Consider the following 56706-nt stretch of genomic DNA (forward strand, 5'->3'; position numbering starts at 1 on the left):
CCGGCATCAGGCCTTGAGAGGAACCAGACGCGGCGCGATCATGTTTTCCGGGCGCAGGATGTCGGCGAGCATGACGTCGTCGAGCAGGCCTTCTTCGCGCACCAGTTCCAGCACGCCGCGGCCACTTTCAAGAGCGATACGGGCGATGCGGGTGGCGTTTTCATAGCCGATGTAGGGGTTGAGCGCGGTGACCAGGCCAATGGAGTGCTCGACCAGCTCGCGGCAGCGTTGCTCGTTGGCGGTGATGCCGACGATGCAGTGCTCGCGCAGCATGTCCATGGCGCGTTGCAGCAGGCGGATCGAGTCGAAGATCTTGTAGGCGATCAGCGGTTCCATGACGTTGAGCTGCAATTGCCCGCCTTCGGCGGCGATGGTCAGGGCCAGGTCGTTGCCCATGATTTCGAAGGCGCACATGTTCACCGCCTCCGGAATCACCGGGTTGACCTTGCCCGGCATGATCGAGCTGCCTGGCTGACGCGCCGGCAGGTTGATTTCGTTGATGCCGGTACGCGGGCCGCTGGACAGCAGGCGCAGGTCGTTGCAGATCTTCGACAGCTTGACCGCAGTACGCTTGAGCATGCCCGAGAACAGCACGAAGGCGCCCATGTCGGAGGTTGCTTCGATCAGGTCGGCAGCCGGTACCAGCGGTTGGCCGCTGATGGTCGCCAGGCGCGACACGGCCAGGTACTGGTAGCCCGGGTCGGCGTTGATGCCGGTGCCGATCGCGGTGCCGCCCAGGTTCACTTCGGTGAGCAGTTCCGGGGCCAGGGTGCGCAGGCGGTTGAGGTCTTCGGTCAGGGTCGTGGCGAAGGCACGGAATTCCTGGCCGAGGGTCATCGGCACGGCGTCCTGCAGCTGGGTGCGGCCCATCTTCAGTACGTGGGCGAACTCGACACCCTTGGCTGCGAAGGCCTGGATCAGGCTGTCGAGGCTGGCCAGCAGCGCGTCATGGCCCAGCAGCAGGCCCAGGCGGATGGCGGTCGGGTAGGCGTCGTTGGTCGACTGCGCCATGTTCACGTCGTTGTTGGGGTGCAGGTACTGGTACTCACCCTTGTTGTGGCCCATCGCCTCAAGGGCGATGTTGGCGATCACTTCGTTGGCATTCATGTTGGTCGAAGTGCCAGCACCGCCTTGAATCATGTCCACCACGAATTGGTCGTGGAAATCACCGCGAACCAGGCGCGCACAGGCTTCGCTGATGCCGGCATGCTTGGCCGTGCTCAGGTGGCCGAGCTGATGGTTGGCATCGGCGGCCGCCTGTTTGACCATCGCCAGTGCTACCACCAGCTTGGGGTAGTGCGACAGCGGCACGCCGGACAAGCGGAAGTTGTTCACTGCTCGCAGAGTCTGAATGCCGTAATAGGCTTCGGCGGGTACTTCGAGAACGCCAAGCAGGTCTTTTTCGATGCGCGATGATGCAGCGGAGGACATGATAGATATAGTCTCGGACTAGGGGCCGGTGAGCACCGGAGTGGCGCCAATACTAGGCTGGCGCGGATTTGAGCTCCAATGCTGTTGCACGCTAAGCTATGCACAATCGGCATAATGTTGATGTGACGACAGTCTTTGATCGGACGTGTGAGGCAAGCGCAACCATGAACCTCGAAAGCAAGTGGCTTGAAGACTTCAGTGCCCTGGCGGCCACGCGCAGTTTCTCCCAGGCGGCGGAGCGCCGCTTTGTCACTCAGCCGGCGTTCAGCCGGCGAATCCGCAGCCTTGAAGCAGCACTGGGCCTGACGCTGGTGAACCGCTCGCGCACCCCGGTGGAGCTGACCGAGGCGGGGCAGTTGTTTCTGGTCACGGCGCGCACGGTGGTCGAGCAGCTCGGTGAAGTGCTGCGCCATTTGCACCACCTCGAAGGTGGTCAGGGCGAAGTCATGCAAGTGGCAGCGGCGCATTCGCTGGCCCTGGGGTTTTTCCCGCGCTGGATCGCGCAGCTGCGCAACGAGGGCCTGAACATCGCCACGCGGCTGGTGGCGACCAATGTCGGCGATGCCTTGCATGCCCTGCGCGAGGGCGGCTGCGACCTGATGCTGGCGTACTACGATCCGGATGCGGCGCTGCAGATGGACCCGGAAATCTTCCCGTCGCTGCACCTGGGGCAGACCGAGATGCTGCCGGTGTGTGCCGCCGCAGCCGACGGCCAGCCACTGTTCGAGCTGGAGGGCGAGGGCAGCGTGCCGTTGCTGGCCTACAGCGCGGGGGCGTTTCTCGGTCGTTCGGTGAGCCTGCTGCTGCGTCAGCATAAGTTGCGCTACACCACGGTGTACGAGACAGCCATGGCCGACAGCCTGAAGAGCATGGCGTTGGAGGGGTTGGGTATCGCCTGGGTACCGCGGCTCAGCGTCTCGGCCGAACTGGGCCGTGGCGAGCTGGTGCAGTGCGGCGGAGCGCAGTGGCAAATCCCGCTGGAGATTCGCCTCTACCGCTGCGCGCTGATGCGCAATGCGCAAGTGCGGCTGCTGTGGCGCAAGCTGGAGGCGGCGAGCGCTGGAGCTTGAGCCTGTATGGGCTCGGCTGACAGTCGGTATCGCCCGGGTGGGCGAGCAGGCTAAAAACTTTATCTGTGCTAATGGTGGCTATGAAGCAGCACCGGGGGCGGAGTTCGATTCGCGGTCCCGAGAACAGGTAGATATAGGGGGCGCAGGTGCAAAACTGGAGATCAGTCACTGCCCCTGCGCGTAGGCTGCGATGCTCAGGTACGCCTGACTCGGCTTGAGGCTGAAAGCGCAGGCGCAGGGGCGGCATCAAGGGAATTGGATCAAGTGCTCGCCGATCAAGTCCTCGTTGGCTTCGCTGAACGCATTGCAATGGGCTTTAATCGGGTTGCGCCACGCCATGAAGGAATCGCACAGGCTCCAACCGCTCTTGGCGTTCTCATGGGTAGCACCGAACATGTGGCCCAGTTCATGGGCAACGTTGCTGTAGGCAGTGAGCGAGGCGATGCCGGCATTGTGCAAGTGAGAGGTCAGGCCGTGGGTCTCAGCATTCATCGGGTCGGTGGTCAACAGCAGAGCTTTCTGCAACTGGCCATTTCCTGGCTTTTCGTTCGCCTGGAAGTGCCAGCGGGTGAGTTTGGTGATCTCGTTGAGCAGTTCCGAATTGTTGTCGTTGCGATAGTTCATCGTGGTGACGTCGTTCGGCTCGGTGATGTATTCGAATTCCACTTCACGACCGCTGATATCGGTCATGGCTTTTTCCCAGTGCGATAAATAGTCCTTGTGCAGCTGTTCCGTAGATAACGTCACGTCCTGATGGACGAACAGCGTGATCTGCAGGGGTTGAGGTCTGGCGAATGCCTGGCCGGCGATCATGCTCAACGAGACGAGCGCGGTAATGGCAAGATAGCGGGCTTTTGCGAAATTTTTCATGGTGGGTTCTTCCTTGAGTATAGGTTGAGGCAGGCGCTTCCATCACGCGCGACTGCCGTCTTATTAGGCGCCTTCAACTCGACAGTAGGCATACAGACACATTTCCCCGGTGCGCCGGATGGGGGGCGTATCTGCCCGAAACTTGCGCTATACTGCGCGGCCTTTGGCCGGTTCGACCGGCCTTAAATCGCATAACAAGCCACGCTGGTTTCCCCGCGTGGCTTGTTGTTTTTTGACGCGCCTGCGGGCGCCCAAGAGAAAGAGGCTCGACGATGAGTGCACTGGTTGGCGTGATCATGGGCTCCAAGTCCGATTGGTCCACCCTTAGCCACACCGCCGACATGCTGGACAAGCTCGGCATTCCGTTCGAGGTCAAGGTGGTCTCCGCCCACCGCACTCCGGACCTGCTGTTCCAGTACGCCGAGGAAGCCGAAGCCCGTGGGCTTGAGGTGATCATCGCCGGCGCCGGTGGTGCGGCTCACCTTCCGGGCATGTGCGCGGCCAAGACGCACCTGCCGGTGCTCGGTGTGCCGGTGCAGTCGTCCATGCTCTCGGGTGTCGATTCGTTGCTGTCCATCGTGCAGATGCCTGCGGGCGTGCCGGTCGCTACTCTGGCGATCGGCAAGGCTGGCGCCATCAATGCCGCGCTGTTGTCGGCGAGCATCCTGGGCGCCAAGCACCCGCAATTCCACGTCGCGCTCAAGCAGTTCCGTGTCGAGCAGACGGATACCGTCCTGGACAATCCAGACCCGCGCCAGGCCTGAAGTGGGCAACATGAGGTTCGCAGTATGAAGATCGGTGTTATCGGTGGCGGCCAGCTGGGCCGCATGCTGGCCCTGGCGGGTACTCCGTTGGGCATGAATTTCGCGTTTCTCGACCCCGCCCCGGACGCCTGCGCCGCTTCGCTGGGCGAGCACCTGCGTGCCGACTATGGCGATCAGGATCACTTGCGCCAACTGGCCGACGAAGTTGACCTGGTGACCTTCGAGTTCGAAAGCGTGCCGGCTGAAACCGTCGCTTTCCTCTCGCAGTTCGTGCCGGTCTACCCGAGCGCCGACGCCTTGCGTATCGCCCGCGATCGCTGGTTCGAGAAGAGCATGTTCAAGGACCTGGGTATTCCCACCCCGGCCTTCGCCGACATCCAGTCCCAGGCCGATCTTGACGCTGCGGTGGCCACCATCGGCCTGCCTGCGGTACTCAAGACCCGCACCCTGGGCTACGACGGCAAGGGCCAGAAGGTCCTGCGCAGCGCGGCCGACGTGGTCGGTACTTTTGCCGAGCTCGGCGGCGTTGCCTGCCTGCTTGAGGGCTTCGTGCCGTTCACGGGTGAAGTGTCGCTGATCGCCGTGCGCGCCCGTGATGGCGAGACGCGCTTCTACCCGCTGGTGCACAACACCCATGACAACGGCATCCTGCGCCTGTCGATCGCCAGCACCGACCATCCGCTGCAGGCGTTGGCCGAGGACTACTCGGCCCGGGTGCTGGAAAAACTCGATTACGTAGGCGTCATGGCGTTCGAGTTCTTCGAAGTCGACGGCGGCCTCAAGGCCAACGAGATCGCCCCGCGCGTGCACAACTCCGGGCACTGGACCATCGAAGGCGCCGAGTGCAGCCAGTTCGAGAACCACTTGCGCGCGGTGGCCGGTTTGCCGCTGGGTTCTACCGCCAAGCTGGGCGAGAGCGCGATGCTCAACTTCATCGGCGAAGTGCCGTCGGTGAGCAGCGTCATCGCCCTTGAAGACTGCCACCTGCATCACTACGGCAAGGCCTTCAAGGCCGGACGCAAGGTCGGCCATGCCACTCTGCGCAGCGCCGATCTGGCCACGTTGCAGCAACGGATCGCGGCGGTCGAAGCGCTGATCGGCGACTGATGGCTGTGGTTTTATAGCCTTCACCTACAAACCCGGCGCGCTGCCGGGTTTGTCATATTTGAACCATTGCAATGGGTTACCCTCTGATTGCAGGACGCCAACGCCCATCGGGAGTTGATCATTTCAATTTTTATGCAGAGGTATTCACATGGGCATCATCGGCACTATTTTCATCGGTTTGATCGTTGGTCTGATCGCGCGCTTTCTCAAGCCAGGCGATGACAGCATGGGCTGGATCTTGACCATCCTGCTGGGTATCGGTGGTTCGCTGGTAGCGACCTACGGTGGGCAGGCACTGGGCATCTACCGCGCGGGCGAGGGTGCTGGCTTCATCGGTGCAGTGGTCGGCGCGATCATCCTGCTCGTTGTCGTTGGGCTGATTCGCAGGAAGTAATCGGCGAGGCAAGTTGCTGGATCTGCTTTGTCAGGCTGGGCCTCTTCGCCGCCGAACGCGCAACCTTGCTCCCACTGGCGCCGCCGGCTCGGCTGGCATTATGGGAGCAAGGTTGCGCGTTCGGCGGCGAAAGAGTCCGTCCAGACACTCCAAATTACCCTGCTGCACAATCGCCCCTCGCAACGCTAGAATCCCTCTCCCAACCCTCTCTTCCCGAGCCCTCGATGCGCCGTATTCTCCTGATCTCCTTGCTGCTCGGCTGCTGCGGGCTGGCCAGTGCCGCCGAACCGCCGGAAACCGACTGGCTGGCGCTGATGCCCAAGTCGGATCAAAAGGCGCTGGAAGACATGCCCGACATCACCCATAACACCCCGGAAGGGGATGGCAACTTCACCCACAAGGGTGGGCTCAAGCAGAGCAAGGGCTTGCCAGCGGTGATGTACTCGACCAAGACGGTCGCGGCGATGGATGGCAAGAACATCCGCATCGGCGGCTATCCGGTGCCGCTGGAAACCGACGCCAAGGGCCGCAGCACGCTGTTCTTCCTCGTGCCGTACCCCGGCGCCTGCATTCATGTGCCGCCACCGCCGCCTAACCAGATGGTGCTGGTGCGTTATCCCAAGGGGCTCAAGCTCGATGACATCTACACGCCGCTGTGGGTGATCGGGGGCTTGAAGGTGGAGAAGGTCAGCAACGACCTGGCCGATGCGGCCTACGCGTTGGATGCCTCGAAGGTGCGAGTGGTGGAGGATGCGGATCTGTGATGGCCGTTGGGCGTGTGCCGGCAGGCTCGACCTCTCCCACAGAGTCGACTGGACTGCAGTCGTACACGTGTGGGAGCAAGGCTTGCCCGCGAAGGGGTCGGGCCTGCTGTAGACAAGTCCAGGTCCGCCTACAACGCCTCGCTGGCGATCGCCACACTCATGGTGTGTTCGGCACCCGGCGCCAGGGTGACGACATCGTCCAACACGTTGGCGGTCTCGATGCAGAACATCTGTTGCCAGCCATCGTTGGCCATGTCGTCCAGGTTGGCGGCGCGGTCGATCCAGGGATTCCAGATGACGGCGTTCTTCGAACCACTCGGGCTCAGCACGATGCGTCGATTGCGCTGCGGATCCTCGATCGTCAGTTTCTCCGGCGTAGCCAGGTAGACGCGGTCGGTTTCACCGGTCACTTTAAGCGGGCCGGTCTGGCTGCGCTGCTCCCAGTCCTCGACCCCGACGGTTTCCATGTAGCTCAGCCCGGCGACGCTCTCGACACTGATCTGGCGCACATCGCCGACCGAGAAATAACTATGCAGGGCCTGACTGAAGACCAGTGTCTGGGCGCCGATATTGCGGGTGGTAAGGCTCAACTTCAGGCTGTCGCCCATGACGATGGTCAGGCTTAACGCGGCCGGGTGATCCCAGCCCGGGAATCCTTGCTCGGCCTGGGGCAAGGTCAACTCGATGCGCACACCGGCTTCGGTATCTTCGATGCCTTTGAGCGTCCACTCCAAGGTACGGACCAAGCCATGTGCGGTCGGCGCTTCGTCGCTGACGCGCATGGCTTGCACCGCCTGCGGGTTTTTCGCCAGGTTGCCGAACCACGGCCAGCATACTGGCACGCCAGCCCGGACCGCCTTGCCCTTGATGAAGTGCGACTGGTCGTTCAACCAGATCAGCGGCGGCTGCCCAGTGCGGGTATAGCTGACTACCTGCGCGCCTTGGGCGAGCACCAACAACTCGGCTTGGCCATCATTGATCTGCCAGCCGTGCAATTCACCCAGCGTAATCTCTTTAACCTGGTGCTTGGACATACCTGTCTTCTCGCTCATGAGCCATGGATGTGGAATGGACCGTCATCCGCGGCTCAAGTTTAACGTCCGCGCATGACTGGGAGGCCTCAGCGTCGCGGCGGCACCGAGCGGGTGCGACCGCTGCCGTCAATGGCGACGAACACGAACACCGCTTCGGTGACCTTGCGCCATTCGCTGGACAGCGGGTCATCGCTCCACACTTCGACCATCATCTGGATCGAGCTGCGGCCGATCTCCAGCGTCTGGGTATAGAAGGACAACTGCGCGCCCACCGCGACCGGGACCAGGAACGCCATGCGGTCGATGGCTACGGTGGCCACACGCCCGCCTGCGACCTTGCTGGCCATCGCGGTGCCGGCGAGGTCCATCTGGGCCACCAGCCAGCCGCCAAAAATGTCGCCGAAGCCGTTGGTTTCCCGCGGCAGGGCGGTGATCTGCAAGGCCAGGTCGCCTTGGGGAATCGGATCTTCTTGTTCGAGTTCAATCATGCCTGGGGTCCCTCTGACCCGTGACGCTTCACTGGTTGGCGTGGTTGATCTACGCCTCGAAATCGGTTCGACAGCCATACTACGCTGCTTTTGTAACGAGACGCGCCAGGATAACTCTGCGAAATCGACTATGGGCCGACCGTAGCGGCGCTTTCGCACAATTGCCTGCAAGAACAATCTGTAACAAAACTAGTTCGAACACCGCCCAGTATATCGGCGCAATGCGGTGACAACGACCGCCAGAAAGCGATTTTGACCGTTTGGCGGCAGTTCTATGTGGTTTTCCGTAGCAATTTGCTATCGTGCGCCACCTGCCAGCCGTAATCAGCCCTGAACCGGGGTTGAAGATCTATCGAATAAGAGACGTTTTCTGATGAATTCCGTGCCTTCGAGTGTCGCGCAGCCCTCGCGACCGCTGACCCGCAATGATTACAAGACGCTGTCGTTGTCCGCACTGGGCGGTGCGCTCGAGTTTTACGACTTCATCATCTTCGTGTTTTTCGCCGCAGTCGTCGGCCAGCTGTTTTTCCCGGCCGACATGCCGGATTGGCTGCGCCTGATGCAGACCTTCGGGATCTTCGCTGCCGGCTACCTGGCGCGGCCGCTAGGCGGCATCGTCATGGCGCACTTCGGCGACCTGCTGGGGCGCAAGAAGATGTTCACCCTGAGCATCTTCATGATGGCTGTGCCGACGCTGATCATGGGCCTGCTGCCGACCTATGCGCAGATCGGTATGTGGGCACCGATCCTGCTGTTGTTGCTGCGCGTGATCCAGGGCGCGGCCATTGGTGGTGAAGTGCCGGGCGCCTGGGTGTTCGTGTCCGAGCACGTGCCGGCGCGCAACATCGGCTATGCCTGCGGCACGCTGACCTGCGGCCTGACCTCGGGGATTCTGCTGGGCTCGCTGGTGGCCACGGCCATCAACACGATCTACCTGCCTACCGAAGTGATCGATTTCGCCTGGCGTATCCCGTTCCTGCTGGGCGGCGTATTCGGCCTGGCGTCGGTGTACCTGCGCCGGTGGCTGCATGAAACGCCGGTGTTCGCCGAGCTGCAGCAGCGCAAGGCGCTGGCGGCAGAGGTTCCGCTCAAAGCGGTATTGCGCGATCACCGGGGGGCGGTGGTGGTATCGATGCTGCTGACCTGGTTGCTGTCCGCAGGCATCATCGTGGTCATTCTGATGACCCCCACCGTGTTCCTGCAGAAGATGCTGGGGTTCACGCCCAGCCTGGCGCTGCAAGCCAATAGCGTCGCAATCGTGTTCCTGAGCATCGGTTGCATCGCCGCCGGCGCCCTGGCGGACCGTGTCGGTGCGGGCAAGGTCTTCACCGTGGGCAGCCTGGCCCTGGGCGTGTCGTCGTGGGTCATGTATCACAGCCTGCAGTCGCACCCGGACTGGCTGTTCCCGCTGTATGGCCTCACTGGCCTGCTGGTCGGCGTGATCGGTGCGGTGCCTTACGTGATGGTCAAGGCTTTCCCGCCGGTGGTTCGTTTCACCGGGTTGTCGTTTTCCTACAACCTGGCGTACGCGATCTTCGGCGGCCTGACGCCGATGGTGGTGACCTGGCTGCTCAAGGACTACCCCATGGCATTGGCGTATTACGTGGCGGGTATCTGCGTGATCGGCTTTTGCGTTGGTCTGTACCTGTTGGCCAAAAAGCGCTGATAACGCTGTCAGGCAGATGTACACCTGACCTTGTTCGAGTAGGCGCTGCCCGCGAAGCTTCGTGGGCAGCGCCTACTCCCACAGGAGGTAGGGTGGTTTTCGGTATCGTCATCTGTCTGTCACATTACTTTCATACAGTGCCCCCGTCCTTTTCTGTCAGGAGCACGGCATGACTCTCACGCGACTGCTGGCAGCCTTCACGTTGGTCTTCGCCACGGCCAATGCCATGGCCGCAGTAGACCCGAGCATCCCCGCCTATGTGAAGACCACCGGCGTCTCCGGCAATCTCTCCAGCGTCGGCTCCGATACTCTCGCCAACCTCATGACCCTGTGGGCCGAGGCGTATAAACGGCAGTACCCCAACGTCAATATCCAGATCCAGGCCGCAGGCTCCTCTACCGCGCCACCGGCCTTGACCGAAGGCACTGCAACCATCGGCCCCATGAGCCGGCGCATGAAGGACATCGAACTGCAAGCGTTCGAGCAAAAGTACGGCTATAAGCCCACGGCCATCCCAGTGGCAGTCGATGCGCTGGCGGTGTTCGTGCACAAGGACAATCCCATCGACGGCCTGACCCTGCAACAGCTCGACGCGATCTTCTCCGTCACCCGCCTGTGCGGTGCCAGGGCCGATGCCAAGACCTGGGGCGAACTGGGCGTCAGCGGCGATCTGGCCAGCAAACCGGTGCAGCTGTTCGGGCGCAACTCGGTGTCTGGCACCTACGGTTTTTTCAAGGAAGAAGCCCTGTGCAAGGGCGACTTCAAGGCCAACGTCAACGAACAGCCCGGCTCAGCCTCGGTGGTGCAGGCCATCAGCAACTCCCTCAACGGCATCGGCTATTCCGGCATCGGCTACCAGACCGCCAGCGTGAAAATGGTGCCCCTGGCGAGAAAGGCCGGCGAACCCTTTGTCGAAGACAACGAAACCAACGCCCTCAATGGCACCTACCCGCTGGCGCGCTACCTCTATGTGTATGTGAACAAGGCGCCGAACAAGCCGCTGGCGCCCCTGGAAGCCGAGTTCGTCAAACTGGTACTGTCGCAGACGGGTCAGACGGTGGTGGTCAAAGATGGCTATATTCCGCTGCCCGCCAAAGTGGTGACCAAGGCGTTGACCGACCTGGGCCTTTAGCGCGAGCTCGGCAAGGCCAGGCTGTCTTCGTGCTGTCACATTTCAGTAACTTTAACGTCATAAGATGTGCGCGCATGATCCAGCCGGCCTACCCTAGATGAAATTGACCCCTCCCAAGCTGGACGAAGCCCCAGCGCGCATCGATTTCAACACGCCGCAGCTCAAGCGCAAGCGTCGGTTGCGCGCGCTGAACGACCGGCTGACCCGCTGGTACGTGAGCATCGGTGGCCTGGCCGTGCTGGCGGCCATTACGCTGATCTTCTTCTATCTGGCCTACGTGGTGCTGCCGCTGTTCAAGGGCGCCGAATTGCAGGCCAGAGCGCCGCTCAGCCCGGCCTGGCTGCAAGATGCCGGCAAACCGCTGCTGATCAACCTCGAAGAGCAGAACCTGGCCGGCATGCGGGTGTCCGATCGCGGCGAGGTGGTGTTCTTCGATACCCAATCGGGCGCCGAATTGCGCCGCGTGGCGCTGCCGATCCCGGCGGGCGTCAGCATTACCTCCCTGGGCCGCGACCAGCCCGGTGCGGCGAGGGTGGTGGTGGGACTGTCCAACGGTCAGGCGCTGGTGTTCCATCACAGCTACAAGGTCACCTACCACGACGACATCAAGGCCGTTGAGCCGGCCATCGATTACCCCTATGGCGCCGCTGCGCTGGTGCTCGACGAGCAAGGTCGGGCGCTGGATCATGTCAGTATCAACGCCACCGACAGCAGGCTGATCCTGGCGGCCTCGTCGGGCTCGCAGCTATTCGTGCAGTCCCTGGTCCTCGCCGACAACCCGCTCACCGGCCAGTCGTCCCAAACCCAGGCGCGCATCGAGCTGCCGAACATGCCTGAAGCGGTCAAGGCGATCTTCGTCGACCCGCGCCAGCAATGGCTGTACGTGGTCAACGGTCGCGCTCAGGTGGATGTTTTCAACCTTACCGATCGCACCCTCAATGGCCGCTACAAGCTGCTCGAAGACGCCAATGCGCAAGTAACCGCCAGCGCCCAGCTGGTGGGCGGTGTGTCGCTGATGATCGGCAGCTCCAAGGGCGGCATCGGCCAATGGTTCATGGCCAGGGACACCGACGGCGAACCGCGCCTGAGCCATATCCGCGACTTCCAGCTGGGCAGCAGCGCGATCCTGCAGATCAACCCCGAGCAGCGGCGCAAGGGGTTTCTGGCCCGAGATGCCGCGGGAAATCTGGGGGTGTTCCACAGCACCGCGCACCGCACCCTGCTGATCGAGCCGGTGGCCGCCGACGCGGATTGGCTGGCATTGTCGCCGCGCGCCAATCAGGTGATGATCGAGGCCGGGCACCGTTTGCGGCCGATGAGCCTCGACAACCCGCACCCGGAAGTGTCGTGGAGCGCTTTGTGGGACAAGGTCTGGTACGAGCACTACGACGCGCCCGAGTACGTCTGGCAGTCAACCGCCGCCAACAGTGATTTCGAGCCCAAGCTGAGCCTCGCGCCGCTGGCGTTCGGCACCCTCAAGGCGGCGTTCTACGCCATGCTCATGGCGGCGCCGCTGGCCATTGCCGCGGCCATCTACACCGCGTACTTCATGGCGCCGAGCCTGCGCCGCAAGGTCAAACCGGTCATCGAACTGATGGAGGCCATGCCCACGGTGATCCTCGGCTTTTTTGCCGGGTTGTTTCTGGCGCCCTATCTGGAAGGCCATCTCCCCGGTATTTTCAGTGTTTTCCTGCTCACCCCTCTCGGCATCCTGCTGGCCGGCTTTGCCTGGTCGGCGCTGCCGGCCTCCTTGCGTTTGCGGGTACCGGCGGGCTGGGAGGCGGCCATCCTCATACCGGTGATCCTGGCGGTGGCCTGGTTCGCGCTGTTCATGAGCCCGTACCTCGAGGCCTGGCTGTTCGCTGGCGACATGCGTCAGTGGATCACCGCCGACCTGGGCCTGAGCTTCGATCAGCGCAATGCTTTGGTGGTAGGGATCGCCATGGGCTTTGCGGTCATCCCGACGATCTACTCGATTGCCGAAGACGCGGTGTTCAGCGTGCCGCGCAGCCTGACCGAAGGCTCGCTGGCGCTGGGCGCAACGCCTTGGCAGACCCTCACCCGCGTGGTGATCCTCACCGCCAGCCCGGGGATTTTCTCGGCCTTGATGATCGGCCTGGGCCGTGCGGTAGGCGAGACCATGATCGTGCTGATGGCTACCGGCAACACCCCGATCATGCAGATGAACCTGTTCGAAGGCATGCGCACCCTGGCGGCGAACGTCGCCGTCGAGATGCCTGAATCTGAAGTGGGCGGCAGTCACTACCGCGTGCTGTTCCTCGCTGCCCTGGTGCTGCTGGTGTTTACCTTCGTGATGAATACCCTGGCCGAGCTGATTCGCCAGCGTCTTCGCAAGCAATACTCGTCCCTTTAAGGAAGGCCGACATCCGTGAAAAGGGATTCCCTCAAGACTTGGTTCAACAGCGGCGCGCCGGGGGTATGGCTGAGCGCGGGTGCGGTGTCGATCGCCGTGATCATGACTCTCGGCTTGCTGGCCATCCTGGCCGTGCGCGGACTGGGGCTGTTCTGGCCGGCCGATCTGGTGCAGGCCAGCTATCAGGTGCCGGGGCAACCGCCGCACGTCATCCTCGGCGAAGTAGTGCAGCAGGAGTCGGTACCCCGCGAGCGTCTCAAAAGCGCCGGTCAGCCGGTCAATGCCGCAGGCAGCGAATACATGACCCGCACCCTGATCAAGCTCGGCAATCGCGACCTCAATGGCGCCGATTTCACCTGGGTGGTGGGCGACTGGCTGCACGAACAGCAACGGCCGGCGCAGGCGATGACTCTGGAGCGCCGCGAGTGGGGCAACTTCTACGGTTATCTGGTCAACGTCAAGGAAGGCGCTCAAGTGGTGGCCGAAGGCGAAGCGGCCTGGACGCCTTTGCAAGAGCGCCTGCAACGGGTCACCGGGCTGGCCGAACAGTTGCAACAGCTCGAGAAGCAGGACATCGGCGCCATCAATCACGGCCTTGAACGCCTGCGCCTGCAGGCACGCAAGCTGCAATTACAAGGCAAGCTCGACGCGCAGGCGCAAGCCGACATCGATGCCGAGCGGGCCGAGTTCAACGCTCGCTATCAGGACGTCGAAACGCGGCTGGCTGACCTGCATCAGGCAGTCGATCGGGACAGCCTCAGCGTTCGCGACGTCAATGGCAGAGTCATCGAGATCGCCCTCGGCCAGGTCGTGCATGCCTATCAGCCCAATGCCATGGGCACCGTCGCCAAGCTGGGGTTCTATTTCCAGAAACTGTGGGAATTCCTCAGCACCGACCCCCGCGAAGCCAATACCGAGGGCGGGGTGTTCCCGGCCATTTTCGGTACGGTGATGATGACCCTGATCATGGCTGTCATCGTCACGCCGTTCGGCGTGCTGGCGGCCGTCTATCTGCGTGAATATGCGCGCCAGGGGCCGATGACGCGGCTGATCCGCATCGCCGTGAACAACCTGGCCGGGGTGCCGGCTATCGTCTATGGGGTGTTCGGCCTGGGTTTTTTCGTCTATGTGCTGGGTGGTTCATTGGATCGGTTGTTCTTCGCTGAAGCGCTGCCGGCGCCGACGCTGGGGACGCCGGGGTTGCTATGGGCCTCCTTGACCCTGGCGTTGCTGGCGGTGCCGGTCGTCATCGTCGCCACCGAGGAGGGCCTGGCGCGTATCCCGCGCAGCCTGCGTGAAGGCTCGCTGGCGCTGGGCGCGACCAAGGCCGAGACGTTGTGGAAGATCGTCCTGCCCATGGCCAGCCCGGCGATGATGACCGGCATGATCCTCGCGGTCGCCCGTGCTGCGGGCGAAGTGGCGCCGCTGATGCTGGTGGGCGTGGTCAAGCTGGCGCCTTCGTTGCCGGTGGATGGCAACTATCCGTATCTGCATCTGGATCAGAAGATCATGCACCTGGGCTTTCATATCTACGACGTCGGCTTCCAGAGCCCCAATGTCGAGGCCGCGCGACCGCTGGTGTACGCCACGGCGCTGTTGCTGGTGCTGGTGATCGGTCTGTTGAACCTGGCGGCGGTGGCGCTGCGTAATAATTTGCGCGAGAAGTACAAGGCGTTGGATGTATGAGCATTTTTCGCACGCCGCACTGGCCCCTTCGCGGGCAAGCCTTGCTCCCACAAGGCAAGCAGTACTGGAGTCGTACACCTGTAGGAGCAAGGCTAGCCCGCGAAGAGGCCGGTACAGCTTGCCCAAAGCTCCAGAATCTCCCACAAGATACGAGCCCACAGGGGTCTTTCTGATGCAGCAAACACCTCCAGCCCGGGGCTTCAGCTACAACGCCCTGGGCCGCAAGAAGCAAGGACTGCATCTGGCCGACGAAGCCGTCGCCCTGGCCGTGCCCGGTCTCAATCTGTTTTACGACGACACCCAGGTGCTGTTCGATATCGCGCTGAAGATCCCCAAGCAGCGGGTCACGTCCTTTATCGGCCCGTCGGGTTGCGGCAAGTCGACGTTGTTGCGCACCTTCAATCGCATGAACGATCTGGTCGACGGCTGCCGGGTCGAAGGCGCCATCCACCTCGATGGCCACGACATCTATAGCAAGAGCACCGAGGTCGCCGAGCTACGCCGCCGCGTGGGCATGGTGTTCCAGAAGCCCAACCCGTTCCCCAAGACCATCTACGAGAACGTGGTGTACGGCCTGCGCATTCAGGGCATCAAGAAAAAACGCGTGCTCGACGAGGCCGTGGAATGGGCGCTCAAGGGCGCGGCGCTGTGGGACGAGGTCAAGGATCGGCTGCACGAGTCGGCGCTGGGACTGTCCGGCGGGCAGCAGCAACGCTTGGTAATCGCCCGTACGATCGCGGTCGAACCCGAAGTGCTGCTGCTCGATGAACCCTGCTCGGCACTGGATCCGATTTCGACGTTAAAAGTTGAAGAGCTGATCTACGAGTTGAAACATAAGTACACCATAGTCATCGTGACCCATAACATGCAGCAAGCGGCGAGGGTGTCGGATTACACCGCGTTCATGTACATGGGCAAGCTGGTGGAGTTCGGCGATACCGACACGTTGTTCACCAATCCGGCGAAGAAGCAGACCGAAGACTACATCACCGGTCGTTATGGCTAGGGCCTCGACAGGCCAAAAAAGCTCAGGCGGCGTTGCCGCTTTTATCGGTTGCTCCAGGGATTTTCGACATGATCAATAAAGACAGCCTTGCCCATCACATCTCCCAGCAGTTCAACGCCGAATTGGAAGAGGTGCGCAGCCATCTTCTGGCAATGGGCGGGCTGGTGGAGAAGCAGGTCAACGACGCAGTCACCGCGCTGATCGAGGCCGACTCCGGCCTGGCTCAGCAAGTGCGCGACGTTGACGACGAAATCAACCAGATGGAACGCAATATCGACGAAGAATGCTTGCGCATTCTCGCCCGTCGCCAGCCGGCAGCGTCCGATCTGCGGTTGATCATCAGCATTTCCAAGTCGGTCATCGACCTGGAGCGTATCGGCGACGAATCCACCAAGATCGCTCGCCGCGCCATCCAGTTGTGCGAAGAAGGCGAGTCGCCACGGGGTTACGTCGAGGTTCGCCACATCGGTGACCAGGTGCGCTCCATGGTCCGCGACGCGCTGGATGCCTTCGCCCGCTTTGACGCCGACCTGGCGTTGTCGGTAGCCCAGTACGACAAGACCATCGACCGTGAGTACAAGACCGCGTTGCGCGAACTGGTCACCTACATGATGGAAGACCCACGCTCGATCTCCCGCGTGCTCAACGTGATCTGGGTGCTGCGTTCGCTGGAGCGCATCGGCGACCATGCGCGCAACATCTCCGAACTGGTGATTTACCTGGTGCGCGGCACTGACGTTCGTCACCTGGGCCTGGAGCGCATGAAGCAGGAAGTGCAGAGGGATAGCGAACGGGCTAATGTTTCGGCGCGCGCTGACGATAAATAAGATTGCCCCCGTGTATCAACGCCCGGCCTAGGTCGGGCGTTTGCGTTTTCGAGTGGGCACAATTTTATTGCAGGCACCCGTGAACGCGTCACCATCAATGACGGCCCCGGCGTGACGCATCTATGTCGCAAGTAAAAAGCGGCGAATGGCCAGTAGTTAGCGCTATGCTTGCCGGGATTTCAGAGGAGTGGTTGATGGCTAAGGTCAATGTGTTGGTTGTGGATGACGCGCCGTTTATCCGCGACCTGGTAAAAAAATGCCTGCGTAACAGCTTTCCGGGTGTCGCGACCGAAGATGCAGTCAATGGCCGCAAGGCTCAGGCATTGCTGATGCGCGAGTCGTTCGACCTGATCCTGTGCGACTGGGAAATGCCGGAGATGTCCGGGCTGGAGCTGCTCGCCTGGGTCCGCACCCAGGAGCAGTACAAGACCACTCCGTTCATCATGGTCACCAGCCGCGGCGACAAGGAAAACGTCGTGCAGGCCATTCAGGCTGGCGTTTCCGACTTTGTCGGCAAGCCGTTCACCAACGAGCAGTTGCTGACCAAGGTCAAAAAGGCTCTGGCCAAGAGCGGCAAGCTCGATGCGCTGATGTCCGGCGCCTCGGCGCGCAGCAACCCGGCCTTCGCCAACGATTCGCTGAGCGCCCTGACCGGCGGCAAGCCGGCGGAAGTGACGCGCCCGGCGGCGACTTCGCCGCTGATCAATTCGGCGCCAGCTGCACGTCCTGCCGCACCGGCTGCATCGGCGGCGCCAGCTGGCCGTGGTCAGGGGCAACTGCGCCTGGCGGCGGGCACCCAACCTTGCGTGATCAAGGCCTTGAGCCTCAAGGAGGCGTTGCTGGTGGTCAAGCGCGGTGACGTGCTGCCGCAGGTGCTGGAAAGCGCGGTGCTCGATCTGGAGCAGGGTGACAACGCTGAAGTGGCGCGCCTCAATGGTTACCTGCATGCCATCGTCGCCCATGAGCCCAAGCCTGACAGCGAGTGGCTGCAACTGACCTTCCGCTTTGTCGACCAGGACGCCCAGAAGCTCGACTACATCTCGCGCCTGATCGCCCGTGGCTCGCAGCTCAAGCACTTTGTGCCTGGGGCCTGATATTGATGCAGTGCTTCTGCTGGCCTCTACGCGAGCGGAGCTCGTTTCCACAATGGATCACCGAACCTGTGGGAGCGGGTTCTGCCCGCGAAGGCGCCGGTACATTTTGCGAATAATCCTGAGCCCTCCATCTGCTAGGCTTGGCGCTTGATTCCATGACCTGACTGACTGCTCATCGCCATGCTCCAGCGCCTCACCTTGCTTTGCAGTCTCCTGCTGGCCGCCGCTCCCCTGGCCGCCGCACCGACCATCTACAAATACACCGATGCCAATGGCGTGGTGACCTACACCGACAAACCCACCCGTGGCGCGTCGGTGTTCGTGTTTCAGGACCGCATGGTCGAGCACCTCGAGCAGCAGGTGCACCTGGATGTCGATCGGCGCAGCAACAGCGCCATCTTTACCGCCCGCAACGAGCTGTTCGCCCCGGTCGAGGTCGAGTTGCGCCTAAGCGGCTTGAGCAATGCCGCCCCAGGTACGCCGCAGAGCATCCGCAAACTGATACCAGCGCGCAGCAGTGTGCGGTTGTTGGCGCTCAACGCGCAAAAGCCCGGGCAGGCGCTGCGTTATACCCAGGCTTTCAAGTACGCCCTGGGCAACCCCGGGCAGCAACCCGAGGGCTATCTGTACCCGCTGCCCTGGGTCGGCGGGCCGTTTCGCCTGAGTCAGGGGCCTGATGGCGCGTTCAGCCACACTGGGGTCAAGAGCCGTTACGCCATGGACATTGCCATGCCGGTGGGCACGCCGATCATTGCCGCGCGGGCGGGTACGGTGGTGAAGGTCGAGAACGGTCAGGCGGCAGGCGGCAGCGAGGCTTCGGGCAACTTCGTGCGGATCCTGCACGATGACGGCACCATGGGGGTGTATTTGCACTTGATGGAAGGGTCGGTGGTGGTGCGCGAGGGGCAGCAAGTCGCCGTCGGTACGTCGCTTGGGCGCTCGGGCAATACGGGTAACAGCACCGGGCCGCATCTGCATTTCGTGGTGCAGCGTAATACCGGGATGGGCTTGGAGTCGATTCCGTATCGGTTCAGTCAGCCGGTGCAGTCGCTGCCCAATTTTGCGGTGGGTGAGCGGCGCTAGCTGGATCTCTGGAAGCAGGCCCGGCCCTTCGCGAGCAAGCTATGCTCCCACAGTGTCTACCATACACATGTGGGAGCAAGGCTTGCCCGCGAAGAATGGCGCAAGGCCACCGCATCAATCGATTTTGACGACCTTGGCCAGCACGATTTTCGGGCCCTTCATCTTTTTCAGGATGATGCGCAAGCCTTCGACTTCGAGCACTTCCTCTTCCTCGGGTACCCGCTTGAGCGTTTCGTAGATGAGCCCGGCCAGGGTCTCCGCCTCGATGTGGTCAAGGTCGATGCCCAGCAGGCGCTCGAGCTTGAACAACGGCGTATCACCGCGCACCAGCAGCTTGCCGGGCTGATAGGCGAGGATACCGCGCTCGGCCTTGCGGTGTTCGTCCTGAATGTCGCCGACCAGCACTTCCAGCACGTCTTCCATGGTCAGGTAGCCGATCACTTTTGCGTCGGCTTCCTCGACCAATGCGAAGTGCGCTGCGCCTTTGCGGAACTGCTCCAGCAGGCGCGACAGCGGCATGTGCTTGCTGACACGCTCCAGCGGGCGCAGCAGCTCGGCGAGGTTGAAGGTTTCCGGCAGGTGATCCAGTGCTGCCAGTTCCAGCAGCAGGTCCTTGATGTGCAGCAGGCCGACGAACTCGCCGCGCTGGTTGTCGTACACCGGGTAGCGGCTGAACTTGTGGCGGCGGAACAGCGCGAGGATTTCCTTCAGCGGCGCGTTGGCGTCGAGGGTGATGAGGTCTTCGCGGGAGTTGGCCCAGTCGACTACCTCCAGCTCGCCCATCTCCACCGCCGAGGCCAGCACGCGCATGCCTTGGTCGCTAGGGTCCTGGCCGCGGCTGGAGTGCAGGATCAGCTTGAGTTCTTCACGGCTGTAGTGATGCTCGTGATGCGGCCCGGGTTCGCCCTGGCCGGCAATGCGCAAGATGCCGTTGGCGCTGGCGTTGAGCAGGTAGATGGCCGGGTACATGCACCAGTAGAACAGGTACAGCGGCACCGCCGTCCACAGCGAGAGCAGTTCCGGCTTGCGGATGGCCCAGGATTTGGGCGCCAGCTCGCCGACCACGATGTGCAGGTACGAAATCACAAAAAAGGCGCTGAAGAACGATGCGCCCTTGATCACCTCTGGCGACTGCACGCCCAAGGCGCCCAGTACGGGCTCCAGCAGGTGCGCGAAGGCCGGCTCGCCGACCCAGCCCAGGCCCAGCGAAGCCAGGGTGATACCCAGCTGGCAAGCGGACAGATAGGCGTCGAGCTGGTTGTGCACGGTGCGCAGGATCTGCCCGCGCCAGCCGTTCTGCTCGGCGATGGCTTCAACCTTGGTGGAGCGCAGCTTGACCATGGCGAACTCGGCGGCAACGAAGAAGCCGTTGAGCAAGACCAGTACAAGTGCGAAAAGAATCATGCCGAAATCGGCGAAAATCGAGGCGAGGGACAAGCCAGGGGAAGGGTCCATGATGGAGTTTTACGGGTTCCGTATAGCTGATTCGGTTAGGTGTCGTGGCATCCACGCCACCGACAAGAGTCGATCAATGTAGCGGCTGCTGTTTGCCTTGCATAGGGGGTGTCCGTTCAACGGTCGCGGCAAATCAGCCCTCTTCAGGGCTGTAGGCTTCCAGTTGTGTTGCTATTTGTTGCTGAGGAAAGTGGCAAGTGAAGGTGCTGCCACGGTTGGGCACGCTGCTGATCTCCAGGCGGCCACGATGGCGCAGCAACACGTGCTTGACGATTGCCAGGCCCAGGCCAGTGCCGCCGGTATTGGAGCTACGGCTCGAATCGACCCGGTAGAAACGTTCGGTCAGGCGCGGTATGTGCTTGGCCTCGATACCGATTCCCGAGTCCTGCACGCTAAGGTGTGCGCCCTGTGCGTCGTGCCACCAGCGCACATGAATCTGACCGCCGTCGGGGGTGTATTTCACGGCGTTGAACACCAGGTTGGAAAACGCGCTGCGCAGTTCCGGCTCGCTGCCCTTGAGGTGCAAAGTCGGGTCGGCTTCGAGGGTGATGGTCTGATTGCGGGTGCCCGAGAGCGCCCGGGCGTCGCCCTTGATGGTGCGCAGCAGGTGATCGATGGCCACCGGGTGGCTTTCCGAGGGGTAGTCGGTGGCTTCCAGCTTGGCCAGCAACAGCAGGTCGTTGAGCAGCGTCTGCATCCGTTCGCCTTGTGTCTGCATCTGCTGCAATGGTCGCTGCCAGCGGGTCGGCAGGTCGTCGCCGTTGTCGAGCAGGGTTTCCAGGTAGCCGGTGATTACCGTCAATGGTGTGCGCAGCTCGTGGGAGACGTTGGCGATGAAGTCCTTGCGCATCTGTTCGAGCTGATGCAATCGGGTCATGTCGCGTACCAGCAGCAGATGCTCGTTGTTGCCGTAGCGGGTGATCAGCAGTTGCAGGCGCACCTTGTCGTTGACGGGCGAGGGGATCTCCAGGGGGTCGGCGTAGTTGCCATGGGCGAAGTACTCCTTGAAGCGCGGATGGCGTACCAGGTTGGTCACCGGCTGACCGCTGTCCTGGGGGGTCTTGAGGCCCAGCAGCAACTGAGCTGCGGGGTTCCACCACTCGAGGTTGCCGTCGCTGTCGAGCATCACCACGGCGTCACGCAGGGCGGCGGTGGACTCCTGGATGCGGTCGATCACCGCTTGCAGGCGCGCGCGCACACGCTGGTCACGACGCTGCAGGGTGTAGATGCTGTCGAAAACATCGCCCCACAGGCCGACACCTTCAGGCGGCGCCTGATCGGGTTTCTGATCGCGCAACCACAGGTGCAGGCGCAGCAGTTGCTTGAGGGTGTAGGCCAGGTACAGCGCCAGGCCGATAGCCAGGCAGAGCCCATAGTGGCCGGTGAACAGCCCGAGCAGCAGGCAGGTGCCGAGCAGCAACACCATGTGGCGAATCAATATGCCGTGCCAGTTCTGGTTCAATTGCTGTCGCGTCCTTACTCGTCACGCCGGGCCGGCATCGTTCGAGCCGGTCGAGCAGTCTTCATGCCGTTCGGGCCGGGGGATCAGCTTTTGGTAGAGAAGCGGTAGCCAGTGCCGCGCACGGTTTGTACCAGATTTTCGTAAGCATCGCCCAAAGCCTTGCGCAGTCGGCGGATGTGCACATCCACGGTGCGCTCTTCGACATAGACGTTGCCGCCCCACACCTGATCGAGCAGCTGCCCACGAGTATAGGCACGCTCCTGGTGGGTCATGAAGAACTGCAGCAGGCGATATTCGGTAGGGCCCATGTCGGCGGGCTTGCCGTCGATGGTCACGCGGTGGCTGATAGGGTCGAGCAGCAGGCCGCCGATCTCGATCGGCGTTTCGCCATCGCTCGGCCCGGCGCGACGCAGCACGGCCTTGAGCCGCGCGACCAGCTCGCGAGGCGAGAACGGCTTGGTGATGTAGTCGTCGGCGCCCACTTCGAGGCCCTGGATCTTGTTGTCTTCTTCACCCTTGGCGGTGAGCATGATGATCGGGATGTCGCCCGTCATCTCGTCGCGCTTGAGGCGCCGCGCCAGCTCGATACCGGAGGTGCCGGGCAGCATCCAGTCGAGCAGGATCAGGTCGGGCTTGCGATCGACGATGATGGCGTGAGCCTGCTGGGCGTTTTCAGCCTCGAGGCAGTCGTAGCCGGCCATTTCCAGCGCGACGGCGATCATTTCGCGAATCGGCGCTTCGTCGTCAACGATCAGAATGCTCCTGCCAGCCATGCTCAAACCTCGTGGTGATCGGGTGTCTTGCGCCGCATTAGATAACGGAATTATTGCAGTCGTGTGACAGGGGAACTGTAGGGTACCAACTTAGTCGAAAACGGCTAAGCTGTTATTCCTTCAGGGCATACACTCAAGAGGTGATTTTCAATGGTTCAACGTACCTTGACCTGGATGGCGCTCGCGGGCGCCGTCGTCCTGGCAATGCCGGGCCTGGCAATGGCTGAACGTCCCAAAGCCAACGATGGCATGGTGGTCGACAGCAAGGGCATGACGCTTTACACCTATTCCGATGACACCCCTGGCAACTCGGCGTGCAACGACAAATGCGCGCAAAACTGGCCGCCTGTACTCGCTTCCGCCAGCGACACCGGGACTGAGAACGGTGACTGGAGCATCATCACCCGCAAGGACGGTAAAAAGCAGTGGGCGCTGATGGACAGCCCGCTCTACACCTATATCGGCGACAAGAAGAAAGGCGACATGACCGGTGACGGCAAGGGCGAAGGCAAATGGGCCATGGCGACCATGGACGGCGCCGACTGATCGCGCCCGGCGCCGCGCTGATCCCGCCTCAGCGCAACGCGTAGTCCAGCACGATCCCGAGGAAAATCAGCAGCCCCGCCCAGTGATTGTGCAAAAACGCCTTGAAACACGCCATGCGCTCGCGCTGGCGTGTTTGCCAATACTCCCAGGCAAAACACAGCGCCGCGCCCAGCAGCCCGAGCTGGTACCAGTGGCCCAGCCCGAATTGATTACCCGCCAGCAGCAGGCACACCAGCGTCAGGCCCTGCAGGATGGCGATAATCATGCGATCCGCCTCACCGAACAGAATCGCCGTCGACTTGACCCCGATCAGCAGATCGTCATCGCGGTCGGTCATCGCGTAATACGTGTCGTAGGCCACCGTCCACAGCAGATTGGCGATATACAGCAGCCATGCCGCCGCCGGCAGATGCCCGGTCTCGGCGGTGAACGCCATGGGCATGCCCCACGAAAACGCCGCGCCCAGCACCACTTGCGGGTAATAGGTGTAGCGCTTCATGAACGGGTAGCTGGCGGCCAGTACCAGGCCTCCGATCGACAGCCACAGGGTGGCCGCGTTGGTGCACAGTGCCAGCCCGAAACTGATGATGATCAGCACCGCAAACAACGCCAGGGCCTCACGGGTGCGAATCCTGCCGGCCGCGATAGGCCGCTGCGCAGTGCGTTTGACGTGACCGTCGACCTTGCGATCGGCCACGTCATTGATCACGCAACCGGCCGCGCGCATGAAGATCACCCCCAGCACGAAGATCACCACATTGCCCAGCGACGGCCTGCCGGCGCCGGCTATCCATAGCGCCCACAACGTCGGCCACAACAGCAGATAGATGCCGATGGGCTTGTCGATGCGCGTCAGCTGGACGAAGTCCCAGGCGCGAGGGTGCAGGCGGTTGAGGGACTTGAGCAGGTTCAGGTACATCCAGGGCTCTCCTGAGAGGGAAGGGCGGCGTGCCACAGTGCCGGCAGGAACACTTCGGCCACCAGCACCCCGAGGCCATCGCGGTCGAAGCGCGAGCGGCGCGCCCACAGGCCGGCCTGCGCGATCTCTGCAGGTAGCCAGGCGGCTGGATAGTGGCAGGTTTGCAGGGGCTGGCGGGTGAAGGCCGGGTCACTGAACAGTAGCTCGCCCAATGAGCGGCTGCCGAGCACATCGAGGCGCAGGTCGGTGGCTTCGAGCGCCGCCTGACCCGCGATGCTGCGGGCGAACACCCAAGGCGTGTCGACGCCCAGCAGATACACCTCGCGCACCCAGCCGATGCTGGCGCCGGGCAATTGCAGCGCCGCGCACTCGTCGTCGCGCAGGGTTTGCCAGCCCTCGAAGAGTGGCCGCACCGTGAATCGGCCCGCAGCCAGGCGGGTCAGGCGCCGCGTCAGCGAGCCTGGGTCCAGCAGCCAGTCGAGGGTCGTGGGATCGGTATCGGGAGCGCCATCGCGCCATGTCGGGGAATGCAATTCGTGCGGCACAATGAACATCTGTGACGGCCAGAGAGGGCGCGAGCTTAGCATGATTGGCGCATGGCTCGCGCTGGCGCAGGGCTTGCATCCTCCTCGCCACATCAGTAAAAGACCCCTTTTGAGCGCGTCGACCGCGTCGATATGAGGAATCAGCATGAAAAAGTGGCAATGCATCGTCTGCGGCCTGATCTATGACGAACGCGACGGCTGGCCGGATGACGGTATCGCCCCCGGCACCCTGTGGCAGGACGTCCCCGAAGACTGGCTGTGTCCCGACTGCGGCGTCGGCAAGATGGACTTCGAAATGATAGAGATCGGCTAAGCGCGCCGCGGCGTCCATTGACCTTGAATCAAGCGGCTGGATGGTTGTCAGGGCTGTCTATCGGAATAACCCTGATTTTTCTGTCACAAACCGCTGTTGCCTACTGGCGCGGCATTGCATGGCGTGCCATCCTCACTCGGTCTGCCGCGGCTTAGAGCCTGCGGCGCTCACCGCGCCGTTGCGGGGGTCATGGCAACGGACATAAAAACAAAAATCTATAACAAGAGGCTTTACCCATGCGCAAACCAGATCTGGCAACCGCAATCGCTGAAAAAGCAGACCTCACCAAAGAACAAGCCAACCGCGTACTCAATGCCGTGCTCGAAGAGATCACCGGCGCGCTGCACCGCAAGGACAGCGTCACCCTGGTCGGTTTCGGCACCTTCCTGCAGCGTCACCGCGGCGCGCGTACTGGCAAGAATCCGCAGACGGGCGAGCCGGTGAAGATCAAGGCCAGTAACACCGTGGCGTTCAAGCCTGGGAAGTTTTTGAAGGATAGTGTCAATCCTTGATACCAGGCTGATGCATGATGAATGGGCATTCCGGTCGGGCTGGAATGCCCATTTTGCTTACGGCTGCGTAGCCGTCAGGTCGATATCGAAGAACTTCACGCCTTCATCTTGATAGGTAGCTCTACTGGAAAAATCCAGGACTTGGCCCACCACCAACACCTTGATTCGGCCCCCTTCAACCTTTATCACTGCAGGTTCTCGCGTGCGCAAAAATGCATGACTATCCTGCAGCTCTCCCACCGATGAGCTACCGGCCATAGTACGGCGAATAAAGTAATGATAAACGAATGGTACTGTGGCTCCGCCCGAGTCTTGAATTGCGCCATATACGCTTACGTGATCGTTGACTGGAACGTCCAGAACGACCTTGGCTAGCAAGGGTTGTTCGTGACTTGTGGTCCATATCCAAAAGGCTTGGCACAAGCAAATAAAAGCGAGTGCCACTATAATAGAACTAGAAACCCTTTGCTTTGGCATAGCTGATCCCCTCTTTTATCCATTCTTGATCTTTTGGATCATCGCCATAAGGGGCATTCAACCACCAGAATCCGTTCTGCGATTCCCGAGTTCCAGCTCTTGACTGGGCCCAGCCGGCTCCACGTAAAAGAACACTCGGTGACATGCCTGCGGCTGTACCGCAGGCGCCATAGTTGAAATTACCGAAAGCCTCGTAGCAACGATTTACTTTCTTGTAATCCCACTCGCCACCGTTTCTTACCTTGGTATAAAACCAGCTGAAAAGAAAAGCGTCCCCTCCATTCCGGAAGTAGGCACGCTGCCAGCTGGAAAATCGCATATTGATGTCGACGCTGACGTTCGGGGGGGATTCTGGAATGTTCATCAATGATATTAGCTTTGGTCTTGGTTTAAATTTTTAGGTAAGTGGCATGCAATGACTGGAGGACGGATAGACAATACCTGTCATGGAAATAAAATCAAGAGTGGAAATTTTTTTTTACAAGTTGAAATGCCTCATCGATAGGTGCAGGAAAATTCTGTTGTTGTGGTAGTGCAGGTTGTTTAGTTGGTTTGTTGGTGTGGATTATTGCCATCTACTTAATATTTTGCGATAGCCTCCCGGCCCTGAAGTCAGGGCTGTCCTTATTTCTGAGTAGTGAAAGTCTCAGAGTTTCCTTCTTTGGGATTAACCCGTCCCCGCGACTGACTTTTCGCCACCTCGACAGCGACTCGTTATACTCGCCGCCTCTCACCGATGCCCCGAGGACCCGGAATGCCGTTATCTCCCTCAACGCTGCGACGCGTCCTGGTGACTTGGCTCTATGCCGTTGGCTTCACCCACTTCCTGGGAGGCGTGCTGCTCAGCTGGGCCGGCCACTCCGGGCTGCTGGACCACTACCTGAGCAGCGTTGAACACGCCTTCTGGACCACCGACGTCCCCGCAGCCGCTCGGGCCCAGCAGGTCTGGTGGGTCGCGCTGTTCGGTGCCACCTTACAGGCCTACGCCTTCTGCATGCTGGCGCTGGTGCACCTCGGCAGCACCTTGAAGCGCCCCATGGCCTGGGGCTGGCTGATGGCTGGCCTGCTGCTATGGGCGCCGCAGGATATCGTCATTTCCCTCAGTGCGGGCATGTGGTCGCATTTGCTGGTTGATCTCTTGGCGTTGCTGGTGTTGCTGCCGCCACTGTTCTGGCTCTATCGCCACGACCGCCAGCATCTCATTAATCAGCCCTGAGCCGTCAGCGCCGTATTCGAGTCACTGGAACGTCAGGCCCTTTGGTACGCCATATTGGCGACCGTCATAGTCAAGCGTGAACTTGGCCGTTGCTGGCTTCTTGTCGATACTTTCGCAATCGTCGCCCTTGGGTTGATCGTGAGAAGCCGTGACTTTTTCATCGATAACCAAATTGGCCAGGCCCTTCTTGCCCATATCGCCGATGGACAAGGTGCGCGTGGTATCGCTGAAGTCTCCGGCACAGTTGCCGTCCCATTCACCGGTACTGTCGTTGACCATCAGCTTGTCCATTACCCGACGCAGCACCGAGCCGTCTAGTACATAGAGGCTGAGGCTGGTACCGCCATAAGGGTTGACCCGCGAAGCGCCTTCATAGCTGACACGTACGCCAAACGCGCGGGTCTTGGGCGCCAATTGATAGCGGGCCGTGTCCAAGGCGAGGCTTTCAAACCTGATCGCATCGGAGCTGATCGCCGCGCTTTGGTAGTGGTGAGCGATGACGTCACCGGTGGCGGCGTCGGCGACCAGCACCTCCAGGCCATAGTCGCCCTCGCCGTATTCGTCGGGGGCGGTATCGGTAAAGGTCAGGGCCGCCAGCACTTGCTTGGGATCAGCCGGGTTGATTTTGCACACTGCGTGCTCGCTGTCGAATACCAGCGCGGGATGCAAGGCCTTGGCCCAGCCTTGCAACTGCTCGGTGCAGTCGGCAAAGGCGAAAAGAGGGAAGATCAATAACGGCAGGGCCGCGAGTTTACGCATCAGGCAGATCTCGTTCCGTGATAGGGGATGCAATGCATACGGCCGACGAGTGCCGGCCGTATGGGTATCAGCAGAGCTGCCGAGCCATCCTCGGCAGCTACTTGGGCTTACGCCTTGCAGCTATCCGGCGCCCAGTCACCCATGTCCGGGCTGCTGCACAGCTTGGACATCAGGGTCTGACCGGAAGCGGCAACCTGCTTGGCTTCGGTTTGCTTGGCCTGGGTTTTCTGCAGGCTCTTCTCGGTGGTGACGGCTTCGGCAGGGACGGTACTGGCCGTGGTCTTCTTGGCTTTGGCCTTGGTCTTGGTGGTCGCGACCGGGGCAGCATCGGCGGCGACTTGAGCGGTCACGGCACTACGCTGCACACCGACCTGCTGCAGGTCTTTCTCGTACGCCTGGTTGTAGGAGTCGACATCCTGATCGGCACGGCCGTTGGCAGCGACGATCAGCGCATTGCTTTCTTTCAGGCCGGAGATGATTTCAGCCAGGCGACGACGGCCTTCAGCGTCATTGATGGTCTTGGCCTTGCGGGCTGCCAGCAGGTCGTTGAACGCACCTTGGTAGCAGGTTTGCGAGGCCTTGGCGTAGGCGATGTTACGGTCGATGGACTGGCTGCTGCTGTCCAGATCGCTGGCGTAGGAGCCGATACGCTGCTTGTCGTCAGTGATCTGCTTTTGCTTCTCGGTGTAGTAACCGACGGCGCCACCGGCCAGGGCACCGCCCGCGACACCAATCGCGGCATTGCGGCCCATCTTGTCCTTGTCACCGGCCAGCGCACCGGTCACACCGCCCAGCAGACCACCGACCACGGCGCTGGTCGCGACCGATTTAGTCATGTCGGAGCTGGTACTGCGCAGGTGCTGCACAGGCTCATAGCAGGTCGGGTAGAAGTCGGCCTTGGTAGACTGGGCAACCTTGTCGGTCGGCGAGCTGGCGCAACCTGCCAATACCAGGCTGAAGCTCACGGCGGCCAGGACTGCACTGTGGCGCTTGCTGGCGGACAGGTAACTGCTGAGGGTCGAACGCATGACGGTATCTCTTCCTTTGGTTTATTCAGTACGGTGGGCGGCCCCCATGGCCACCTCACCCATTGCCACATCTGCTCGCATACCGACTCAGGGTTTCGGGTCGGCCTTGGCGAGCAATTCCTTCAAAATCACCTCGGGGTCGGCGCGTTGTTGCTTGCGATAATTGCCGACGTGGGTGACGAACAATGTGGCGCGCGCCACCAGGCTTTTGCCCAGCACCGGCTTGCGCCCCAGTTCTTCCTTGATTCGTTGAAACTGCGCCTGGATCACTGCATCGGTGTAACGGGTACCGGTAGCCAGGTTGTCGATGTAGATCGCCACGGCGCCATCCAGCGCGCTGCGGCCGTTGTCGATGGCCGAGGTCAGCAGGTCGGCGCTGGACTGGTCTTTCATCGCCACCGCCTTGTCGCGAGTGGTGCGCAGATTGGTCAGGCGGATGTTGTAGTTGTTGATGGTCTCGGCCACCAACGCCGAGGACTGGATCAGATTGCCCGCGGCATCCTCGCGCTGCTTGGCGATGAGGGCGACGTTGCGCTTGAGCTCTTCGTTGACCAGCCCCAGCTCTGCCTGCAGGCGCGGGTCGACGCTGGCGGCGATGATGCTGTCCAGGCGTTTGGTCGGGTCCTGAGCGTCGTCGATGGCATCGGTCAGCGACGCCAGGCGGCCTTCTTTCTGCCATTGGGTAAACAGTTCGTTGTAGCGCGAGCGTGGCGCTGCCAATGCTCCCAAAGCCACGCGAAAGCCGGTGGTCTCGTTGCTTTGCTCGGTGCCGTCGGCGGCGAACAGCGGGTATTCGCGACGCATGCCGGTGAACAGGGTCAACTCGCCTTCGAGGTAGTTGCCGCCCTTTACCACGAAGCCGCCATAGGTGCCTTGGCGGCGCCCGGCGCCCACAAGCTGGAACGACTCCTGGACCATCTCGGCGGCATTGCCAATCACATCGAACAGGCCGATCGGGTTGGGCAGCTTGGTGCCGATCGGCATCAGCCGCGCACCCTGGCCGGTACCGCCGGCCACCTGGCTATACACCGCGTAGTCGGACAGCGGCGCGTCTTCGTTATCGCTACCGGCGGCGTGCCGAGGGAACAGCCGGCCTTCCAGTTCCTGGCGGCTGACTGCCTGCGCGCCCCGCGCGGCGTATTCCCACTCAACCTCGGTGGGCAGGCGCACGAAGCCCAGGCCGCCATCTTCGGCACTGGTGCCGCGGCCACTGACCGGCAGCAGTTCGCGGTGGTACTTCATCAGCCAAGCGCTATAGACCGCAGCAAAACGCTCGGCCTCGAAGTGCGAGAGCTTGACCTTGGGCAAGCGCCCGATCATGGCGGTGTCGGTTTCGCAGGCCGGTGGTGCTTCGCCACTGGCCAGCGCCTGGGCCTGGGCCATCACTTGCCCGTATTGCCGGGCCGTGACCTCGTATTTGCCGATGAAATACATCATCGGCTTGAGCGGTGCGTCCGGCCCGGTCTTCGGTAGCAAGGGTGTCAGCGTCTTGCGCCAGTCCTCAGCCAGGTCGTGGAGGGTGAACTGGCCGTTGATGTAATCGCGGCGGTAGCCGGAAATGAACGACTGCTTGTAGCCCGGCTCACCCTCGCCAAAGGGGTAGCCGAGGTTCACCTCGCGGTCGTCCAGCGGCCCGTGGGCCAACACGTACGCGGTACGAAAGACCATTTCGCCATCGCAGGGCAGCGGCAAGGTCACGTCGCCTGGCAACGGCTTGGGGTTGTCGAGGGTGTCGTCATCGGCGTGGGCCAGGGTAGTCAGGGCGACCAGGGCACTGAAGGCCAGGTATCTAAACATCGCGAATTCCTTGTGCCGCATGGAGTCGAGTCACGCCCCAGCCACCGGCCAAGGCCGCCAGCAGGCTGATCGCAAGCGCAGCCAGCACGGCCACGGCAAAATGCACAGGCAACAGATGGGCTGCGGCCTGGCTGAAAACATGGTTGAGGATGACCGCACCCATGCCATACAAGCCCGCCGCCGTGGCACACGCCACCAGAGTGCTGTACAGGGCTTGCAGTACTCCGAAGCCGAGCAGCGCTGCCGTCGGAAAGCCGAGCAGGCGCAACACTGACAGTGACCGTCGTTTGCGTTGCACCGCCGCCAGGGCGCCAGCACCGAGGGCGGCGAACGCTCCGCCGATGGCGATGCCGGCGATGATCCAGAACACTTTGGTCAAATTGCGGCTCAGCGACTGCACCTGCTCGATGGCGGCCGCCTGGGTGGCGACAGCGAGCCCTTGGTGAGCGAAGTGCTGACGCAGGCTGTCGACCGCAGCCAGGTCGCGGGCATACAAACGGAAGGCCGGGTAGACCCGAGCAGTGCCCGGCGGATGACCGGGCCACGCCAGCGCGGGTACCGTCACGCCGTCACGATAGTCTTCAGCGGCCTCGAGCAGGCCCAGCTCAGTAAACAGCGCGTCGCGAGGAAAAGCCTCGAGCGGCAGCACGGCCAGCACCTGCAGCGACAACCTCTGGGATTGCACCTGGCCGGCCACTTGCCGGGTGATCAGCGCTTGCACCTCGTCGCCGGCCTTGGCGGCGAGTTTCTCGGCAGCGGTGGTGCTCAGCAATACTTGATGAAGGTCGTGCGGCACTGGCATGTCCGCCAACAGCGGATCGCCGGCTGCTGTAGGTATCATCTCGACCGCCAGCGATTTACCGTCGCTGTCAAGCAGCTCGGCCGTCGCGGCGATCTGCCGGGTGCGCGGCAAGGCAAAGGCCACATCGGGCCGGGCGGCCAGTTCGGCGACATCGGCAGCGCTCAACCGCGCACCGGCGAGCGGGATGATCTCGCGTACGTTCGGGTCTTGCTGCAACCGCTCTGTCAGGCCGCTGATCAAGCCGAACTTGAGGCCAAACAGCAGCAGTAGTGGGGCGATCACCGCCACCAGCGCGAGCACGGCGCACACCGACAGCCGCCACTCTTCGCGGTAATCCTGCCAGGCCAGGCTGGTGAGCAACGGCAAGCGCATCAAGTGCGTGCCTCGAGCCGCGCGGTGACGCCGCCGTCGGCATCACGGCGCAGTGCGAAGCCCAGCCGCTCCAGGCCGCACCGGCTGGCGAGGGTTTCGTCGTGGGTGGCGATCAGGCCGCAGGCACCTTGCAGCGACGCCTGGGCGAGCAGGCTGTGCATCACCCGTTCGGCGTTCAGTGGGTCCAGTGCTGCGGTTGGCTCGTCGGCGAGGATCAATGCCGGGCCATGGGCCAGAGCGCGGGCGCAACTGACCCGCTGACGCTGCCCCACTGACAGCGCCGCGGGGCGCTTGCTCAGCTGTTCGAGGATACCCAGCTGCTGGGCCAGCCGCTCGACCGTGCCGTCATTCGGCAAGCCCAGCAGCTGGCGCGGCAGGGCAATATTGCTGCGTACGTCGAGGAACCCCAGCAGGCCACCGGTTTGCAGCACGTAGCCTAGATGAGTGCGGCGCAGCGCTGCGAGGCGATCCTGTTGGTCGTCGCGCCACAAGGGCGTGATGTCGAGGCCATGAAACTCGAAGCAATCTGCTTGCTCGGGCGCAACCACCAGCGCCAGCAGGTCGAGCAGGGTGCTCTTGCCGCAGCCACTGGGGCCAACCAAAGCGAACTGCTCGCCTGCGTCAAGCTCTAACCGCTCCACTTCCAGGCTGTAGCGTTGGGCGCCTTCACCTCGGGACACGCGCACTTCGCGCAACTTGAGCATCATGGCAGCGTCGACAACGGCACGCGGTACAGGGCGTCACCTGGCTCTGCATCGCCAAAACGCACCCAGTTGGCCAGGTCGTTGTGAAAGGTTTCGTAGAGCTGGATCTTGGATTCGAGCTCGTCGATGAAGTCCTCCTGCTCGGCTACCGAGAGCGACAGCCACAGGTCCTGAGTCATGGTCAGTGCCTTGCTGCGGTACGGCAGGCCGTCCAGATACTCGCCCAACACGCCGCCATCGGCGAGGTTGGCGCCCTTGCGCAAGGCCGAGGGATCGCGGCTCATGTAGGCACTGGCGCTGGCGATTTCCTGGAAGAAATCCCTGGGCGAGGACTGGGTCTTGCGCGCCGCGTTGACGATCAACTTGAGCGATTGCTGCAGGTCGTTTAGCTGCAGCTTGGTCAGCAGCACACACACCTGGAAGGCTGGCAAGGCGGCGTTGGTCAAATCACGGTCGGCGGTCCAGGCGCTGACCAGTTGCGGCGCCCGGTTGGCCGAACGATGGCCGAGGAAGTCCATGTGCATGGCATAGCCGATAGCAGCGGACTTGTCTGCCAGGCTCGGGGTGGACGACAGCAGCGGTGACGGCGGCTGCTGGCTGCGCACCTGATGCACAAGGTTGGCGAATACCGAACCGATCTCGCTGACCCGTTCGCCGAAGCGCTGCACGTCACCGCCCGGGACCGGCACATAAAGGTCGCCGATCTGCGGGTTGGCATCGGCGGTGAGCACGCGATATTGCTGCTCGGCAAAGGCATGGTTCTTCTTGCCTGCATCGGTGCGCAGGTGCAGGGCGAAGATCTTGATCTGCTTGCCCAGCGCTGCCTGGCGTACCTCGGCCTCGTTCATGTGGGTGCTGCTCAGCGGATCGGCCTTGCGCAGCGAGCCGGCATCGGTGACCAGCAGGATCAGACGGCCGCCATAGGGCGACCAGTCCATGCCGTTGACGGCCTGCATGACCCCGGCGAACGAGTCCTCGTTGAAGGACTGGCTGTTGACGTCGGTCGCCTTGACCTGCCGCGCCAAATCGAGAAACCGCTGCGGATCACGGCCCTGATCCAGCGGGATAAGGGTCTTGGCCAGGTATTGCAGGCCGGGCGTCTTGTCGACGTTGTTGCGGAAACCGACCATGCCGAAGCTGACGTTATCGAGTTCGCCGCGCTGGGCGATCTGGCTCTGCAGGTCGTGGATCACCTGGGTCACCTGGTCGATATACGGCTGCATCGACATCGAGGTATCCACCACCAGTACCACGGCGGTGCGGAAGGCATCGGTGGGCGTCGCCTTGACCGGTGCTTCAGTCTGCGCGGGGGTGTCGCTGCCTGGGTCGATAGAGGCGACATTGAGCAACTGGACCGGCTGCGCGTTGGCATCGAAGCTCTCGCGGGAATCGAAGATCGGCAGCAGGTAGAACTTGTCCTGAGGGATGGCACTGGCGCCGGGCTCCAGCGCCAACACCTGGCTGTCAGCGCCTTTGCCGGCCTGGGCCTGTTGCAGCTCACGGCGTGCGGCGGCCGGGTCGGCGAGGAGTTTTTCGGCAGTGGCTGGGTCGCGCAGGAACATGACCGGGGCGCGTCCCGAGCGTTCGGTGAATTTCAGCACCAGGCTCTGCTTCCAGTCGCTGACCAGATCGGCTGGCAGCCAGCCGTCGCTGCGCCCGTCGGTGCCGGCCCCGACGCGCAGCCAAGATTGGCCGTTGATGGTCTGGCGTTGGTACACGTACAGCACCGAGAACGCCGGCAGCGGCTTGTCGCCCTCCGCCCCTGGTTGCGGTGCCAGGCTGGCCTGGGGCTTGCTGAGGATGCGCTGGAACAGGGTTTTCTTGCCGGCCATCAGCAACGGATGGTCGCCGCCGTTTTGATCGGCGACGACGGATTTTATGCCGGGCACGCTCGGTGGGGTATCGGTACTCGTGCTCGTGCTGACTGCCTTGGCAGCGGCAGTCGGGGCAGACGATGCACTGATCTTGTCGGTGCCCAACCAGAAGTAGCTCCCCGCGCCGATCGCCAGCACCACCGCCACGGCGACCGCGCTGAGGGCCAGCACCGGGCTTTTACTTGCCGCCGGTTGGCTCGGTTGGCTCGGTTGGCCCGACGCGGAGGGCGGCTTGGCGGGCGGTACCGGTTGTGAATGCGCAGCCGGGCCAGTGTCGCGAGCCGGCGCAGCGTCGCTGGCTACCAGAGCAGCCGGCGCTACGGCGACGTGGGCTGGCGTCAGCGGCATAGCGATCGGGCTGATGCGCGTGGCGTCATCGTCCACTGTCGCCAGGCGGAGCGCGGCTACCAGCGCCGCGGCATCCGGGAAGCGCTCGGCAGGGTCCTTGGCCAGCAGCCGGGTCAGGATCCCTTGATAGCGGCCCTGGCTTATCGGCAGCTCGGGCAGCGGCTCGGTCAGGTGCGCCAGTGCCGTGGACAGCGCATCGGTGCCCATGTAGGGCAGCTCGCCGGTGAGCATTTCGTAGAGCACCACGCCCAGGGCATACAGATCGGCGCGCCCGTCGATGTCCTGGCCGCGGGCCTGCTCGGGGCTCATGTAGCTCGGCGTGCCGACGGCAAAACCGGCCTGGGTGAATTGGGTGCGATCGTCCAGCGACTTGGCGATACCGAAGTCCGACAGCACGGCCGTACCGTCGGCCCTGAAGAGGATGTTGGCGGGTTTCACATCGCGATGCACCAGGCCCTGGGCGTGGGCATAGCCCAGCGCCGAGGCGATGTGGCGGATGATCGGCAGCCCCTGCTCGGTGGTCAGTCCGGCGGACAGGCGTTCTTTCAGGGTGCCGTTGGGCAGGAACTCCATGGACATGTAGTAGTGCGGGCCGGCGTTGCCGATGTCGTGGATGGTCACCGTGTGCGGGTGCGACAGGCGTGCCAGGGTGCGGCCCTCACGCAAAAAGCGCTCGCAGAAGCTCGGATCGGCGGCCAGCGCTGCGGCCATGACCTTGAGGGCCACCTTTCGCTCAAGCGAGCGCTGAGTGGCCAGATACACGGTGGCCATCGCGCCTTCGCCGATTTCGCCGTGGATGTCATAGCCGGGAATGTTTATCTGCATGGGGGCGGTAATCTTCAGCAAGCCTTGATGACGATGGCGGTGATGTTGTCGGGTGCGCCGCGGGTCAGCCCCAGGTGGATCAGGCTGCGGACCATCGCGTAGGCATCGTGATGGCAGAGCACGTCACGGATCTCGTGGTCCTCGGCGGTCTTGTTCAGGCCATCGCTGCACAGCAGGTAGGTGTCGCCGGGCAGCACCTGCAGAGAAGCGCTTTCCAGCTCCAGCTGGTCGTCGACGCCCAGCGCGCGGGTGACAATGTTGCCCCGCGGATGCAGTCGTGCTTCGGCATCGCTGAGCAGGCCGCTGTCGACCAGTTCCTGCACATAGCTGTGGTCGCGGGAGATGCCGCTCAATTGCCCGCCGCGCAGGCGATACAGGCGGCTGTCCCCGGCCCACAGGCAGATACCCTGGTTACCGCGTACGGCCAGCACCACCACGGTGCTGCCCATCATGGCCACGCCGCGCAGCTGCGTTTGATCGCGGACGACGCTGTTGACCTGGGCCAGTTCGGCGCGCACCGCGTTGCTGTAGACCGGCAGCGACGGCGACCAGGGGATGCGCCGCAGCGAGTCGACGATCAGGCTGCTGACGTAGTCGCCGGCGGCATGCCCGCCCATGCCGTCGGCAACCACCCACAGGCCGCTCTCGGGCAATTCCAGGCAGGCATCTTCGTTGACCTGGCGGACCATGCCGACATGGCTGTAACTGGCCGACAAGTATTGCAGCTCGGGTGCTGTGGGCATTTACGGCATCCCTCGCTGAGCCTGCAGGAAAGCGCTAAACGCCTGCTCTGGCGGCAGGCCCACGCAGCGCACGAGCCCGGCGTCGACCCGTTCCGAGCCGCAGCCCCACCACAGGCTGGTACCCGCGCAGGCCCATTGCGCCAACACTGCCAGCCGCGCCTCGGGTGTCGTGGCCGCGCTACGCTGCAGTCCGTCAACCTGCTCGTGCAGCGGCGCGACCTGGACGGTCAACGGCGGCAGGCGATCCAGCGCCTGAACAAATTGCGCCAGCTCAGCCTCGGCTTGCAGTGTATCGAGCAGCGCCTGCTCGACACCTTCGAACCAGTCTTGCGGCCCTGCGACGAGGCTGGCCAGATCGGTATCGCGCTCCAAGGGCTGCGCCACGGTCAGCGGGAAATAGCGGCCAACGCGGTCGACGCTGGGCATGATCACCCCCGCCATCGAATCCTGGCCACACACCCCTGACGCCAGTGTGAAGCGCCACAGCGGGCTGATGAGGTAAGCCTCGAGCCACTGATCGCCCAGGTGCTGCTGGCTGCTGTGCAGGCCGGCCGCCAGCCAGCTGTCCCAAGGCTGGATGAACTCGCGTGGCAAGTCGCGGCTGACAAAGTCGCCGAGGCTGGCCAGCTTGCCGTAGAACCCGGGCCGATTCATAGCCGCTCCGGCAAGCTGAAGCCCGCGATCAAACGGTTCTTGAACGGGTTGAAGGCACTGTTGGCGCGCAGTTCATAGGCTACGCTGGCGCCTTCTACGCGCAAGCGCAGGGTGAAGCGGTCGGGGCTACCGGCGTTGCTCAGCTCTGATTGTTCCAGCAAACGGAACCAGGCCCATGGGCCTTCAAGGGTCATACCGGAGCGGCCGCTGGCGGCCGGTGGATCGATGCTCAGGCGCACGCCGCCGATGCCGTTGCTGTTCGGCCATTGCAGGGCGGTCGGACGGGCTGGGCCGTGATCGTAGCTCAACTGCTGACCATCGAGGTCGAGGTTGAACTGCGTGATGCTGCTGTCCATGGCCAGGGGCTTGAGCTCGAAGCGCACGCCCGGCTGCGTACCGCCGTTACGAAAGTACGCATCGCGGATCGAAGCGGCGCGCTGAAAGGTCTGCAGCACGCCAGGGGCGATACCCAAGCGCTGGGCGGCACCCGGTTGCCAGCGCCAGTTCGGCGCCGAGGTGTCGACGTAAGGCTGCAGGTACTTGCGGAAATAGCTGTCCATCACGCCGCCGACCCCGAAGAACTGGCCGAAGTCGTCGAGCGTCGCATCGCGGTTGCTGCCGACTACCAGTGGGTAGCGCCCGGCCAGGGACTGGCGATATACGTTGAGTACCTCGCTGGTCCAGGCGGCGTTCAGTTGCGTGCGCACGCCGCCCATCATGCTATTGGTAGTGGCGCTGACTACCGCCTTGACCAGCCCCTGCACCAGCGGCGGCTCGCGCTCGGCGGTCAGGCTGACCCGTGCAGCCGCCGCGCTGGCCTGATTCTTGGCCTCGCCGAGCATGGCCTCGCCACTGGCACCGACCATGGCACTGACCTGCACGTACAGGGCGTTCATGTCGGCGAGCAGGCCATCGATCGGGGCTGGATCGCCGGCGGCCTTGCCGACCATGCCGTTGAGGTCTGCGAAGTGTACGGTCACCGGATCGTCACCCAGGGCCTGGATCGGCACCGCAGCGGGCGCTTGGCCGACCAGCGAGCCGAGTTTCTGCTTGAGTTTGTCGACACCGCTGTCAGTCGGCACGACCTTCGCAAAGGCGTCCTGTTCAGGCTGGCGCAAGTCGGTTTCCTTGGCCACGGCTTGGAGCAGTTTTTTCAGCGGCGAAGTCGGTCCGGAGATTACCCGCAACACGTCGGCTGCCTGGGCGACGTTGGTCACCGGCACAAAGTCGATGTCCGCCAGTTGCGCATCCCACTGGCGGATGTAGTCCTGGAAGTACAGACGTTGTACGTCGGCGGCCAGGTCGGCGGCGTCTTGTTGCTGTGCCCGATCCTGGCCCAGCACCCATTGTTCTTCGGCCAGTGCGGTGGACTGGTTAAGGCTACCGAGCAGGAACGCCTTGCGATAACCCTGGGCGGTAAAGAAACCGCTCAAGGGCTCGCTCAGCGGTTTGGCGCTCTTGCGCGTGAACACCAGCGCCGCGTCGCGTCCGGCGGCATCGCTCAGGCGCCAGTCGGCAACGCCTTGTGGCAGCTTCTGGCGCTTGACCCGGTCATACACACGCTGAGCCACGGGCAGTTGCTGCAACTGGCGGCGCAGATCATCGATCAAACGGTCGTCCAGCCGCGCGGCCGGTGGCTGGCGTGCGAACAACGCCTGCAGATGCTCGTTCAGTGCCTGGCGCTGTTCCGGGGCCAGATCGCGGGGCAGGCTTTGCTCCCAGTCCAGGCCGATCCAGGCCTTGATGAACGCCGGATCGTAATGGTCATGGTCGGCCAGCATCAGATAAGCCTTGAGGCCTTCGTAAAGGAAGTCCGAGTTGCCGCCTTCGTGCAGTTGTTCTTCCATGCGGCTGACCAGGCGCGGCGCGAACACGGCGATCAGCAGCTTGCGATACACGCTGGAAGCCTCGCTCTCGAGCATATCGCCCTGATACAGCCCCAGGCCTTGCGCCCAGGCGGGCGGGTCGTCTGCCAGGTGGCGAGTGGCGTTGAGCAACGGCAGTACGGCCAGTACGTCGCGCTGCGCGGGGCTCAGCAATTGCACCGCTTGTCCCAGCGGCAGCACGTGCTGATCAACCTGGGTGATGTAACTCTGGTTGGCGCGATAGCTGGCTATCCACAGCCCGCCGACGATCACCACCAGGGCCACGCTGGCCGCCAGTGCTCCGCGCGCCAGCCACCTACGCCGCCGCTCGACCGCCGGGTTGCTGCCCACTAGCCCACGCTCTGCGAAGGCCACGTCGGTGAACAAGCGCTGTATGAAGTAGCTGCGCCCTGAACCGCTCTGCCGCGCCAGGTGCTGGCGGTCGAGGTTCATGCTTTGCGCCATCGCCCCGATCAGACGGTCGATAGGGCTGCCTTCCTGAGTGCCGCTGGTGAAATAGGCACCGCGCAACAGCACCCGTGCCTCATAGGGATTGGGACGAAACACCGCTTGCAGGAAGGATTCGAAGGTTTCCCTGAGCGCACCGAACTGCTGCGTGAAGCCGTAGATCAGATTGCGTCGCGTCGGGTCGCGTTCCTGTTGCAAACGTTCGACCAAACGCTCGTTGAGGCGTTGTTCGAGCGCGGCGAACTCGGCGGGCAGTTGTGCCAATGGGCCCTCGCCCTGCTGGCCGTCGTCCAGGTTGAAGGTCATGCCCCAGACCTGCCCGCGCTCCTCTTTGCTCAGGTTGTCGAAGAACTCCATGAAACCCGGAACCAGATCCAGCTTGGTCAGCATCAAGTAGATAGGCAGGCGCACGCCCAGTTGGCTGTAGAGCTCCTGAATACGTGCACGGATAGCCGCCGCGTGTGCGGCGCGCTCGGTTTCGGTGGCCAGCAGCAGGTCGGACAGGCTGATCGCGACAAAGGCGCCGTCGACCGGGCGGCTCGGGCGCTGGGTTTTCAGCAGGTCGAGGAAGCCTAGCCAGGCCGATTTGTCGACGCTGGCATGGCTGTCCTGGGTGGTGTAGCGGCCGGCGGTGTCGAGTAGCACGGCCTGGTCGGTGAACCACCAGTCGCAGTTGCGCGTACCGCCCACACCTTGCACGGCGCCCTTGCCCAGTTGCGCGGCCAAGGGGAAATCGAGCCCGGAATTGACCAGCGCGGTAGTCTTGCCGGAACCCGGCGGGCCGATGATCACGTACCAGGGCAGCTCGTACAGATTGCGCTTTTCGTCGCCACCCAAGCGGGCTTTTTTCAGCAGGGCAACGGCCTCGGCCATGCGCGACTTGAGTGTCGCCAACTCTTCGGCCGAAGCAACGCTGGCTGGGTCCGGCGCGGAGTCGGCCGCTAGGCTGGCGAGCACCGCAGTAGCCTGGCGGCGTGTTTGTACGAAGCGCCAGATACGGTACGCCAGCCAGGCGCCAAACAGCAGGATGATCAGCGCCCAGCGCCGACCCTCAGGCACCAACGCGTCGAGCAGCGGTCCGACGAACCAGACGATCAGACTCAGGGCAGTCAGGCCCAGCACCGGGATGATCCAGCGCACGATAAATACGAACACGGCCTTCACTCGACCCCCTCGGCAAACACGGTGATTTCAACCCGGCGATTGCGCGCACGGCCTTCGGCGGTGGCGTTGGTTGCCAAGGGTTCGGTGTCGCTGCGGCCTTCGGCGCTGAAGCGCTCGGGCTGACCGGTCTTGGCTGCCAGCAGTTGCTCGACCTCGGCCGCGCGGGCCTGGGACAGCTTCCAGTTGGAGGGATAGCGCAGCGTGGCGATGGGGCGGTTGTCACTGTGACCGGTGATCAACACACGACCCTTGACCTTGCTGATGGCGTCGGCGATGCGCAGCATCAGCGGTTGGAAATCATCCTTGATACTGGCGCTCGCCGACGCAAACAGTTCATCGCCGCGCAGGGTGACAATCGAGCGATCGACCGCATCGGTGACCACCACGCGACCGGCGCGCACATCGTCGGCCAGGAAGCCCGCCAGCCGTGGGCGCTCGACGATTTTGGGCTGTTGCAGCGGGCGTTCGATGGCCTGTACCGGGATTTCGCCCAAGGCATGGATGTTCTTGAACACCGGCTCCGCGTCGGCCGCGAGCTTGAGGCGCAGGCCGAGCAGCACCAACAGCAGCACCGCGGCCGCGATGGCCAGGCCGACCCAGGGCGGCACGAACTGCGCGAGGCGGTCGCGGCTGGCCTGGGTGCCGCGCCAGTGCGGCGACAATTCGCGCTCGTGCTCGCCACGTGCGCTGCGGATGGCGGCGCTGGTGCGTTCGCGCAGGGCTTCGAGCTGGCTGCGGCCATCGTTGAGCACCCGATAGCGACCTTCGAAACCGAGGCAAATACACAGGTACAGCAGCTCCAGCAGGTTCAAGCGTTCGCGCGGGCTTTGCAGACAATGGTCGAGCAACTGGAAGACCTTTTCGCCACCCCAGGCTTCTTTATGTTCGGTGATCAGCAGGCTCTGTTTACCCCAGTCGCTGCTGCTGCCCCACGGCGTGCTCAGGACGGCCTCGTCCAGCGCGGTGCACAGCACGTAGCGGCCCAGCAGCACGTCGTTTCGGGCGATGCCCGCCGCTTCGGCACGGGCTTCGAATTGGCGCAGGCAGGTCAGCAACTGCGCGCGCAGGCTGGCCGGCGCCGGATGAGCGAGGGTGTTACGCAGCCGCGTCAGCAGCGCGAGCAAAGGCCCAGCAGCTTGCTCCAGTGGATTCAAGCCTAGGGCCTGACTGGTCGACAGCGGCTGGCTGGGCAGCTCCAGGGCAGGCGCTTTCTGGCCGGCAGCCGGTGCGCCGCGGCCACCAGGACGCGGCATGATCAGGGTACGGTCGTTGTTGAAGCCGTCGTTGGTGGTCATCCGTACTCAGCCCCTGATGGCCCAAAAGGCCAGGTTCAGCCCCGGAAAATTTCCGGCGATATGAAAGGCAAAGCCGCCGGATTGGCGCAGCGCCTGCCAATGCTCGCTGCCGCGGTCTAGTTCGTAGTAGGTGGAACCGGCGTGGTATGGCAGCTGCCGCGGTGCAACCGACAGCGGCAGCAGGCCGATACCGGAAAGTTGCAGGTTGACCATGTCGCGGATGTGCTCAACCGAGCCGACCTTGCTCTGCTGCGGGAAGCTGGCGCGCAGGGTTTCGCCCGGCACGTCGGCGCGAACCACAAGGATGAAACTGGCGTTTTCTATCAGCGTGCGGTCAGCGAGCACGGCCACGTGAACGCCGTAGGCTTTCTCGACGATAGGAATAGGCGTGGCCTTGGTGTCGATGACCATCGACAAGGCCTCGCGCAACGCCAGCATCACCGGCGCGAAGGTCAGGGCCAGGTCGTCGTGTTGATACAGCAGGAACTCTTGCGCGCGCCGCTGACTGGTGGCGAATGTCGCGAACTCGCCGGCCAGGCTCACCAGTTCGCTGAACAGACGCTCCGGGTGCAGCGGGCTGAGGCGTGCCAGGTGGGAGATCAGCGGTTGGGCCCGGTTGACCAGTTGCAGTAGCATGAAGTCGGCGATTTCCGACGCGCCGCCGGCGTTACTGGCCACCACCCGCCCGGCCAGCGCTTCGCCGCGCTGGTGCAGCAGGCCGAGCAGTTCGCGGGTGAAGCCGTTGAGCGGTTTGCTGGCGGCGATGTCCAGTACCGGCGGGATATAGGACTCGTCCAACAACACGGCGCGATCGCTGCGTTTTTCCTTCACACGGACCACGCCGATCGCCGTGTAATCGGCCAGGCCGTCCTGTTCGGTGAGCAAGCGCAGAGCCCGTGAACCTACCGCCACCGGGGCGCGGTTTTCGAACGCAGCGTTGTCATCGCGCACTTCGCGCACCTGGCTTTGATAGCGCGCCCCCGCGACGGTTTGCCCTTCGTCAGCGGTGTCGCGGACCCCGGCACGCTTGAGCGGCAATGCCAGGTAAACCAGGCCATCGCGTAGCTGATCATCAATGTTCAACGGCGCGGGTGTAGGGTCGTCGACCGGGATGTTGAACGGCGTGCCGTCGGGCAGCAGGCCGCGTGCCGACACAATTGCCAGTTTGCCCTGGCCGAGCAGCGCGTGGTCCAGCTGCAATTCCGAGAAGCCCCAGGCGCCAGCCACGAGCGGGCGGCTGCGCGCGTCGATCAGGGTTTCTAGATAACGATCGTGCTGTTGAAAGTGCTGCGGGCGCAAAAACATGCCTTCCGACCACACCACTCGATTGTTCCAGGACATGGGATACCTTTGCGCTAAGGGGCGACTACGGGGGCGCTGCGGACGGCGCGCACATCGAGGCTGATCTGAATTTCATCGCCGTGGCCTGGCGACACCGGGATAACCTCGCGCCATACCGCTCGGTCCAGTTCCCGATAACCGACCACCAGGCCCAGCTGGCGAGTGGCCGAATTCAGTGGGCGAGTGACCTTTTGATATTCGCCGGGCTGGATCAGCACCTCATCCTGACCGATCAGGTCGCTGCCAAGCGTGGCCTGGGCCTTGTCGGCCAGGGCAAAGTAGTCGGCGCGGGCAAACACTGCGGCGCTTTTCAACTCGAACAGGCGCACGCGTACCGGTGCTGGCTGGCCGTCGGCACCGGGGTTGAGCCCGGCAATCGACTGTACGTGCAACACCAGATCGGTCGCTGCCGGTGCTGGAGCGGAAGCGGGGGCCACCGGGTCTTTGGCGCAGGCGGTCAGCAGCAATGCCGCTGCAACAGCCTGGGATTTCTTGAACCTCATCCTTTGTCCTTACTGACAAATACTTATCCGTTTGATCCTGCAAATCGGCCCGGTCATCGGCGCCTGCAATTGTCGAGCGGGTGACGCTAGCTGCGTCGCTGTTTGGCGCTGTGTTCCTCATAGGCGCGGCTGAATTCGCGGCCGAACAGGTCCTGGAAGTCGTCTTCGGCCTCGCTTGCGATCTGGCCGTAAAGCTCGGTGAACTGTTGCCAGTAGCGCACTTGGCGCGAGCCACTGAGCAGCCCTGCCAAGCCCCCGGGATGTTCCAGGCGTGCCTCCAGGGCTGCGGGTTCGAAACGCTTGAGCAATTGGCCGATGGCGGCTTGCACCCCGGCCATGACCGCTAACTGGTGGGCCTTGAGGTCGTCGAAACCGTCGCTGACGGCCTGGTCGGGGGCCATGAACGCCTGGTTGCCGCCGCGCAACAGCAGCAGCAAAGCTTCGTCGGCATTGGGGGCGAATTTGAGCGGGTTGTTTTCCAGTGGCTGGATCAGCGTCTGCTGAATGCGGAATTCACCCTTGAGGCTGGCCCGTGCCCGCAGCACGTCGAGCATGCCCTCGACCATCAACCGATAGCTGCGGCCCAGGCTGTGCATCTGCGCGGCGGCTTGCTGGTTGTCGATGCGTAGATGGCTCATGCCGGCGCCGTCGAGGAAGGCGGCGAGCAGGTCGTTGCCTGCGGGTGACGGGGTCGCTTGAGGCTTGCACGTCGGCTGTGCAGTGGCCGATGATTCGACTGTTAGAGGGCTGCCGGGTTCTGCGGCGGCGGGCACCGGTGCCTGAGGAGCTATCTCGGGCTCGGGAGCGGGCGCTGCCGAAGGTGCGACAACCGGTTCGATGGAGCGAGACTCTGCCGCCTCAGTCGTCGCGGGGTTGGTGCCCAGCAGGTCCCAGTCCTCAGGAATCAAGCCGACAGGCGGCGGTGCCGCCGGTGCAACGGTTACTGGTGGCGCGCTCGGCACGGGCGGGCGAAAATCATGCTGCTGCGCTGGTACGTGGTCGGGTTGCGTGACCGGAGGCACTGGGCCGGGCGCGAGGAAATCGAACAGGTCGGGCAGGGTATCCATGGCCGAACCACGCTCGAATTGCGCGGGCATGCGCACGGGTGCCGGAGCCTGTTGCTGACCGCCCATAAGCGCTTCAAAACTGATCGGCTCGGCGCCAAACGATGCACTTGGCGATACGCTGGTGTTGCAAACTTCCGGCGTCTGGTTTACACGCGCACATATTTCATAGTCACCGATGCGGATAACTTCGCCGTCGTTGATACGTTCGCTGTTTCCCCGGCGCAATCGGATGCCGGAGGTAACTAACTCGACGCCATTGGTGCTGTTGTCTGTCATCAAGTAGATGCCGTCGCGGTACTGAATACTGCAGTGTTGTGACGAGATCAGTTTGTCTGGATCGGGCAGTACCCAGTCATTCTCCGGGCCGCGACCGATTTTAAGGATGCCACTGCGCAGCGTCATCTCCGAACATTGTCCGGGGGTGATCTTGTGGTAACTGGTAATAACCAATTGCAGTGCCATCAAGCCTCCATGCTGCATTCTACGGTCTGGCAGGGGTGGCGAATAATCGCCTATTTGCCTGGATTGTGTAGCTAAATTTGGTGAAATAAACACTTCGTTACATAAAAGTCGGGATTTATAAAGCACCCCCGCAATACACTCGGCCTATACAGGCGGCGCATAGCATACCTTGACAATCGGTATTGACTACACCAAAAATGTCGCCGGCCGTACAATAGGGTGATGGCTGTGTGATATCACTGAATATCATTTAGTGCTTTCCGGTCCTGATATTGGATCTGGAACTTTCGTGCTAAAACCTGCCAGCCAGCAGGTGATAAGGAGATCAAGTCTTGGTGGATGTGGCGTTATTGTTGGTGCCTGTTTCAGAGGATTCGCCTTGCGGCGAAGATCTGGAATACGACTCGCACTTCTTGCAGTTGGAACGGGATGTTCAAGGCCAACCTGAACGCATCATGGGCGATGCCGTGCTGGCCGCCGAGCCACCGCAATGGCGCTCGATTGGCCAGCAAAGCGAGCAACTTCTGCAGCGCAGCAAAGACCTGCGCATCGCCTGTTTTCTGCTGCAAAGCGCGCTGGCTATGGAAGGCCTTGCCGGCTTGGCAGGCAGCCTCGATCTGATACGCCAGCTGCTCCTGCAGCACTGGACCGACCTGCACCCGCGGCTCGACGCCGATGACCACAACGACCCTACCTTGCGCCTCAATGCGTTGATGGCCCTGGCTGCCGATCCCACCGTGAACCTGCTGCGCGAAACACCACTAGTGCGTTCGCGGGTGTTTGGCAGCATCAGCGTGCGCGCCGCCGCCAACGCCTGCGGCCTGCAGCACTTTCAAGGTGAAAGCCTGACCGGCGAGCAGCTCAACGCCGCTTTCCAGGATGCCGACCCCGAACAGCTGCAGGCCAGCCGGGAGGCCCTCGACCGCGCACGCGAGGCGTTGCAAGGTATCGAGCAGGTGCTGGGCGACCAGTTGGGCGTGGGCCAGGGTGTCAACTTCGATGCACTGGACCGCCAACTGAAGCTGGCCCAACAGATTCTCGGCGCTGAACCCGTGGTCGCTGCCGAGCAGGTGGCCGCCAATCCGCCCCAGGGCGCCGAGCCCATCGCGGTAGAATCGTCTGCACCGGCGCGGGTCAGCGGTGATATCAATCATCGCGACGATGTGCTGCAACAACTGCAACGCATCCTCGACTATTACGCCCGCCATGAGCCGTCCAGCCCTATACCGCTGCTGCTCAACCGTGCGCGGCAACTGGTCAATGCGGATTTCGCCGCCATCGTGCGCAATCTGATACCCGACGGCATTTCCCAATTCGAAAATCTGCGTGGTCCCGACGCCGAGTAGCGTCGTCGACCTCGTCGTTCAGTCAGCGGCCGGCTTTACCAGCAGGCCATGACCTCAACAGGTCGCTCAGGCGACAAGGAGGAGCACCGTGGCCACTACCAGTTCCCAAAAGTTCATTGCCCGCAATCGCGCCCCGCGCGTGCAGATCGAATACGACGTCGAGCTGTACGGCGCCGAGAAAAAGGTCCAGTTGCCGTTCGTCATGGGCGTGATGGCCGATCTTGCCGGCAAGCCAGAAACACCGCTGGCGCCCGTGGAGGAACGCAAGTTCCTGGAAATCGACGTCGACAACTTCGACTCGCGCCTCAAGGCCATGAAGCCGCGCGTGGCCTTCCACGTGCCCAACGAGCTGACAGGTGAAGGCAACCTGAGCCTGGATATCACCTTCGAAAGCATGGATGACTTCAGCCCGGCCGCCGTGGCCCGCAAAGTCGACTCGCTGAACAAGCTGCTTGAAGCTCGCACCCAGCTGGCCAACCTTCTTACCTACATGGACGGCAAGACCGGCGCTGAAGACGTGATCATGAAAGCCATCCAGGACCCAGCCCTGCTGCAAGCTCTGGCCAGCGCGCCGAAGCCTCGCGATTCCGAGCCCAACACCTGATCAGGATGACCCGCATGTCCGAGTTGATGAAAGACGGTCAGCCGCAACCCGCGGCGACTGAGCAGACCAGCGAATTTGCTTCGCTGCTGTTGCAGGAATTCAAGCCCAAGACCGAACGTGCTCGCGAAGCGGTAGAGACCGCCGTGCGTACCTTGGCCGAGCAAGCCTTGGCGCAGACCAGCCTGGTGTCCAACGACGCGATTACCTCGATCGAGTCGATCATCGCGGCCATCGACGCCAAGTTGACCGCACAGGTCAACCAAGTCATCCACCACCCCGAGTTCCAGAAGCTGGAAAGCGCCTGGCGTGGCCTGCATTACCTGGTCAACAACACCGAATCAGATGAGCAGCTGAAAATTCGCGTACTCAACATCGCCAAGCCGGAGCTGCACAAGACCCTGAAGAAATTCAAGGGTACGGCCTGGGACCAGAGCCCGATCTTCAAGAAAATGTACGAAGAAGAGTACGGCCAGTTCGGTGGCGAACCCTATGGCTGCCTGGTGGGCGATTATTACTTCGACCAGTCGGCGCAGGATGTCGAGTTGCTCGGCGAGCTGTCCAAAGTCTGCGCGGCCATGCACGCGCCATTCATCGCTGCGGCATCGCCGACCGTAATGGGCATGGGCTCGTGGCAGGAGCTGTCCAACCCCCGCGACCTGACCAAGATCTTCACAACCCCGGAATACGCCGGCTGGCGGTCGCTGCGCGAATCCGAAGACTCGCGCTACATCGGGCTGACCATGCCGCGTTTCCTGGCGCGTCTGCCGTACGGGGCCAAGACCGATCCGGTGGAGGCCTTCGCCTTCGAAGAGAACACCGACGGCGCCGACAGCAGCAAATACACCTGGGCCAACGCCGCCTACGCCATGGCGGTGAACATCAACCGCTCGTTCAAGCATTACGGCTGGTGCTCGCGCATCCGTGGTGTCGAGTCCGGCGGTGAAGTGCAAAACCTGCCCGCGCACACCTTTCCTACCGATGACGGTGGTGTGGACATGAAGTGTCCGACCGAAATCGCGATCTCCGATCGCCGTGAAGCGGAACTGGCGAAGAACGGCTTCATGCCGCTGCTGCACAAGAAGAACACCGATTTCGCGGCCTTCATCGGCGCCCAATCGCTGCAGAGACCGGCCGAATATGACGATCCGGATGCCACCGCCAACGCCAACCTGGCGGCTCGTCTGCCTTACCTGTTTGCCACCTGTCGCTTCGCGCATTACCTCAAGTGCATCGTTCGCGACAAGATCGGCTCGTTCAAGGAAAAGGACGAGATGCAGGCCTGGCTGCAGGACTGGATCCTCAACTATGTCGACGGCGACCCGGCGCACTCCAGCGAGACCACCAAAGCCCAACACCCACTGGCAGCCGCCGAGGTAGTGGTCGAGGAAGTCGAAGGTAACCCGGGTTACTACAACTCGAAGTTTTTCCTGCGCCCGCACTATCAGCTTGAAGGCCTGACGGTATCCCTGCGTCTGGTATCAAAGCTGCCTTCGGCGAAAAGCGCCTGATCCACTTTTGACTGCGCGGGCCAGTGGGCACCGCGCACTCACTTCAATGAACTCCAGGAGGAATAATGGCTGTAGATATTTTCATCAAGATCGGTGACATCAAGGGCGAATCTCAGGACAGCACCCACAAGGATGAGATCGACGTGCTGGCCTGGAACTGGGGCATGTCCCAGAACGGCAACATGCAGATGGGCAGCGGCGGCGGTGCCGGCAAGGTCAATATCCAGGACCTGACGTTTACCAAGTACCTCGACAAGTCGACACCCAACCTGATGACGGCCTGCTCCAGCGGCAAGCATTATCCGGAAGCGGTACTGGTGATCCGCAAGGCTGGGGGGGAGAGCCCGATCGAGTACACAACCATCACCTTGAAGGAAGTACTGATCTCGTCGCTGAGCACCGGCGGCTCGCGCACGGACGATCGCCTGACCGAGCAAGTGTCTCTGAACTTCGCTGAGGTGGCAGTCGACTACCAGCCGCAGAAAGCCGACGGTACCAAAGAAGGTGGCCCGATCAAATACGGCTGGAATATCCGCCGGAACACCAAGCTCTGACGCGCCCGGGCAACCATAGCAGTGGTTGCCCTTCTTTTGCTTCGCCCCTTTGGTGCTCGAACCATGGTCACGCCCTCCAATGCCTTGATGCCCCGCGAGCGCTTGCAGCCCTCGCTGCTCGATCGCCTGAGCGACGACCGCCCTGGCGACTTGCAAGAGTCCGCCGAGCAGCGCTCGCTGTCGCTCAATCAGCTCAAGGATTCGGTACTGCGTGACCTTGGCTGGCTGCTCAACAGCACCTGCCTGCTGGATGCCGATACCAGCCAGAACGCCCCTGCCGGCTCCTCGGTACTTAATTTCGGCTTGCCGGCATTGGCCGGCAACTGTGCTTCCAACGTCGATGTCGAGGCGCTGGAACGAGCCATTCGCCAGGCTATCATCACCTTCGAACCGCGTATCCTGGCGGCCAGTGTGCGGGTCAAGGCCTGCATGGCGTCGGATGAAATGAGCCCCAACGCGTTGAGCTTCGCCATCGAAGGTGACCTTTGGGCGCAACCGGTGCCGTTGCGCTTGCTGCTGCAAACAGACCTGGATCTGGAGTCCGGCCATGTACGGGTGATTCAGGCCGAACGGAGGCGCCTATGAATCCGCGCCTGCTGGAACTCTATAACCAGGAGCTGCAACATGTGCGCGATGGCGCCGCAGAGTTTGCCCAGCAATACCCCAAGATTGCCGGGCGCCTGGCGCTTAATGGCACCGACTGCGCCGACCCCTATGTCGAGCGCTTGCTCGAAGGCTTCGCGTACCTGACTGCCCGGGTGCAACTCAAGCTCGATGCCGAGTACCCGACATTCACCCACAACCTGCTGGAAATCGCCTATCCGCATTACCTGGCGCCGACGCCGTCGATGACCGTGGTGCAGTTCACCCCGGACACCGAAGAAGGTACTTTGGGCGCGGGCTTCACCCTCAAGCGCGGCACCGCCTTGCGCGCCACCTTGGGCCGCGACAGCCAGACCTGCTGCGAATACCGTACGGCCCATCCGGTGACCTTGTGGCCGGTGCGTGTCGCGCAGGCCGACTACTTTGCCAATCCCCAGGCTGTACTGGGGCGCCTGGCCGCGAGCGAACCCAAGGCCCGCGCCGGCTTGCGCATTACCCTGCGCACCGGCGGCGAAGTGCCGTTCGCCGAACTCGGCCTGGAGACCTTGCCGTTGTACTTGCACGGTGCCGACGAGCAACCGTTTCGCCTGTATGAGCATCTGCTGGGCAATGCCTGCGCGATTTTCGCCCGCGAGCCGGGCGGTGACTGGGTCGAGCGCCTGCCGGTCGATGCGTTGCGGGCCCGTGGCTTCGACGACGCTGACGCTGCGTTGCCGGTAGTGCCGCGGGCCTTCCAGGGCTACCGCTTGCTGCAGGAATACTTCGCGCTGCCGCAGCGGTTTCTGTTCGTCGAATTCGCCGGGCTGCAGCCTGCGCTGAAGCGCTCCCAAGGGCAGGTGCTGGAGCTGATCGTACTGTTCGATCGTCAGGACACGGCCCTGGAAGGGCAGGTGTCGGCCGAGCAGTTCAAGCCGTATTGTGCGCCGGCGATCAACTTGTTCCCGCGGCGCTTGGACCGTATTCATCTGACCGATCGGGTCCACGAGCACCATGTGATCGCCGACCGCACCCGGTCAATGGATTTTGAGGTGCACTCGCTGACCGACATCTGCGGTCACGGTACTGGACCGGATCAACCCTTTTTGCCGTTCTATGCCGTGCGTGATGCGTCGCGCTATGGCCGCGATCAGGCGTATTACATCGTGCGCCGTGAGCCGCGAGTGCTGTCCAGTACGCAACGACGCAGCGGGCCGCGTTCCAACTACGTCGGCAGCGAGACTTTTATCAGTCTGGTTGACCCCGCTCAGGCGCCGTATCGCCATGAGTTGCGACAACTGGGCGTGGGAGCGTTGTGCACCAACCGCGACCTGCCACTGTTCATGAATATCGGCGACGGCAGCACCGATTTCACCCTGTCCGACAGTGCTCCGGTGGTGTCGATTCGTTGCCTGGCCGGCCCCAGCCGCCCGCGCGCCAGCCATGCGCACGACGGCAAAGCCTGGCGCCTGATCAGCCAACTGTCGCTCAACTACCTGTCGCTGAGCGAGCAGGGCCAGGGTGCGGCGGCCTTGCGCGAGTTGTTGCGCCTGTATGGCGACGACAAGGACTCGGCGTTGCAATTGCAGATCGAAGGCCTGCGCGACGTCAGCGCCAAGGCCTGTACCCGGCGCCTGCCGATGCCCGGCCCGATCGTCTTCGGCCGCGGCCTGGAGATCACCCTGACTTTCGATGAAAACGCCTTTCGCGGCACTGGCGTGTTTCTTCTGGGGGCGGTATTCCAGCGCTTTCTGGCACGCTACGTGTCTATCAATAGCTTTACCGAGACGGTGATCAAGACCACCGAACGCGGCGAGATCATGCGATGGAAAGCCCGCCCCGGCTGTCGACCGAACCTGTGAGCAGCCAAGCGAAAATGCAGGCTGCGCCGTGGGAGTACGACTTCTTCCAGGCCCTGCGGCGTATCGAATGCGAGGCTCCGCACTTGCCACGTATCGGCCATTCGCGGCGCCTGGGCGAGGACGCTTTGCGCCTCGGGCAGCGCGCCGAAGGCACCTTCGCACCCGCTACGCTGGCGTCGCTGACACCCGCTCAAGAGGACGCTGCGCCGCGTCTGGAGCAGTTCTTCTTCGGTCTGGGTGGCCCCAACGGCCCAATGCCGCTGGCACTGACCGAGTACGTGCGCGACCGCGAGCGCAACCTGGGTGACAGCACCACCAAGCACTTCTTCGACCTGTTTCATCATCGCTTGCTGAGCCTGTTCTATCGAGCCTGGGCCGAGGCTCGACCGACGATCAGCCATGATCGGCCGGATGACGATTACTGGTCGGCACGTCTGGCCGCCTTGAGTGGTCGCGGCATGGACAGCCTGCTGGATCAGGGTCCGATCACCGACAGCGCGAAGTTTCACTACAGCGGTCACCTGGCCGCCCAGACCCGTTATCCCGATGGCTTGCGGGCGATCCTGGCCGAATACTTCGGGGTGGCGGTGGCGGTCGAGGAATACGTCGGCCAGTGGTTGCCGCTGCCCGACCACAACCGCTTGGGTATCGAGCACTGTCGCCTGGGTGAAGACCTGTGCCTGGGCAGTCACGTCTGGGATCGCCAGCACAAGTTTCGCCTGCGCCTGGGGCCGTTGTCGCTGGAGCGCTACATGGCCCTGCTGCCGCGAGGCGAGCTGTTTGCCGAGCTGGCTGCCTGGGTCCGCGAATATCAGGGCGACGAGTTGGACTGGGATCTCAACCTGGTGCTGGAACAGGCGCAGGTGCCGGCGGCGAGCCTGGATGGCAGCGGTCGGCTGGGCTTCAACACCTGGCTCGGTGCCCCCACCGCAGACGCCGCCGATTTACTCCTGTCACGGCATTACGCCGACTCTCCTATTGAAAAGGACTCGCCTCATGGGTGAAATCAGCCGCGCCGCACTGTTCGGCAAACTCAACAGCGTGGCCTATAAGGCTATCGAAGCCGCCACGGTGTTCTGCAAGCTGCGGGGCAATCCCTACGTCGAGCTGGTGCATTGGTTTCACCAGTTGCTGCAACTGCCGGACAGCGATCTGCATCGCATTATCCGCCAGTTCAGCCTCGATCCGGCGCGAGTGGCCCAGGGCCTGACCGAAGCGCTGGATCGTTTGCCCCGTGGCTCGACCTCGATCACCGATCTGTCGTCCCAGGTCGAGGAAGCGGTGGAGCGCGGTTGGGTCTATGGCAGCCTGATGTTCGGCGAGAGCCAGGTGCGCAGCGGCTACCTGTTGATCGGCATCCTCAAGACGCCAAGCCTGCGTCATGCCGTGCTGGGGCTGTCGGCGGAATTCGACAAGATCAAGGTCGAGACCCTTACCGAGCGCTTCGACGAGTATATCGACGGCTCGCCGGAAAACGCCCTGAGTGCCACCGATGGCTTCCAGGCCGCTGCGCCGGGCGAGGCCAGTGGCGCCGTCGCCCCGAGCGCGATGGGCAAGCAGGAAGCCCTAAAGCGTTTCACCGTCGACATGACCGAGCAGGCCCGCAGCGGCAAGCTCGACCCGATCGTCGGCCGTGACGAGGAGATCCGCCAACTGGTCGATATCCTTATGCGACGCCGCCAGAACAACCCGATCCTCACCGGTGAAGCCGGTGTCGGCAAGACCGCCGTGGTGGAAGGCTTCGCCCTGCGCATCGCCGCCGGTGACGTTCCGCCGGCGCTCAAGGACGTCGAGCTGCGCAGCCTGGATGTCGGCTTGCTGCAGGCCGGCGCGAGCATGAAGGGCGAGTTCGAACAGCGCCTGCGCCAGGTTATCGAAGAGGTTCAGGCCTCATCCAAGCCGATCATTCTGTTTATCGATGAAGCCCACACTCTTGTGGGTGCAGGCGGCGCCGCCGGCACCGGTGATGCTGCCAACCTGCTCAAGCCGGCCTTGGCCCGCGGCACCCTGCGCACGGTAGCGGCGACAACCTGGGCGGAATATAAAAAGCACATCGAGAAGGACCCGGCCCTGACCCGGCGGTTCCAGGTGGTGCAAGTTGATGAGCCGTCCGAGCACAAGGCGTTGCTGATGATGCGCGGCGTGGCGTCGACCATGGAGAAACACCATCAGGTGCAGATCCTCGACGAAGCCCTTGAAGCGGCAGTCAAGCTGTCCCACCGTTACATCCCCGCGCGTCAGCTGCCGGACAAATCCGTGAGCCTGCTGGACACCGCCTGTGCCCGCGTCGCCATCAGCCTGCATGCGGTGCCGGCCGAAGTGGATGACAGTCGCCGGCGCATCGAAGCCTTGCAGACCGAACTGGCGATCATCGCCCGCGAGCAGGCCATTGGTATCGATATCGGCGCTCGGCATACCAGCACCAACGAGGCGCTGACCCAGGAGCGCGAGCGCCTCGTCGAGGTGGAACAACGCTGGAGCGAAGAGCGCGCGTTGGTCGACGAGCTGTTGATGCTGCGCGCCAGCATGCGCGAAAGCGCCGGTGCCGTGGATGACCCCTTGGCCGCCCACCCGGAGCGGCATGATCAGTTGCGTGACGTGCAGCAACGCCTGTCGGCCCTGCAGGGCGAATCACCGCTGATATTGCCGACGGTCGACTACCAGGCAGTGGCCACCGTGGTCGCCGACTGGACCGGTATTCCGGTTGGCCGCATGGCCCGCAACGAAATCGAGACGGTGCTCAAACTCGACCAGCTGATGGCCAAGCGCATCATTGGCCAGGACCACGCCCTGAAGATGATCGCCAAGCGCATCCAGACCTCCCGCGCCGGCCTCGACAACCCGAGCAAGCCGATCGGTGTGTTCATGCTCGCCGGCACCTCCGGGGTCGGCAAGACCGAGACCGCCCTGGCGCTGGCCGAAGCCCTGTACGGCGGCGAGCAGAACATCATCACCATCAACATGAGCGAGTTCCAGGAAGCCCACACGGTATCAACCCTCAAGGGCGCGCCGCCGGGCTATGTCGGCTACGGTGAAGGCGGCGTGCTGACCGAAGCGGTGCGGCGCAAGCCCTATAGCGTGGTGCTGCTGGACGAGGTCGAGAAGGCTCACCCGGACGTGCACGAGATCTTCTTCCAAGTGTTCGACAAGGGCGTCATGGAGGACGGCGAAGGGCGCCTGATCGATTTCAAGAATACCTTGATCCTGCTGACCACCAACGCCGGTACCGAGACCATCGCCCGGCTCTGCCAGCCCGGGCGCAGCGTGCCGGATCCGGACGCCATCGCCAAGGCCCTGCGCCAGCCGTTGCTGGAGATCTTCCCGCCGGCGTTGCTGGGGCGTCTGGTGACGATCCCTTACTACCCGCTCAGCGACGATATGCTCAAGGCCATCACCCGCCTGCAACTGGAGCGCATCAAGCGGCGCGTCGAGAGCACCCACAAGGTGTCGTTCGACTATGACCAAGGCGTGATCGACCTGATCGTCTCCCGTTGCACCGAGAACGAAAGCGGCGGCCGCATGATCGACGCCATTCTCACCAACACCTTGCTGCCGGACATGAGCCGCGAGTTCCTCACCCGCATGCTCGATGGCGAGCCGCTGGCCGGGGTACGCATCAGCGCCCGCGACAATGCTCTGCACTATGATTTCGGTAGCCGCCATTGAGTACGTTTTTCAGCCAAAGCACGCGCCTGGTCGAGGTGACCTGCGCGCTGCCCACCAACGTCCTGCTGCTCAAGGACATGGGCGGGCTGGAGGAACTCGGCCGGTTGTTCGCCTACGACCTGCACCTGACCTCGACGGACCAGTCCATCGATCTCAACCAATTGCTTGGCAAACCGATGAGCCTGGCGCTGCAACTGCACGACGGCAGCAGACGCTATTTCCACGGCCTGGTGGCGCGTTGCAGCCAGGCCGCCGGGCGCGGCCAGTTCGCCAGTTATCAGGTCACGCTGCGCCCTTGGCTATGGCTGCTCACCCGCACGTCCGATTGCCGGATTTTCCAGCATATGAGCGTGCCGCAAATCGTCAAGCAGGTGTTCCGCGACTTGGGTTTTTCCGACTTCGAGGACAGGCTCAGCCAGCCTTACCGCGAGTGGGAATACTGCGTGCAGTACCGCGAGAACAGCTTCGACTTTGTCAGCCGCTTGCTGGAAAAGGAAGGCATTTACTACTACTTCCGCCATGAAGCCGATCGCCACGTGCTGGTACTGGCCGACGCCTATGGCGCCCACGTCAACGCGCCGAATTACGCCAGCGTGCCGTTCTACCCGCGCGACGGCCAGCAGCGCGAGCGCGACCACATGTACGACTGGCGCCTGGCGCAAGAGGTACAGTCGGGCTCCATCGAACTCAACGACTACGACTTTCAGCGCCCCAGCGCGCGTATCGATGTGCGCTCCGAAGCGCCGCAGCCCCACGACTACGGCGACTATCCGCTGTATGACTATCCCGGTGCCTATGTGCAAAGCCAGGACGGCGAGCATTACTCACGTACCCGTATCGAGTCGCTGCAAAGCCTGCACGAACGTGTCGAGCTGACCGGCAATGCTCGCGGTCTCGGCGCCGGGCATCTGTTCAGCCTGGAAAACCTCGTGCGTCAGGACCAGAACCGCGAATACCTGATCGTCGCCGCGCGTTATTACCTTGCCCAGGAAGACCTCGAAAGCGGCCGCAGCAGCACCCAGGCGCAGTTTGAAAGCCAGCTGAGTTGCATCGATGCGTTGCAGAGTTTCCGGCCGCTGCCGCTGACTCACCGCCCGGTGGTACGCGGCCCGCAGACCGCCGTTGTGGTGGGTCCGGCCAACGAGGAAATCTGGACCGATCAATATGGCCGCGTAAAGGTGCATTTCCATTGGGACCGCCACGATCAGTCCAACGAGAACAGCTCGTGCTGGATCCGCGTGTCCCAAGCCTGGGCCGGCAAGAATTGGGGCTCGATGCAGATCCCGCGCATTGGTCAGGAAGTGATCGTCAGTTTTCTGGAAGGCGACCCCGATCGGCCGATCATCACCGGTCGCGTCTACAACGCCGAGCAACCCGTGCCTTATGACTTGCCGGCCAACGCGACCCAGAGCGGTACCAAGAGCCGTTCGAGCAAGGGCGGCACGCCGGCCAACTTCAATGAAATCCGCATGGAGGACAAGAAGGGCGCCGAGCAGTTGTTCATTCAT

General features: G+C 62.7%; 50 protein-coding genes (1 of these 50 running past the window's edge). 26 read left to right on the forward strand and 24 right to left on the reverse strand.

The features are described 5' to 3' along the window. Nucleotides 1–6 precede the first annotated feature (6 nt). The gene (locus tag LIX93_RS10120; protein WP_226503902.1) at nt 7–1431 is read right to left on the reverse strand and encodes an aspartate ammonia-lyase; all 1425 of its coding nucleotides are present in this window, start codon (nt 1429–1431) and stop codon (nt 7–9) included. Nucleotides 1432–1595: 164 nt separating this feature from the next. On the opposite strand from LIX93_RS10120, the gene LIX93_RS10125 reads away from it, so the two are divergent. After that, nucleotides 1596–2501, forward strand: coding sequence for a LysR substrate-binding domain-containing protein (locus LIX93_RS10125; RefSeq protein WP_226503903.1), 906 nt, complete (start codon nt 1596–1598; stop codon nt 2499–2501). A 246-nt stretch (nt 2502–2747) separates the two neighbouring features. On the opposite strand, the gene LIX93_RS10130 is transcribed toward LIX93_RS10125, so the two are convergent. Continuing rightward, nucleotides 2748–3371, reverse strand: coding sequence for a reprolysin-like metallopeptidase (locus LIX93_RS10130; RefSeq protein ID WP_226503904.1), 624 nt, complete (start codon nt 3369–3371; stop codon nt 2748–2750). Between the two features lie 272 nt (nt 3372–3643). On the opposite strand from LIX93_RS10130, the gene purE reads away from it, so the two are divergent. The 4 genes from purE to LIX93_RS10150 all read left to right on the forward strand — a co-directional run bounded on the left by purE (nt 3644) and on the right by LIX93_RS10150 (nt 6400). After that, nucleotides 3644–4135, forward strand: coding sequence for a 5-(carboxyamino)imidazole ribonucleotide mutase (gene purE, locus LIX93_RS10135; protein ID WP_226503905.1), 492 nt, complete (start codon nt 3644–3646; stop codon nt 4133–4135). Between the two features lie 24 nt (nt 4136–4159). After that, entirely contained in the window at nt 4160–5242 is a 1083-nt protein-coding gene (locus LIX93_RS10140) for a 5-(carboxyamino)imidazole ribonucleotide synthase (protein WP_226503906.1), read from the forward strand. Nucleotides 5243–5390: 148 nt separating this feature from the next. Further along, entirely contained in the window at nt 5391–5636 is a 246-nt protein-coding gene (locus tag LIX93_RS10145) for a GlsB/YeaQ/YmgE family stress response membrane protein (RefSeq protein WP_226503907.1), read from the forward strand. A gap of 224 nt (nt 5637–5860) precedes the next feature. Further along, the gene (locus LIX93_RS10150; RefSeq protein WP_226503908.1) at nt 5861–6400 is read left to right on the forward strand and encodes a DUF3299 domain-containing protein; all 540 of its coding nucleotides are present in this window, start codon (nt 5861–5863) and stop codon (nt 6398–6400) included. A 128-nt stretch (nt 6401–6528) separates the two neighbouring features. On the opposite strand, the gene LIX93_RS10155 is transcribed toward LIX93_RS10150, so the two are convergent. Continuing rightward, complete coding sequence (locus LIX93_RS10155) at nt 6529–7434, reverse strand: D-hexose-6-phosphate mutarotase (protein WP_226503909.1); 906 nt, start codon at nt 7432–7434, stop codon at nt 6529–6531. Between the two features lie 86 nt (nt 7435–7520). Further along, complete coding sequence (locus LIX93_RS10160; protein ID WP_008366910.1) at nt 7521–7922, reverse strand: acyl-CoA thioesterase; 402 nt, start codon at nt 7920–7922, stop codon at nt 7521–7523. 373 nt (nt 7923–8295) lie between these two features. Between LIX93_RS10160 and LIX93_RS10165 the strand changes: the two genes are divergently transcribed. The 8 genes from LIX93_RS10165 to LIX93_RS10200 all read left to right on the forward strand — a co-directional run bounded on the left by LIX93_RS10165 (nt 8296) and on the right by LIX93_RS10200 (nt 18790). Beyond that, nucleotides 8296–9588, forward strand: a complete 1293-nt coding sequence (locus LIX93_RS10165) for an MFS transporter (protein WP_226503910.1) — start codon at nt 8296–8298, stop codon at nt 9586–9588. A gap of 169 nt (nt 9589–9757) precedes the next feature. Further along, complete coding sequence (locus LIX93_RS10170) at nt 9758–10720, forward strand: phosphate ABC transporter substrate-binding protein PstS family protein (RefSeq protein ID WP_226503911.1); 963 nt, start codon at nt 9758–9760, stop codon at nt 10718–10720. Nucleotides 10721–10817: 97 nt separating this feature from the next. Then, entirely contained in the window at nt 10818–13094 is a 2277-nt protein-coding gene (locus LIX93_RS10175) for an ABC transporter permease subunit (protein WP_226503912.1), read from the forward strand. A 15-nt stretch (nt 13095–13109) separates the two neighbouring features. Next, nucleotides 13110–14780, forward strand: coding sequence for a phosphate ABC transporter permease PstA (gene pstA / locus LIX93_RS10180; RefSeq protein ID WP_226503913.1), 1671 nt, complete (start codon nt 13110–13112; stop codon nt 14778–14780). Between the two features lie 172 nt (nt 14781–14952). Beyond that, nucleotides 14953–15786, forward strand: a complete 834-nt coding sequence (gene pstB / locus LIX93_RS10185; RefSeq protein ID WP_226503914.1) for a phosphate ABC transporter ATP-binding protein PstB — start codon at nt 14953–14955, stop codon at nt 15784–15786. A 68-nt stretch (nt 15787–15854) separates the two neighbouring features. Then, on the forward strand, nt 15855–16613 hold the full coding sequence (gene phoU, locus LIX93_RS10190) for a phosphate signaling complex protein PhoU (RefSeq protein ID WP_226503915.1): 759 nt from the start codon (nt 15855–15857) through the stop codon (nt 16611–16613). A 194-nt stretch (nt 16614–16807) separates the two neighbouring features. Further along, on the forward strand, nt 16808–17707 hold the full coding sequence (locus LIX93_RS10195) for a response regulator (protein ID WP_226503916.1): 900 nt from the start codon (nt 16808–16810) through the stop codon (nt 17705–17707). A gap of 180 nt (nt 17708–17887) precedes the next feature. Further along, nucleotides 17888–18790 carry a M23 family metallopeptidase gene (locus LIX93_RS10200; RefSeq protein WP_226503917.1) on the forward strand — a complete coding sequence of 301 codons (903 nt, stop codon included), beginning with the start codon at nt 17888–17890 and terminating at the stop codon, nt 18788–18790. 114 nt (nt 18791–18904) lie between these two features. Here LIX93_RS10200 and LIX93_RS10205 read toward each other — a convergent pair whose 3' ends face one another. From LIX93_RS10205 to phoB, 3 genes are all read right to left on the reverse strand, one after another. Next, a complete protein-coding gene (locus tag LIX93_RS10205; RefSeq protein WP_226503918.1) occupies nt 18905–20245 on the reverse strand; it encodes a hemolysin family protein in 1341 nt (446 codons plus the stop codon). Nucleotides 20246–20378: 133 nt separating this feature from the next. Beyond that, nucleotides 20379–21707, reverse strand: a complete 1329-nt coding sequence (gene phoR, locus LIX93_RS10210; protein WP_226503919.1) for a phosphate regulon sensor histidine kinase PhoR — start codon at nt 21705–21707, stop codon at nt 20379–20381. Between the two features lie 83 nt (nt 21708–21790). Continuing rightward, nucleotides 21791–22480 carry a phosphate regulon transcriptional regulator PhoB gene (phoB, locus tag LIX93_RS10215; RefSeq protein WP_226503920.1) on the reverse strand — a complete coding sequence of 230 codons (690 nt, stop codon included), beginning with the start codon at nt 22478–22480 and terminating at the stop codon, nt 21791–21793. Nucleotides 22481–22630: 150 nt separating this feature from the next. On the opposite strand from phoB, the gene LIX93_RS10220 reads away from it, so the two are divergent. After that, nucleotides 22631–23026: a hypothetical protein gene (locus LIX93_RS10220; RefSeq protein ID WP_226503921.1), complete on the forward strand. Its 396-nt coding sequence runs from the start codon at nt 22631–22633 to the stop codon at nt 23024–23026. Between the two features lie 28 nt (nt 23027–23054). Here LIX93_RS10220 and ubiA read toward each other — a convergent pair whose 3' ends face one another. Both ubiA and LIX93_RS10230 read right to left on the reverse strand, forming a co-directional pair. After that, complete coding sequence (gene ubiA, locus LIX93_RS10225) at nt 23055–23945, reverse strand: 4-hydroxybenzoate octaprenyltransferase (protein WP_226503922.1); 891 nt, start codon at nt 23943–23945, stop codon at nt 23055–23057. Continuing rightward, a complete protein-coding gene (locus LIX93_RS10230; RefSeq protein WP_226503923.1) occupies nt 23936–24499 on the reverse strand; it encodes a chorismate lyase in 564 nt (187 codons plus the stop codon). The genes ubiA and LIX93_RS10230 overlap by 10 nt, the downstream gene beginning before the upstream one ends. Nucleotides 24500–24635: 136 nt before the next feature. Between LIX93_RS10230 and LIX93_RS10235 the strand changes: the two genes are divergently transcribed. Next, nucleotides 24636–24803 (forward strand): rubredoxin, encoded by a 168-nt coding sequence (locus LIX93_RS10235; protein ID WP_226503924.1) that lies wholly within the window; start codon nt 24636–24638, stop codon nt 24801–24803. 236 nt (nt 24804–25039) lie between these two features. Then, nucleotides 25040–25315, forward strand: coding sequence for an HU family DNA-binding protein (locus tag LIX93_RS10240; RefSeq protein WP_226503925.1), 276 nt, complete (start codon nt 25040–25042; stop codon nt 25313–25315). Nucleotides 25316–25372: 57 nt separating this feature from the next. Here the strand turns inward: LIX93_RS10240 and LIX93_RS10245 are convergent, their stop codons facing one another. Both LIX93_RS10245 and LIX93_RS10250 read right to left on the reverse strand, forming a co-directional pair. Continuing rightward, nucleotides 25373–25693 carry a hypothetical protein gene (locus LIX93_RS10245; protein WP_226503926.1) on the reverse strand — a complete coding sequence of 107 codons (321 nt, stop codon included), beginning with the start codon at nt 25691–25693 and terminating at the stop codon, nt 25373–25375. A gap of 76 nt (nt 25694–25769) precedes the next feature. Continuing rightward, nucleotides 25770–26156 (reverse strand): polymorphic toxin type 44 domain-containing protein, encoded by a 387-nt coding sequence (locus tag LIX93_RS10250; RefSeq protein ID WP_226503927.1) that lies wholly within the window; start codon nt 26154–26156, stop codon nt 25770–25772. Nucleotides 26157–26546: 390 nt separating this feature from the next. On the opposite strand from LIX93_RS10250, the gene LIX93_RS10255 reads away from it, so the two are divergent. Continuing rightward, nucleotides 26547–27008: a cell division protein gene (locus LIX93_RS10255; RefSeq protein WP_226503928.1), complete on the forward strand. Its 462-nt coding sequence runs from the start codon at nt 26547–26549 to the stop codon at nt 27006–27008. 21 nt (nt 27009–27029) lie between these two features. Here the strand turns inward: LIX93_RS10255 and LIX93_RS10260 are convergent, their stop codons facing one another. From LIX93_RS10260 to tagH, 13 genes are all read right to left on the reverse strand, one after another. Further along, complete coding sequence (locus LIX93_RS10260; protein WP_226503929.1) at nt 27030–27767, reverse strand: hypothetical protein; 738 nt, start codon at nt 27765–27767, stop codon at nt 27030–27032. 107 nt (nt 27768–27874) lie between these two features. After that, the gene (gene tagQ, locus LIX93_RS10265; RefSeq protein WP_226503930.1) at nt 27875–28795 is read right to left on the reverse strand and encodes a type VI secretion system-associated lipoprotein TagQ; all 921 of its coding nucleotides are present in this window, start codon (nt 28793–28795) and stop codon (nt 27875–27877) included. Nucleotides 28796–28882: 87 nt separating this feature from the next. After that, a complete protein-coding gene (locus tag LIX93_RS10270; RefSeq protein WP_226503931.1) occupies nt 28883–30592 on the reverse strand; it encodes an SUMF1/EgtB/PvdO family nonheme iron enzyme in 1710 nt (569 codons plus the stop codon). Continuing rightward, nucleotides 30585–31766 carry an ABC transporter permease gene (locus LIX93_RS10275; protein WP_226503932.1) on the reverse strand — a complete coding sequence of 394 codons (1182 nt, stop codon included), beginning with the start codon at nt 31764–31766 and terminating at the stop codon, nt 30585–30587. Before LIX93_RS10275 ends, LIX93_RS10270 begins: the two co-directional genes overlap by 8 nt. Further along, entirely contained in the window at nt 31766–32470 is a 705-nt protein-coding gene (locus LIX93_RS10280; protein ID WP_275948750.1) for an ABC transporter ATP-binding protein, read from the reverse strand. The genes LIX93_RS10275 and LIX93_RS10280 overlap by 1 nt, the downstream gene beginning before the upstream one ends. Then, the gene (locus LIX93_RS10285; protein WP_226503934.1) at nt 32470–35517 is read right to left on the reverse strand and encodes a serine/threonine-protein kinase; all 3048 of its coding nucleotides are present in this window, start codon (nt 35515–35517) and stop codon (nt 32470–32472) included. The genes LIX93_RS10280 and LIX93_RS10285 overlap by 1 nt, the downstream gene beginning before the upstream one ends. Nucleotides 35518–35531: 14 nt before the next feature. Next, entirely contained in the window at nt 35532–36260 is a 729-nt protein-coding gene (locus LIX93_RS10290; protein ID WP_226503935.1) for a protein phosphatase 2C domain-containing protein, read from the reverse strand. Further along, the gene (gene tagF / locus LIX93_RS10295; RefSeq protein ID WP_226503936.1) at nt 36261–36914 is read right to left on the reverse strand and encodes a type VI secretion system-associated protein TagF; all 654 of its coding nucleotides are present in this window, start codon (nt 36912–36914) and stop codon (nt 36261–36263) included. Continuing rightward, nucleotides 36911–40411 (reverse strand): type VI secretion system membrane subunit TssM, encoded by a 3501-nt coding sequence (tssM, locus tag LIX93_RS10300; protein ID WP_226503937.1) that lies wholly within the window; start codon nt 40409–40411, stop codon nt 36911–36913. The genes tagF and tssM overlap by 4 nt, the downstream gene beginning before the upstream one ends. Next, a complete protein-coding gene (locus tag LIX93_RS10305) occupies nt 40408–41706 on the reverse strand; it encodes a DotU family type VI secretion system protein (RefSeq protein ID WP_226503938.1) in 1299 nt (432 codons plus the stop codon). Before LIX93_RS10305 ends, tssM begins: the two co-directional genes overlap by 4 nt. Before the next feature lie 6 nt (nt 41707–41712). After that, nucleotides 41713–43047: a type VI secretion system baseplate subunit TssK gene (gene tssK / locus LIX93_RS10310; protein WP_226503939.1), complete on the reverse strand. Its 1335-nt coding sequence runs from the start codon at nt 43045–43047 to the stop codon at nt 41713–41715. 14 nt (nt 43048–43061) lie between these two features. Next, complete coding sequence (gene tssJ / locus LIX93_RS10315; protein WP_226503940.1) at nt 43062–43550, reverse strand: type VI secretion system lipoprotein TssJ; 489 nt, start codon at nt 43548–43550, stop codon at nt 43062–43064. 86 nt (nt 43551–43636) lie between these two features. After that, nucleotides 43637–45079: a type VI secretion system-associated FHA domain protein TagH gene (tagH, locus tag LIX93_RS10320; protein WP_226503941.1), complete on the reverse strand. Its 1443-nt coding sequence runs from the start codon at nt 45077–45079 to the stop codon at nt 43637–43639. A 335-nt stretch (nt 45080–45414) separates the two neighbouring features. Between tagH and tssA the strand changes: the two genes are divergently transcribed. The 9 genes from tssA to LIX93_RS10365 all read left to right on the forward strand — a co-directional run. Beyond that, nucleotides 45415–46425, forward strand: coding sequence for a type VI secretion system protein TssA (tssA, locus tag LIX93_RS10325; RefSeq protein ID WP_226503942.1), 1011 nt, complete (start codon nt 45415–45417; stop codon nt 46423–46425). 88 nt (nt 46426–46513) lie between these two features. Beyond that, the gene (gene tssB / locus LIX93_RS10330) at nt 46514–47029 is read left to right on the forward strand and encodes a type VI secretion system contractile sheath small subunit (protein WP_226503943.1); all 516 of its coding nucleotides are present in this window, start codon (nt 46514–46516) and stop codon (nt 47027–47029) included. 14 nt (nt 47030–47043) lie between these two features. Continuing rightward, nucleotides 47044–48537 (forward strand): type VI secretion system contractile sheath large subunit, encoded by a 1494-nt coding sequence (gene tssC, locus LIX93_RS10335; protein WP_226503944.1) that lies wholly within the window; start codon nt 47044–47046, stop codon nt 48535–48537. Nucleotides 48538–48602: 65 nt separating this feature from the next. Continuing rightward, complete coding sequence (locus LIX93_RS10340) at nt 48603–49091, forward strand: type VI secretion system tube protein Hcp (protein WP_226503945.1); 489 nt, start codon at nt 48603–48605, stop codon at nt 49089–49091. A 63-nt stretch (nt 49092–49154) separates the two neighbouring features. Then, nucleotides 49155–49676: a type VI secretion system baseplate subunit TssE gene (gene tssE, locus LIX93_RS10345; RefSeq protein ID WP_226503946.1), complete on the forward strand. Its 522-nt coding sequence runs from the start codon at nt 49155–49157 to the stop codon at nt 49674–49676. After that, nucleotides 49673–51532, forward strand: coding sequence for a type VI secretion system baseplate subunit TssF (tssF, locus tag LIX93_RS10350; protein WP_226503947.1), 1860 nt, complete (start codon nt 49673–49675; stop codon nt 51530–51532). The genes tssE and tssF overlap by 4 nt, the downstream gene beginning before the upstream one ends. Continuing rightward, complete coding sequence (tssG, locus tag LIX93_RS10355) at nt 51496–52536, forward strand: type VI secretion system baseplate subunit TssG (RefSeq protein ID WP_226503948.1); 1041 nt, start codon at nt 51496–51498, stop codon at nt 52534–52536. The genes tssF and tssG overlap by 37 nt, the downstream gene beginning before the upstream one ends. Continuing rightward, nucleotides 52529–55198, forward strand: a complete 2670-nt coding sequence (gene tssH, locus LIX93_RS10360) for a type VI secretion system ATPase TssH (protein ID WP_226503949.1) — start codon at nt 52529–52531, stop codon at nt 55196–55198. Before tssG ends, tssH begins: the two co-directional genes overlap by 8 nt. Further along, nucleotides 55195–56706: the 5' portion of a type VI secretion system tip protein VgrG gene (locus LIX93_RS10365; RefSeq protein ID WP_226503950.1), read on the forward strand. Its footprint extends 441 nt past the window's final position; 1512 of the gene's 1953 nt are visible here — the first part of the coding sequence; it begins with the start codon at nt 55195–55197; its stop codon lies off the right edge, out of view. The genes tssH and LIX93_RS10365 overlap by 4 nt, the downstream gene beginning before the upstream one ends.

Origin of the sequence: Pseudomonas sp. MWU16-30317 (genome assembly GCF_020515695.1) — a bacterium.
GTDB lineage: Bacteria > Pseudomonadota > Gammaproteobacteria > Pseudomonadales > Pseudomonadaceae > Aquipseudomonas.

What these genes read in the sequence shown, in the direction of transcription:
- LIX93_RS10250 (WP_226503927.1), bottom strand. Translation starts at nt 26,156, where the DNA reads ATGAACATTCCAGAATCCCCCCCGAACGTCAGCGTCGACATCAATATG.
- LIX93_RS10140 (WP_226503906.1), top strand. Translation starts at nt 4,160, where the DNA reads ATGAAGATCGGTGTTATCGGTGGCGGCCAGCTGGGCCGCATGCTGGCC.
- phoU (WP_226503915.1), top strand. Translation starts at nt 15,855, where the DNA reads ATGATCAATAAAGACAGCCTTGCCCATCACATCTCCCAGCAGTTCAAC.
- LIX93_RS10200 (WP_226503917.1), top strand. Translation starts at nt 17,888, where the DNA reads ATGCTCCAGCGCCTCACCTTGCTTTGCAGTCTCCTGCTGGCCGCCGCT.
- tagQ (WP_226503930.1), bottom strand. Translation starts at nt 28,795, where the DNA reads ATGCGTTCGACCCTCAGCAGTTACCTGTCCGCCAGCAAGCGCCACAGT.
- tssJ (WP_226503940.1), bottom strand. Translation starts at nt 43,550, where the DNA reads ATGAGGTTCAAGAAATCCCAGGCTGTTGCAGCGGCATTGCTGCTGACC.
- LIX93_RS10175 (WP_226503912.1), top strand. Translation starts at nt 10,818, where the DNA reads ATGAAATTGACCCCTCCCAAGCTGGACGAAGCCCCAGCGCGCATCGAT.
- LIX93_RS10260 (WP_226503929.1), bottom strand. Translation starts at nt 27,767, where the DNA reads ATGCGTAAACTCGCGGCCCTGCCGTTATTGATCTTCCCTCTTTTCGCC.
- purE (WP_226503905.1), top strand. Translation starts at nt 3,644, where the DNA reads ATGAGTGCACTGGTTGGCGTGATCATGGGCTCCAAGTCCGATTGGTCC.
- LIX93_RS10275 (WP_226503932.1), bottom strand. Translation starts at nt 31,766, where the DNA reads ATGCGCTTGCCGTTGCTCACCAGCCTGGCCTGGCAGGATTACCGCGAA.
- LIX93_RS10255 (WP_226503928.1), top strand. Translation starts at nt 26,547, where the DNA reads ATGCCGTTATCTCCCTCAACGCTGCGACGCGTCCTGGTGACTTGGCTC.
- tssC (WP_226503944.1), top strand. Translation starts at nt 47,044, where the DNA reads ATGTCCGAGTTGATGAAAGACGGTCAGCCGCAACCCGCGGCGACTGAG.
- ubiA (WP_226503922.1), bottom strand. Translation starts at nt 23,945, where the DNA reads ATGTACCTGAACCTGCTCAAGTCCCTCAACCGCCTGCACCCTCGCGCC.
- LIX93_RS10240 (WP_226503925.1), top strand. Translation starts at nt 25,040, where the DNA reads ATGCGCAAACCAGATCTGGCAACCGCAATCGCTGAAAAAGCAGACCTC.
- LIX93_RS10280 (WP_275948750.1), bottom strand. Translation starts at nt 32,470, where the DNA reads ATGCTCAAGTTGCGCGAAGTGCGCGTGTCCCGAGGTGAAGGCGCCCAA.
- phoB (WP_226503920.1), bottom strand. Translation starts at nt 22,480, where the DNA reads ATGGCTGGCAGGAGCATTCTGATCGTTGACGACGAAGCGCCGATTCGC.
- LIX93_RS10145 (WP_226503907.1), top strand. Translation starts at nt 5,391, where the DNA reads ATGGGCATCATCGGCACTATTTTCATCGGTTTGATCGTTGGTCTGATC.
- LIX93_RS10160 (WP_008366910.1), bottom strand. Translation starts at nt 7,922, where the DNA reads ATGATTGAACTCGAACAAGAAGATCCGATTCCCCAAGGCGACCTGGCC.
- LIX93_RS10155 (WP_226503909.1), bottom strand. Translation starts at nt 7,434, where the DNA reads ATGTCCAAGCACCAGGTTAAAGAGATTACGCTGGGTGAATTGCACGGC.
- tagH (WP_226503941.1), bottom strand. Translation starts at nt 45,079, where the DNA reads ATGGCACTGCAATTGGTTATTACCAGTTACCACAAGATCACCCCCGGA.
- LIX93_RS10130 (WP_226503904.1), bottom strand. Translation starts at nt 3,371, where the DNA reads ATGAAAAATTTCGCAAAAGCCCGCTATCTTGCCATTACCGCGCTCGTC.
- LIX93_RS10205 (WP_226503918.1), bottom strand. Translation starts at nt 20,245, where the DNA reads ATGGACCCTTCCCCTGGCTTGTCCCTCGCCTCGATTTTCGCCGATTTC.
- LIX93_RS10230 (WP_226503923.1), bottom strand. Translation starts at nt 24,499, where the DNA reads ATGTTCATTGTGCCGCACGAATTGCATTCCCCGACATGGCGCGATGGC.
- tssH (WP_226503949.1), top strand. Translation starts at nt 52,529, where the DNA reads ATGGGTGAAATCAGCCGCGCCGCACTGTTCGGCAAACTCAACAGCGTG.
- LIX93_RS10165 (WP_226503910.1), top strand. Translation starts at nt 8,296, where the DNA reads ATGAATTCCGTGCCTTCGAGTGTCGCGCAGCCCTCGCGACCGCTGACC.
- LIX93_RS10305 (WP_226503938.1), bottom strand. Translation starts at nt 41,706, where the DNA reads ATGACCACCAACGACGGCTTCAACAACGACCGTACCCTGATCATGCCG.
- tssF (WP_226503947.1), top strand. Translation starts at nt 49,673, where the DNA reads ATGAATCCGCGCCTGCTGGAACTCTATAACCAGGAGCTGCAACATGTG.
- LIX93_RS10340 (WP_226503945.1), top strand. Translation starts at nt 48,603, where the DNA reads ATGGCTGTAGATATTTTCATCAAGATCGGTGACATCAAGGGCGAATCT.
- LIX93_RS10220 (WP_226503921.1), top strand. Translation starts at nt 22,631, where the DNA reads ATGGTTCAACGTACCTTGACCTGGATGGCGCTCGCGGGCGCCGTCGTC.
- LIX93_RS10120 (WP_226503902.1), bottom strand. Translation starts at nt 1,431, where the DNA reads ATGTCCTCCGCTGCATCATCGCGCATCGAAAAAGACCTGCTTGGCGTT.
- LIX93_RS10195 (WP_226503916.1), top strand. Translation starts at nt 16,808, where the DNA reads ATGGCTAAGGTCAATGTGTTGGTTGTGGATGACGCGCCGTTTATCCGC.
- LIX93_RS10235 (WP_226503924.1), top strand. Translation starts at nt 24,636, where the DNA reads ATGAAAAAGTGGCAATGCATCGTCTGCGGCCTGATCTATGACGAACGC.
- tssE (WP_226503946.1), top strand. Translation starts at nt 49,155, where the DNA reads ATGGTCACGCCCTCCAATGCCTTGATGCCCCGCGAGCGCTTGCAGCCC.
- tssG (WP_226503948.1), top strand. Translation starts at nt 51,496, where the DNA reads ATGGAAAGCCCGCCCCGGCTGTCGACCGAACCTGTGAGCAGCCAAGCG.
- pstB (WP_226503914.1), top strand. Translation starts at nt 14,953, where the DNA reads ATGCAGCAAACACCTCCAGCCCGGGGCTTCAGCTACAACGCCCTGGGC.
- tssK (WP_226503939.1), bottom strand. Translation starts at nt 43,047, where the DNA reads ATGTCCTGGAACAATCGAGTGGTGTGGTCGGAAGGCATGTTTTTGCGC.
- LIX93_RS10150 (WP_226503908.1), top strand. Translation starts at nt 5,861, where the DNA reads ATGCGCCGTATTCTCCTGATCTCCTTGCTGCTCGGCTGCTGCGGGCTG.
- LIX93_RS10125 (WP_226503903.1), top strand. Translation starts at nt 1,596, where the DNA reads ATGAACCTCGAAAGCAAGTGGCTTGAAGACTTCAGTGCCCTGGCGGCC.
- LIX93_RS10270 (WP_226503931.1), bottom strand. Translation starts at nt 30,592, where the DNA reads ATGTTTAGATACCTGGCCTTCAGTGCCCTGGTCGCCCTGACTACCCTG.
- LIX93_RS10285 (WP_226503934.1), bottom strand. Translation starts at nt 35,517, where the DNA reads ATGCAGATAAACATTCCCGGCTATGACATCCACGGCGAAATCGGCGAA.
- tagF (WP_226503936.1), bottom strand. Translation starts at nt 36,914, where the DNA reads ATGAATCGGCCCGGGTTCTACGGCAAGCTGGCCAGCCTCGGCGACTTT.
- LIX93_RS10290 (WP_226503935.1), bottom strand. Translation starts at nt 36,260, where the DNA reads ATGCCCACAGCACCCGAGCTGCAATACTTGTCGGCCAGTTACAGCCAT.
- LIX93_RS10170 (WP_226503911.1), top strand. Translation starts at nt 9,758, where the DNA reads ATGACTCTCACGCGACTGCTGGCAGCCTTCACGTTGGTCTTCGCCACG.